This is a genomic window from Empedobacter sp. UBA6745, from assembly GCF_002453775.1.
Classification (GTDB): domain Bacteria; phylum Bacteroidota; class Bacteroidia; order Flavobacteriales; family Weeksellaceae; genus Empedobacter; species Empedobacter falsenii_C.
This window is the reverse complement of sequence record NZ_DKHL01000046.1, coordinates 88,942-146,612: the sequence shown is the minus strand read 5'-3', so window position 1 is coordinate 146,612 and position 57,671 is coordinate 88,942. Positions and strand designations below refer to the sequence as shown.

The following is a 57,671-nucleotide window of genomic DNA, read 5'->3' as shown; positions in this document are numbered from 1 at the left end:
AGCTATGCTTTACGAAATTTACATCTTTATCCGATTGATATTAATACAGCCGATTATCATTTAATTCTACGAATTCCGGGAATTGGTGTTCAATCTGCGAAGAAAATTGTTACAGCTCGAAAATTTGGAAAAATCTATTCTTATCAATTAAAACATCTTGGAATTGCTTACAATAGAGCAAAATTTTTCATGACGTGTGCAGATGATCAATTTCAACAAAAAGATTTGCTTGGTTCGCAAATTAAAAATAGAATTTTGAGTTTTAGTAAAAGTAAATATCTTAAAAATCAGCCAAATCAATTAAATCTTTTTGACTAGTGGAAATTTATGTTTTTGATAATAGTTTTGAAGGTTTTTTAACGCTGATTTTTGATTATTATGTTAGAAAACCGAAGCAAATAAAAGTAGTTTCTGAAAGAGATTTTTTACCGTCGATGTTTGATGAAGTTTATACTGTGATTACAGATGAAGCAAAAGCAAAAAGAGTACATAAAAAACTAAAAGACAAACTAAATAAAACCAGTTACAAAGCTGTACAAGCTGTTTTCTTGTCAGAAGAACCTAAAGCTTATGAAAAGCTGTTTTATTATTGTTGTTTAATTATAAATGAAACAGCTGCAGTTCAATTAAATTATGGAAATGATTATGTTTTTTATGTCATGAAAATGTATCGATCAGTTCATAGAGAAAAGCATCATCATGAAGCATTTATCCGTTTTGAAAAGATTAATCAAGATTTATTTTTTGCGAAAACTGATCCAAAATATAATGTTTTACCTTTAATTATTAATCATTTCAGAAAAAGATATGCTGACCAGAATTGGATTATTTACGATACGATTCGAAAATATGGAATTTATTATGAAAAATCTTTTGGAAATATTCAACAAATACAATTAAATTTTACACCAAAATCTTCAACTACTCCAACTGAATACATTGATGTAAATGAGAATTTGTACCAAGAATTATGGAAATCTTATTTTAATTCGACAACAATCGAAGCAAGAAAAAATTCGAAGTTACAAATCCAAATGATGCCTAAACGTTTTTGGAAACACTTAACAGAATATAACTAAAAAAGGCTACGAAATTCGTAACCTTTTGCATATTATTACTTTTTTGGTAAGAAAACTTCCGCCATCATACAACGAGCACTTCCTCCTCCTAATTTTTCAATCAAATCTATCTTAACAGGTAAGATTGGATTATAAGCCTCAATTTTAGAAATTTGTTCTTGATTAAGTGAATTATAAGCCGTTTGCGACATTACCAAATATGATTGTCCTAAACCGCCAACTTGCAACATATTCCCAGCAAATTGATGCATTTGTGCTTCTGTAATTGCAATTATTTCTTTTCCAGCTTCTAACAAATACTCACAAACCGCTTTCTTTTCTTTTTTATCATCTATAGAATCCAAACAAATAATCGCATATTTATCTGCAATACACATCATTACATTGGTATGATAAATAGGTTTGCGTTCTCCATTTACAGTTTGATTCGCATGAAAAATAACTGGTGTATATTCTAATTCCTCACAAAATTCAATCAATAAATCTTCGTCAGTTCGTTGAGAAATACATGCATAAGCCAATTCATGTTCACGATCAAGAATAATACTTCCTGTTCCTTCCAAGAAAATTTCGTCTTCTTCTGCCGATGTAAAATCAATCACATCATCTATATGAAAACCTTTTTCTTCCAACAAACTCAACACATCTTCCTCACGACGCTCTTCTCTTCTATTTTTTGCAAACATAGGATATAACACAACATTTCCGTTATCGTGAAAAGAAATCCAATTGTTTGGGAAGATTGAATCTGGCGTATGTGGCGAAGCAGTATCTTTGATCGTGATAACATTTACACCTTTTGAACGCAAAGCAGAAACCATTCCTTGAAATTCTTCTAATGCTTCTTTCTGAATATCTTCTTGAGAGTCTGTTGTTTCCGTTTGGAAATAATTGTTAACAGCCGTTTCTGGATTGTAATAAAAAGCTGTTGGCTCAACCATTAAAATAGTTGAAGTATATTGTTTTTGTTTCATGTTATTTTCTAATTAATGGCATTGTAGAACATCTTAATAAACCTCCCATTTTAGAGACTTCGCGATAATTAATTCGTTCCACTTTTATGTTCCATACATTTTCTAAATGATCATTTAAACGCGTAAAATTTTTCTCAGAAACAACAACTTCAGGAGAAATTGAAAACACATTAGGATTCATCCAATACATTTCTTCTTTTGTCACTTCGAATAAATTTTCTTTCCCAAAAATATCGACAATTTGCTGATATTCATTCCCAAATAAAAAGCCGTCTTTATAAATAATTGCTTTGTCTTTCCCAACAGGATTGAATGTACAATCTAAATGTAAAATTCCTTCATATGGATTTTCATCATTCTTTTTTAATTCAAAATCCAAGACTTTTTTATTGGGAAATTTGGCTTTGATATACTCTACAAATTCAACATTTGTACGTCCTGTTTTATAATTTTTGAAATCAGCTTGTTTGTACGTTCCAACAAAAATATAATCGTTATACAAAATCACATCACCACCTTCTACATAAACTTCTTCTGGTAAAGCATTGATTTTATTTCCTTTGAATTGACGTTTTATTTCGCGATAGGCTTGTAATTCTTCTAAACGATCTGGAATAATATTAGAGATAAAGAATTCATCATCAATTACAAAACCGACATCACGAGAAAAAACTTGATTACAATCTTCGATCAATGTTGGACGTAAAACTTCAACATTATATTTCTTCAAAACTTGTTCAAATTCTGACATTTCCGCAATCAAATCTTCTTCTTTTGGATAATCGTTATTCTTTACGGTTTCATAAGATTTGGCATCGAACGTCTGATCAAGTGTAGGATTAGCTCCGTTAGATTCTGCTCGACCCAAGACTACAGTTTGCAGTTGAGCCGTTTCATTCTGTACATTTAATCGCATAATTTATTGTGGTTTTTAATTTTGTGTTCCAAAAAAAATCCCGCAATTGCGAGATTTAATTTTGTATAAATATACATTTTATTTTTGAATTCCTAAAGCTTTCAAGCCATTTACTGTTGCAATATTCGAAAGTTGTTCCACATCATAAAAGTGGCAAGACTCCAGCATTACACGCAGTTCTGTTAACAAATGACCATCAGAAAAAGGTTTGTAAATATCATTAATATTATCTGTTCCGAAGGCAACATTAATTCCTCTTGGAATCATTTCATCAACTGGCGTTACCGAATTGTGCGAAGGCGCCAAACGCTCTGTACGATTATGATCAATCCAAGCAGTTGGACAAGAAACGATGTGCATATCTGCTTTTTTGATTAAATCATATAATTCGTAACGATATTTTCTTGGATGAGCCGCTACAGAAATTGAGTGAACCGCAGAAACTTTTCCTTGCATTCCATGTTCAATCGTTTTCAATGCTAATTGCTCCGTTTCTTTTTCTTCGTCTGTATTGAATTGATCAACATGAACGTGAACCAATTTATTTTTTGCTTTTGCAGTTGATAATAAAATATCTAAATGCTCATCTTCTCTACCGAAATCTTTTGCAGGTAAACCTCCGATAATATCCACAAAATCAGAAGACATATCAAACCATTCGCGCGCTTTAGGATCAATAACTCCTTTCAACACTTGGTTTGCAAAACGCATTTCGATGTCTTTTCCGTAATTATCTTTTAAGCGTTGAGCCGCTTGAATACTACGATCTTCGATCACTTCATCCGCATCAATAAAAGAACCAATTGCTTGACAACCTTGCTCTAACATGAAATTAATCGCTTTTTCCATACGGAAATAAATATCATCAACAGATGAATTGCGTTTCATGTCATCAACTAAATGCCATTTTTCTTTTAGGTAAGAATTAGATAATGCGAAAGTGTCCGAAGTCAATGAATAAGCTCTGTCTAAGTGTGAATGCGTATTAACCCAACCTCCTTTTTCGTTGATTTTTTCAAGTACTTCTTCAATTGGATTATAGTTTTGTTTGTTCATCGTGAGTTTGTTTGTTTTCGGGATGTAAAATTAACAAGATTATTCAATAGAAATGAAGCGATATTATCAAAAAGATTTCTGTAACTTTGTGCCTTTGTTAGTAACATCAGCGAATAAAAAAGTCCAACTAAATGTTGGACTTTTTTGTTTGTTTATTTTTTTTAAGAAAAAGTTCTATTTTACCATCTGGATATTTTGAATTAGGCTTTGTAAACTTTACATGATCTACTAAATCCATATTTATTGCAATAAAACTTGCATAATCAACATCTTTTCCGTCAATTGAATAACCTATTTTTAAATCTTTTTTTGGTTTACAAATGATTAATTTAGAATTTTTAATTCCAGGAATTGTGTCATTCAAAGTTTTAGATTGTGCAAAACTCAACATTGGGAGAAATACAAAAGCTAATAATAGTTTTTTCATATCATTAATATTTGTTCCATGATTTCTCAAACTTTTATGTTATGATTCTTTCTCTTTTTTGGAAACAATATCAATTTTCCCGTTTGGATATTTTTTGTCTGTTTTGATAACAGTAATATATTTAATATCATCTGAATTCATTTTAGTAAAAATACTTTTATCTACTCTTTCTCCATCTAGAAAAACTGCGGGATCATTTGATTCTTTAATAACCGAACTATCAAAAATTCCTTTACGTGGAGATTCATTTACATCTTGTGCAAAACTCAACATTGGAAGAAATACAAAAGCTAATAATAGTTTTTTCATAAATAGTTAATTTATATAAAGTTAAACAAATATTTTATATAAACTAATTTTTATATGTTCGTTTTACAGATTGAATTCCTTCAATATTCTTCAATTCCATCATGATTTTTTCTAATTCGGCTTTATTTTTAACAGAAACTGTAATCTTTCCATCAAAAATACCTGCATCCTCAGATAAATTAATACTATGCATGTTCAACGAGTTATTTTTTGAAATAACTAACGTAATATCACTCACCATTCCAGCTCGATCCAATCCTTGTAGCTCAATCAACGCTTTGAACTCTTGTTGAGAAGAATCAATCCATTTTGCTTTTATAATTCTGTACGCATAATTTGCTTGCAAAGAAACTGAATTTGGACAATCTACTTTATGTACTTTTATTCCTTTTGAAACTGTGATAAAACCATATACTTTGTCACCCGGAATTGGATTACAACAACTCGCTAATTCGTAATCTAAACGTTCTTCATCATTCCCAAATACAAGACTATCTAATTTCGTTTTGTCGACAGGAATATCATCTTTTTTAGTTGTATTGAATGTTGATTTTCTGAAACGGTTAATCAACCCTGTGAAGCCAGTATTTCGTTCTGCAAATTTGCGTAAATCATTGTTGTCAATAATTCCCATTGCAACATTATAGAATACATCTTGACTCGAACTTAACTTAAAGTATTGCTGTAACTGATTAGTTGTATTATCATTAAAATCAACCTTTAAGTGTCTTAATTTTCGTTGAATAATTTCTTTTCCATCTTCTGCAACTTTACGTTTATCCGAGTTTAAAGAAGCTTTAATTTTACTTCTAGCTTTACTCGTTACAACATATTCTAACCACTCTAATTTTGGTTTTTGTTGCGTTGAAGTAATAATTTCTACTTGATCTCCACTTTGCAATTGATGCGACAAGGGATACAATTTACCGTTCACTTTTGCACCCAAACAATGGTCACCAACATTGGTGTGAATAGAGTAAGCAAAATCCAACGAACTCGCTCCTTTTGGTAACGAATGTAAATCTCCTTTTGGTGTAAAAACATAAATCTCTTTGGAGTACAAATTGAATTTGAAATTATCCATAAATTCAATCGCATCCTTGGTATCTTCTTGCTCCAACATTTCACGAACTTGATGAATCCACTCATCAACTTTCGTTTCGTCGTCCGATACATTTTCTTTGTATTTATAGTGTGCTGCAATACCCATTTCGGCAACTTCGTCCATTCTTTCGGAACGAATTTGTACTTCTACCCAACGTGCTTGTGGTCCCATAACCGTTGCGTGAAGCGATTCATAACCCGTTGTTTTGGGTTGAGAAATCCAGTCGCGCATACGTTTTGGATTTGGAATAAATAAATCCGTTACCAACGAATAAATTTTCCAAGCTAAAAATTTTTCATTCTTTTTGTCCGAACGATAAATTACACGAATCGCAAACAAATCAAAAACTTCCTCGAAAGGAATTCCTTGATTAACTGTTTTCCGATAAATTGAATTGATTGATTTTGAACGACCTTTTATCTCAAATTCTAAACCTTCGGCTTCAAGTTTTTCTGAAATAGTCTTACAGAAATCATCAATGTATTTTTTTCTTTCGGCTTCTGTTTCTGTTAATTTATGTTCAATATTAAAATACGCATCCGGTTTAGTGTATTTCAAACTCAAATCTTCCAATTCTGATTTGATGTTATACAATCCCATTCTGTGAGCCAAAGGCGCATATATAAAAATGGTTTCGGATGCTATTTTTAACTGTTTATCCTCGCGCATACTTTCTAACGTACGCATATTGTGTAAACGATCTGCAATTTTGATCAAAATCACACGAACATCTTCAGATAAAGTCAGTAATAATTTTTTATAATTTTCTGATTGTATCGAAACATCTTGTTTATTTAAGACAGCAATTTTTGTTAATCCATCTATAATTTTTGCAATCTTTTTTCCAAAAAGTTTCTCAATATCTTCTAACGTATATTCTGTATCTTCTACTACATCATGCATTAAAGCCGCAGAAATTGATGTAGCGCCAAGCCCAATTTCGTCAGCAACAATTTTGGCAACAGCAATCGGATGATAAATATATGGTTCGCCTGTTTTTCTGCGCTGATCTTTGTGCGCATCAACAGCCAAATCAAAAGCTTTACGAATCAGCTTTTTATCTTCATCTGATAAAGTGACATATGTATTTTGAAGCATCTCTTTATAACGTCTCGTTATCTCAATGTTCTCTCTCTCTAATTGTTCGTCTGTAATAACATGAGGCGTATCCATCTTTCTTATGTTTTTGTTGATTTAGAAAAAAGCTTTAATTCCCTTTATTTAACTGCTTTCTTCGAAGGATTAAATATACAATATTTTATTTTTTATAGACTATAATATTCAACTGATTTTATCGTGTATTTTAAGTCTTTATTTTTAATCAATCTAATTTGTAACGTACTTTTTACACTATTAATTTAACAATAAAAGTTGATTAATACAATCTGATTTTATCAATTTACAATTAAATACTGCTTTTTATTGTATAGTTGATAAATAATTAACTGTCCTAAAACAAACATTTTAAACTTTATTATTAATTCTAAACATTTTTCTAACTTAACAAAACAAATAAAACACAACACACACATAAATGGATTACAAAACTTTATACTCAAAAAGTATTGAAGAACCTGAACTTTTTTGGAAAGAAGAAGCGCAGAAATTAGCATGGTCAACTTACCCTGAACAAATCTTGAAACAAAATGAAAACGGATATTATTCGTGGTTTATTGACGGAAAAATAAACATGAGCCGTTTGGCTTTGGAGGAAAATATAAAAGCTGGACGTGGAGAACAATTTGCTTTAATTTACGATTCTCCTGTTACAGAAGTTGTTCAAAAAATTACATACAATCAGCTTTTAGAAAAAGTGAGTCGTTTTGCTGGAGGTCTTATATCGTTAGGATTATCAAAAGTTGATACAGCAATTATTTATATGCCAATGATTCCAGAAGCAATTGTTGCGATGCTTGCTTGTGCGAGAATTGGTGTAATACATTCTGTTGTTTTTGGAGGTTTTGCTGCTCCAGAATTAGCTATTCGTATTGATGATGCTCAACCTGATGTAATTATTTCTGCATCTTATGGAGTAGAAATTAATCGTCAAATTAACTATAAACCATTGATTGATGAAGCGATTGAATTAACACTTTACAAGCCAAAAAACATTATCATTTTTGAGCGACCAAATCACACCGATGATTTATCAGCAGATAACGTTCATACCTATGGTGAAATGTATCAACATCAACCTGTAGAACCTATCGAAGTTCCGAGTACGCATCCATTATATATTTTATATACTTCCGGAACAACTTCTACGCCTAAAGGCGTTGTACGCGATACTGGAGGTTATGCAACTGCTCTGAATTCGACAATGAAATATTTTTACGATTTAGAACCAGGTGATACAATTCTTACTGCAAGCGATATTGGTTGGGTTGTTGGGCATTCTTATATCGTTTATGCGCCGTTAATTTATGGTATTACAACGGTTATTTATGAAGGAAAACCGATCAAAACTCCTGATGCAGGTGCTTTTTGGAGAATGGTTGAAGAACATAAAATCAAAAATATTTTTACAGCTCCAACAGCAATTAGAGCAATTCGAAAAGAAGATCCAGAAGGAAAATTATTCCAAAAATATGATACATCAAGTCTGAAACGTTTATTCTTAGCAGGAGAACGTTGTGATACATCTACTTATTATTGGTTAAAAGAAATTTCAAAATTACCAGTTATCGATCATTGGTGGCAAACAGAAAGCGGTTGGCCAATGTTAGGAATTTGTGCTGGAGTCGAAAATATAATGCCTGAACCTGGTGCAGCTGGATTGCCTGTTTTTGGCTATAATATTAAAATTGTTGACGACGAAGGTCAAGAAAATGATAGGCGAGAAGAAGGTTCTATTGTTATTCAACTTCCACTTCCTCCAGGTTGTATGACAAGTTTATGGCGAAATGAACACCGATTTATAAAAGGTTATTTTCAACAATTTCCAAATCATTATTTGACTGGTGATGGAGGTTTTAAAGACGAAAATGGTTTTGTATTTATTACAGGTCGAACGGATGATATTATTAATGTTGCTTGTCATCGATTAAGTACTGCAACAATGGAAGAATTAGTTTCTTCTCATCCTGATATTACTGAATGTGCGGTTGTGGGAATTAAAGATGAATTGAAAGGCCAAATTCCAATAGGGTTGATTGTTACAAAAGAAAATGCATCGAAATCGGAAGAAGAAATCGAAAAAGATTTGATTGCTTTATTACGCAAAGAAATTGGCGGAATTGCTTGTTTCAAAACATCTATAATAGTTAGCCGATTACCAAAAACGCGAAGCGGAAAAATATTACGCAAAACTTTATCTCAAATTGCAGACGGAACACCATTCACAATTCCTTCTACAATTGATGATCCTACAGTTTTAGATGAATTAATTCACGAATTTTCAAGAAGAAATGTTGGCGTAGCTTTTACAACTTCGTCAATATAATCCATTTATTCATTCACTATTTCTAAAGCAGTATTCTTAGGATTACTGCTTTTTTTGTTCATTTTTACATAAATTTGAATTAGAAATATCATTCAATGCCAAATCAATCAAAATCATTAGAAGATGTGCACGAAAGTGTTCAAATCAAAAAAGGAAAGTTTAGAAAAATCCTAAGTTTTTTTGGACCAGCCTACTTAATAAGCGTTGGTTATATGGATCCGGGGAACTGGGCAACCGATTTAGCGGGCGGTAGTCAATTTGGTTATACTTTGATTTGGGTTTTGTTGATGAGTAACATAATGGCTTTGTTATTACAAAGTTTGTGTACACGTTTGGGAATTGTTCGACGAAAAGATTTGGCGCAATGTAACCGAGAAACCTATCCGAAAGGAATGAATCTTGTTCTGTATATTTTAGCCGAAATAGCCATTGCAGCCTGTGATCTAGCAGAGATTTTAGGTATGGCAATTGGTCTAAATTTACTTTTTGGAATTGATTTAATTTATGGTGTTTTAATCAGTTTCTTAGACACTTTCCTTCTACTTTATCTTCAAAAATTAGGTATGCGCAAAATGGAACTTTTCATTGTTGGTTTAATCACGATGATTGGTTTATGTTTTTTGACGGAAATGTTTTTAGCAAAACCAGATTTTGGAGAAGTTGCAAAAGGATTTATTCCATCTATTCCAAATAGCGCTGCATTGTACATCAGTATTGGGATTATTGGAGCAACTGTAATGCCACATAATCTTTATTTACATTCTGCACTCGTCCAAACGCGGCAAATAAAACGCGATGATTTTTCAATCAAAAAAGCACTCAAATATAACTTTTGGGATAGTGCAATTGCTCTAAATTTAGCTTTTTTTGTCAATGCTGCAATCTTAATTTTAGCTTCATCCGTATTCCATAAAAACGGCTATCACGATGTTGCTGAACTTAGCGATGCTTATAGATTATTAGGTACAACTTTAGGAACAGATTTGGCTCCAAAATTATTTGCAGTTGCTCTAATTTTAGCTGGACAAAGTTCAACAGTTACAGGAACTTTAGCAGGACAAATTGTGATGGAAGGATATTTACATTTGCGTATTAATCCTGTTTTGAGAAGAATTTTAACTCGATTATTAGCCGTTGTTCCAGCTGTTGTGGTTATTCTTATTTTTGGCGAAAAAGAAGTTGGATCTTTATTGATTTTCAGTCAAGTTATTCTAAGTATGCAATTGGCTTTTGCAGTAATTCCATTGATTCATTTTGTGAGTGATAAAGCGAAAATGGGGAATTTTGCAATCAATACAACAACCAAATTTTTTGCATGGACAATCGCTTTTATTATTTCATTTCTGAATGCGCAATTAGTGTATGAAGAGGTGAATAAATGGATGGCAAATAGTGAATCTTATACTTTAAACATTTTTCTTGTAGCATTAGAAATCGGACTTTTAGTATTATTGTTGCTGACATTTTTTATTCCAATTATGTTGAAGAAAAATGAAGAAAATCAAAAAGAAATTCATGAACCATTTGAGAAGTTTACGTTAGAAGAAATCTCAAATCAACATTTCAAAAAGATTGTGGTTGCGTTAGATTTTTCGAAAACGGATCGAAAAGTTATCAATTATGCGACGCAATTAGCGACTACTGAATCTACCATTATTTTGGTTCATATTGTTGAAAGTGCTTCTGCAAAATATACGGGAGAGCGTACGAATGATGAAGAATCTTTATCAGATTTGAAACGTTTGGAACAATATGCAGAAATCATTCGTCCTTTGTTTAATGAAACTAAAATCGAACTAGGTTACAATAATCGAATCAATTCGATTGCTGAAATTTGTAAACGAAATCAAGCAGATTTGTTGATTGTTGGTTCGCACGGACACCAAGGTTTTATGGATTTTATTTTTGGCGAAACGATTAATAAATTAAGACATCGCGTTAATATTCCGGTGTTTATTGCGAAATAATAAAAATTATTTGATCGATAATAACTCGATCATTTCTTTATTTTCTTGTAAAATAGCATGATCTAAAGCAGTTTTACCATTATTATCTTTAATGTTTAAATCTGCACCAGCTTCAATTAATTTTTTGGCAATTTCGTTTTGACCAAATGTTACTGCAAAAATCAAAGCAGAAGCTCCATTAAAATTCACTTGATTGACATCAGCTTTATTCGCAATTAGTAAATTTGCCATTTCAAGAAATCCTCTAAAAGCTGCACCCATCAACGCATTATTTCCAGATAAATCTTGCGCATTAGGATTTGCCCCTTTTGATAATAATACTTTCGCAACGTCTGAACTATTATTATAAATGGCTAAAATTAAAGGTGTGAATCCGCGTTGATTTGCTTCATCTACATGCTTTCCATTCGAAATTAATTCTTCTATTTGTTTCACATTATTTTCTCTCGCCGCACTAAACAAATCTTGTGCATAAATTGAAGAAAAACTGAATAGAAATAAGGCTAAAAATATATACTTTTTCATGATAATATTGATTTTATGAAAGTCATGGAGTCGAACTCAATCGACTCCAATCCAATAGAAATTATTTTGGTAAATATTGCTTTACATCGTTCATAGAAGTATTTGTAGCCTTCATCAAACGTGTTCCGTATTCTGTATTTGCTTGGTAAAAATGTGCAATCATTTTATGAACAATTACTTTATTTTTAACCGCATTCAAAGCTCCGGATAAATTTTTGATTAAATTATCTTGATCTTTTTTAGAGAATGATTTGTACAAATCTCCAGCTTGCACAAAGTTATTTTCTTTATCAATGACGTGCTGAGTTGTTGTTGCTCCCGCAGGAAAAACAGATTTCGAATACTTGAATTTTGCATTATCTACAACCTCAGGAAGATTTGTTGAAGGTTGATAATTTACATCACCTTTTTGCTCTCGGATCGACATATAACCATCTTGATTGTATGTTTTTACATTGTTTTTTGGAGCATTTACAGGAATTTGTTGAAAATTACCCGTTAAACGGTGACGCTGTGTATCAAAATAAGAGAACAAACGACCTTGTAACAATTTATCTTCAGAAGCTTCAATTCCTGGAACCAAAGTAGCTGGAGCGAATGCTGCTTGCTCAACTTGTTGAAAATAATTCGTTGGATTCTCATTCAATGTCATTGTTCCAACTTTAACTAATTTTGCAATAGATTCTGGCCAAATTTTAGTTACATCAACAGGATTGAAATCTAATTTATCAAAATCTTCTCGTTTCAATAATTGAACATATAAATCCCATTTCGGAAAGTTTCCTTTCTCAATTTCATTACGTAAATCTAATGTTGCATGCTCAATTGCAGTCGATTGAATTTTATCAGCTTCTTCTTGAGTTAAGTTTTTCGTTTCTTGTTGAGGAACCCATTTATATTTCACATAAGTTACTTCACCTTTTGCATTTACCCATTTGTAAGCATGTACGCCATTTCCTTCCATTTGACGAAAATTTGCTGGAATTCCGTAATCTGAAAACAACCACGTTAACATATGCGTAGATTCTGGCAAATTAGAGAAGAAATCAAATACACGATTTGGGTCAGATGCGCCATTTGTTACAGGAGATGGCTTAAAAGCATGCACCATATCAGGAAATTTGATCGCATCGCGAATAAAGAAAACAGGTAAATTGTTTCCAACTAAATCGTAATTTCCTTGTTCTGTGTAAAATTTAACGGCAAATCCACGTGGATCACGATAAGTTTCTGGCGAACCTTGTTGATGTGTTACAGTAGAGAAACGCACAAGTAATGGTGTTTTTTTACCAGCTGTTGACAAGAAATCAGCCATCGTTACATCAGAAAAATCTTTATCAGCTACAAATTCTCCGAAAGCTCCAGCTCCACGCGCATGAACAACACGTTCTGGAATACGTTCGCGATCAAACGCTGCTAATTTTTCAATTAAATGAATGTCTTCCAACAAAACTTGTCCATTGTTTCCGATTGTTTTAGAATTTTGATTATCTCCAACTGGAGCACCTGTGTTTGTTGTTAATTGTTGCGCAAATCCAATCGTAGAAAGAAATGCTAAACTTAATACTAAACTTCTTTTGATCATAATTATAGTTTTATTCTTTTATTTATCATTTTAAGACAGAGCAAAACTAAATCGGATACAACTATAAATCAAATCTATAAAATTTATTAGATATAATTAATTTTTATAATAATTACAATTCAATTATTTACAAGGAAGAATAAGACGATATATTATTTCGCAATAAATGAATAAATAAAAATGATGAAGAAGTTTAGAAATAAAAAAACCGCTAAACAAGCGGTTTTGAGAGATATTATTTAATTTTTTCTAAATCGTTGAAAAGACATAGAAGGTTTAATTTTTATCGATTCATTAGCGATTAATATCATTAAATTCAAATGCTGATTGAACATCCATAGTGAATTTCCTTCAACCTCTACTCCTTGTGGAGTTCTGATAAGTTCTAAATTTGTGTACATCATAATCTATAATTTTTTGGTTGACGCTAATGTTGTGTTAAAAATAATTTTTAATGTTAATTTCATTTAACACAATTGATAAAATTAAAAGTTTCTAATAAAATTCGGTGTTTTGTATTTGATTTTAAACAAACATAAATTATACCAAAAAATTATACAAATCGTTTCCTTAATGTTAAATTTTAAGAAATTTGACTCCAACCAACTTTATCTTTATGATTTTCAATAAAATATTTTTTTGTTGGTTCATAAATCGGAGAAGAAAGTGTCGGATCTTGTGAAAGAATAGCTTCAACACATTTTCTTGCTGCATACAAAACCTCTTTGTCTTTCGCTAAATCAGCAATCTTAAGATTTAAAACACCACTTTGTTGCGTTCCCATCATATCTCCAGGACCACGCAATTCCAAATCAACTTCTGCTACTTGAAAACCATCATTTGTTTGACACATCGTTTGTATACGACGTTTCGAAACTTCGTTCAATTTTCCACCTGTCATCAAAATACAATACGATTGTTCCGCACCACGACCTACACGACCACGAAGTTGATGCAATTGAGAAAGTCCAAAACGTTCAGAATTTTCAATAATCATAACAGAAGCATTTGGCACATTTACACCAACTTCTATCACAGTTGTAGCAACCAAAATTTGCGTTTCATTATTTTTGAAACGATTCATTTCAAATTCTTTATCAGCAGGTTTTTGACGACCATGCACAATACTTATCGCATATTCTGGCAACGGAAAAGCACGAGAAATACTTTCGTAGCCATCCATTAAATCTTTCAATTCTAACTTTGCTGATTCTTCAATTAATGGATAAACCACATAAATTTGACGACCTTTCGCAATTTCATCTTTCATAAATTTGAAAACACTCAAACGATGTGCATCCGTTTTATGAAGCGTTTTAATAGGTTTTCGTCCTTTTGGTAATTCATCGATCACTGAAACATCCAAATCACCATACATTGTCATCGAAAGTGTACGAGGAATTGGCGTCGCTGTCATCACTAAAATATGTGGTGGAAGTTTAGCTTTTCTCCAAAATTTAGCACGTTGAGCAACTCCAAAACGATGTTGTTCATCAATAATCGCTAATCCCAAATTCTGAAAAATCACATTATCTTCTAACAATGCATGCGTCCCAATAATGATTTTAAGGTTTCCATTTTCAAGGTTTTCTAAAATTGGTTGACGCTTTTTCTTTGTCACCGAACCAGTCAATAATTCAACCGAAACATCCAAACCATTCAGCAATTCTGTAATGCTTTCGTAATGTTGTTGTGCAAGAATTTCGGTTGGCGCAATTAAAGCCGCCTGAAAACCATTGTCGACTGCAATCAACATCGTTAACAACGCAACCATCGTTTTTCCAGAACCAACATCACCTTGCAACAAACGATTCATTTGCGCAGGTTGACGAAGATCAAAACGAATTTCTTTTATCACTCTTTTTTGTGCATTTGTCAATTCAAAAGGTAAATATTCATTGTAAAATGTATTGAAATAACGACCAATTTCTGGAAAAGGATTACTTCTATTCTTTTGTTTATTGACTGCTTTTTGAGAGAGATTAGCAAGATTTAGAAAGAAAAATTCTTCAAATTTTAGACGTCGAATTGCCGCATTTAATTCTGTTACATCTTTTGGAAAATGAATTGCTTTTAAGGCTTCATTTCTTCCAACTAATTTATAATGATCGAGAACATTTAATGGTAAATTCTCAGGAATATCATTATTTTCAGCAAAAAGATTCATCATCATTTTCTGAAGAACACGATTCGTTATTCCTTTTTTTGTCAACTTTTCGGTACTCGGATAAACTGGAAATAATCCAAGCGGAATATTTTTCGAGTCTTCAACTAATTCAATTTCAGGATGTGTGATACTGAAATTATTATTGAATACATTTGGTTTTCCGTAAATGACAACTTCTTTGAAAAGATCATTTCTCAATTTCTCCTTTTGCCAAGAAGAAACTTTGAACCAAACCAATTCTAAAGTTCCTGTCCCATCTTGAAATTTCCCAACCAAACGTTTTACTTTTCCTTGATTAATTTCTTCTAAACTAACAATTTTACCTTTCAATTGAATTTCGGCAGCTGTTGAAGAAATTTCAGAAATTTTATAGAATTTTGATTTATCAACATAACGAAAAGGAAAATGTTGTATCAAATCTTCGTATCTAAAAATTCTGAATTCACTTTGCAGTGTTTTAGCACGCTCAGGTCCAGCACCTTTTAAATATTCTATTGTTTTTTTTAATGGATTTTGATACATTTTTCTACTTTCGAAAGTCGCAATTTACCAAATTTTAACGACAAACAATGTCATCATTGTTACAAAATAATCTTGTAGAATTACTTTATATTTGTAACAAATTAGAATCAAATGAATTTAACAGAATACATCAACAAAGGTTTATCATACGAAGATTATATCACACGCGTTGAAGATGATTTGGAAAACGAAATCGAAAACGATGATCCGAAAGAATATGTACAATATTATGCTTTGGGATTGCAGCGCATGAACAGAATTTTTAAGACATTCAAATTAAATCCTGCGCAAGAAACACGCGTTAAATCAACTGCAAATAATTTAAAATTATTAGTCATTACAGAAGGTTGGTGTGGAGATGCTTCTCAAATTTTACCCGTTGTTGAGAAATTGGCAAATGCACTAAATGTTTCGACACATTATGTTTTACGTGATGAAAACTTGGAGTTAATGGAAAAATACAAAACAAATGGAGCCGCTTCTATTCCGATTATTATTGGAGTGAATGAAGAAAATGAAGAAGCTTTCCGTTTTGGTCCTCGTCCACAAGCTGGAATGGAAATGTTGGCGCGTTTCAAAAGTAATCCTGATACGTATTCGGCAGATGATTTTCACGAAGATTTACAAAAATATTACAACAATAATAAAGGTGAAGATATTGTAAATGAAATTTTAGATTTGATTGACGAAAACATCGGTAATTAATCATTTTTTTCAATTTGTTCAACTTGTTATTTGTTCGCATCTTTGTGTAAGATTTTATTGAAAAAGAAAAATGAAAGGAAATAAGCAAATTATTTTTGCCATCGTTGTAGTTGTCACTTTAGTCGCTATTATGTTTACGCCAATCGGTACATTTTTTAAAAGTAAAATGGAAGACAATAGCCACGTTGCTGGTTCTGATATTGAATTAACAGAAAGTGATTATGACATTGATTTAATTGGTCATAACGGCGCTGCGAATACAAACTTGATTGATTTCAAGAAAAGTGGTGAAGTTGTTTTTCTAAATTTTTGGGGAAGCTGGTGTCCTCCTTGTGTAGCAGAAATGCCAACAATTCAGAAATTGTATGAAGCAAAAGGACAAAAAGTAAAATTTGTATTGATTGCAATTCAGGATAAACCAACAGTTTTCAATCCTTTTTTGCAAAAAAATAATTATACAATGCCAGTTTATGAGCCGAATAGTCCAATTTCGAACAATATGTTACCAAAGGTATTTCCAACAACGTATATTTTAAATAAGAAAGGTGAAGTTGTATTGAAAGAAACAAAAACAAGAGATTGGAACGATAAAGAAATTAATGATTTATTAGATAAATTAATCGCTGAATAATTTCATTCAAAAACATAAAAAAGCCGTTATTAATTGATTAATAACGGCTTTTTTTATGTCAAAATATTTCTACTTTCTTTTTAATAAAGCTAATTTCGCACCGATGTAAGTCATTGGTAAATATGCCAAAAATCCATCTAACATAGAAAACCACGTTGGTGCAGGAACTACGGCGATCATGTACAATCCAAAGCTTAAATATAAAATTCCGAAAGCAATTGCCAACTTCATTTTGTTTGTATCAGCTAATTTTGCAATGATAAATCCTCGTGTAAACGATCCTAAAGCGTGTGCTAAAAATGGAAAAAGATAATTTTGTGGTTGTAGCAAATGCATTGTTGCTTGCAAACCTTCCGTTGATGAAATATCTGCTCCTTCTGGTGCTGGAATTAGGTTATTTCCTAAAATAATCAAACATATATTCACTATATTCGCGAGAATTAATCCCGCAATAAATGCTAAAATATTTCGTATAATTGGATGCATATTTTTTAAATTCTCGTTTAATTTTCTCTCATCAAAGCCAATTGTAATAAAGCAGTTGTTGTATTTTGATTACGTGTTGTAGCACTTACATTTAGTAGTTTTTCGAAAAAATTATTGGTCAATTTTGTTTTTCCATAACCGGAAGGACAATACAAATAAACGACATCATCAGCAATAAAATATTGTTCATCTTCAGTTTTTGAACTTTCAACTTTTTCAGTATTAATTTCCGAAGGTTTATTGGCTAAAAACATATAATGCAAAAACTCTTTATCGATGCTCAAATCCTTTAAAAATGGATTGTTTTCGATGATATTTTTTAATTTTTCGATGGTAAGAATCAAAATTGGAACTTCAAAAGATAGACTTTCTACAATTTTATCGTGAATTAAATCTCCAATTTCTTTGATATCAGTCAAATTTGTCGAAAAAACAGCATTCCCACTTTGCACGTAAGTCGTCACATTTTCCAGTTTAATTTCCTCCAAAAGTTTGGTCAAAACATCCATTTTGATGATTTTTTTACCACTTACATTTATACCTCTCAGAATTGCAATAAAAGTATTCATAAAATTATCTCTATTTATGAGAAACTTGGTTTAAAATTATGAAAATAAATATAATAGAAATTTTGAAACAAATCCTTCAATTGTTATGATAATTTTGATAAATTAGCATCATTCTGAATAATCAAAAACTGATAAAATCTATAACTACAAACATATTAGAAGCCTTTAGCGACGGCGTTCTTGCGATAATTATTACCATTATGATTTTGGATTTGAAAGTTCCGCTCGGTGATGATATCATGAGTTTGAAACCTTATATCCCGAAATTTTTGAATTATTTGTTCAGTTTTATTTATGTTGGAATTTATTGGAACAATATCATCATCTTTTTCAGGCAATTGAGAAAGTAAATGGCGCGAATTTTATGGAGTAATTTGCATCTACTTTTTTGGTTGTCTTTGTTACCAGTTTCCACAGGTTGGATGGGCGAAAATTACGACTCAACTTTTCATGTTGCTTTTTATGGATTTGTCCTATTTATGAGCATTGTAGCATTTATGATTATTGAAAAAATTGCTATAAAACAAGAAGGAAAGGAATCTATTATTGCGAAGTCTCTGAGTAGAAATTTAAAAGAAAAGACCTATAGTATTGGTTATTTAGTCGGAATCGGAATTTCATTTGTAAAACCAGAAATTGGTATTATCATTTATGCTTTAATAGCTTTATTATGGCTGATTCCAGATAGAAGATTTGAAGAATCGATGCGATAATTATTGATAATTCTCTACAGAATCAATTAATTTTTGAAGAAGATTTGATGTAGAATCTTCTTCAAAATTTTTAAAAGATTGCCCTAACCATAAATTCGTGAACGCTGTATTTTCGTTTAATTTAGAAACGTTTCTCAACGAATTTGTTAATTTATTTTGATGAGGATAAGGTAAAACAAACTCGGAATTTTCAAACAAACGAATAAATTCATTCTCAATTCCTCGTGCATATCTTCCAGAAAAACTTTTTGACAAGATAATTTCATTTTCTTTTACATTTTTTAATCGTTCTTTTTCGAACGATTTTAAAGCACTTTCATTGGAACACAAAAACAAACTACCAATCTGAAAAGCATCTGCACCCAACTGTTTAGCCGCCAAAAGTGTTTTCGCATCATAAATTCCACCAGCAAAAATCAACGGCTTTTTCACAACATCTTTTACTTGCGAAAACAAAGAAAAGCCTCCAATCTGAGGCAAAATATCTGGATTAAATGTTCCACGATGTCCACCAGCTTCAATTCCTTGTACACTAATCACATCAATATTCGACTTTTCCAATTGTATCGCTTCTTCCAACGTCGTACAAGTCCCTATTAATGTCACATCATGTTCTTTAAGACGATTAATAGAATTATCGTCAAAATTGCCAAAAGTGAAACTCAAGATTTTGCACTTTTCTTGTAAAATTACTTCTATTTGTTCCTTATAACCATTTGGTTTTACAGCTTCAATCTCAGGAAAAACGATATCAAAGTTTTGTAGACGCGCAAGCTCAATTAACTTATTTTTTGTTGCATTATACTTTTGCTTTAATTCTGGTGTGATTTCAGGAATATCGTTCGCAAAAATATTGATAGCAAAAGGTTTATTCGTTAATTTTTTGGTTTGATAAATTCGCTTCAATGAATTTTCTGCATCCAAATCAGCAATTGGCAAAGAACCTAAACAGTTACAATTACTCGCTGCAGCAACCATTTCTGGTGTCGTTACTCCAAACATTGGTGCTTGAATAATCGGATATTTTACACCAAATAATGCTGTTAGTTCATTTTGCCAAATCATCTTTTTTTATTTTAAATTTTCTTTCAATTTAGGCATAAAAGCTTTAATTGCAGGAAGTAAATCCTCAAAAATTGGATTATTTTTATTCTTCATTACCACTTCCAAAAATAACTTCAAACCTATTGCAAATTCCACTGATTGATTTTCATTTTCGAACGGATTTTTAGATTTTATCATTTCAATAATCTTAAAAATCTCATCATGATTCATAAAATCTAAAACAATTGGAGCTTGTAATGGCGCATCTTTGTCTAATAATTCGGTCTGTTCTAATGTTAATTTGTAGTGATTTCCTTTCTTTGTCATAAATCTAATTTTTCCAAAAGTAACAGATTAGAATTATCAAAAATTAAAATGATTATTCGTTTAATTGATTGATTAAATCAATAATATTTATTCAAAAAAAGAGCCACATTTCTGCAACTCTTCTATTGTTATTTATCAACTCCTTGATTTACTTGCTTATGACGTTCATTCATTGCTTTCATTTCCGCCATAAATTCTTTGTCTGTCACAACTTTTCCCTTTGTTGGCAAAGTAATCACAACATCTTTATCTAAAATTTCGATTTCTTTCATCGTAAAAACAGCCTTGAATTCATCTGTTGACATTTCTGCTTTCACAATCAAACCTGGTAAATTAGCATAACGATAAGGACCATCTCTATAAGGCAAACTCGTTGTATACCATGCAATCACCTCTTTTCCATCCTCGTCTATTCCAATTGCTTTTGTTGCATTATAACCTGCTATTTCTGTTTTTTCTTTTGTTATTTTCCATTGATAATCAAAGATTTTATCCTTAATCAAAAAGGTTTTCACACCAAAATCTTTCACATTATAAAATTCATTTTTTTCATAATCTTTATATTGTGGATTTGCTTCTGCAGCAATAATCATCTGCGCAATAGAATTATCATTGGATTGATTGTTATCAATTTTAATTTCAGGTTTGAAAGAAGACATTTTTCCATTACTTTCCAATACAAATTTCACCGAAATTCCGCGATCTATTTCACTTTTGAAACTCGCTTGATACGCAGCAGGAATACTACTTTTGATTTTATCGAAATCTAAAATAAAATCTGTGTTATAGATTACTTTTATGTTCTCCTTTTTAGCTTGTGCAAACGAAGCAATACAAGAAATAGTCGTAAAACATACCGAAAGTATAAGTTTTTTCATGTTATAATAATTTATGGTTTTGTTAGTTTCAAAAGTAAAGAATCAAATGAGATGAATTTGTTAAATATGACACAATAAATCATATCATATTCATAAAATATAATTAGAAAATTTAACAATTTCCTAAAGTTGAGAATTATATAAATTGAAGGAATAAATATTACATTTAAAATATATTGACGACCAAAATTTATGAAATTACAAAAAGGAATTACAGGTTTTGACACCACTCCTAATTACACAATAGAAGATTTAGAGAAAATTCTGAAAGGAATCAAATATCCATTTACCAAGACAGAAGTTGTTCTGAAAGTGAATGATTCATCTAACTTTTATCAAATTAAAATTAATTATCAAAAGACAAAACAAGATTTTTATTTGATTGTAAATTCTACTTATTTAATTTTTGCTTGTGTTGAAAAAAATAGATGTTTCGATTTGAAATTTATTGACTTTCCTGTTGAATTAATTTCACAATTAAAAGCCGAAGTAAATTCAAGTTTGATCCTTCTAAATCCAAAAGAATTAAACAAAAAAGTAGAAGTTTCTGATTTAGAATTATTAGGAGAATCAGAAATAAAACAAATTAATTATTGGAAAAGTAAAACATTGGGAGAGATAGTTTTCAATTGCTTTGATTAAACTTTACGTTTAATAATTCTATTACGTTTTCTTTTCTTGAAAATAATTCGAATTAGACGATAACCATAGGTCACCTTTTTATTTTTTGTAATAATTGGGAATGCCATTGTACACATCAATGAGATGCAAGCAGTTGTACCTAACGCACCTCCATAACCATTGAAAACTTTGCTTGTATAATGCAATAAAACTGCAAATAAAATTGGAGAAAAAACCAACGAAAAATAACTGATACTTATGGTTGATGATACCATTCCAATGAAAGTTCCACCGATTACATACAACGGAATATTTTTGGTATAAAACTCAGGTAAAATTGTCGGAAAGAAATAAAAAAATCCGCCAACAATCATCGCAATCATTGCAGAAGCACGAACTGGACCTTGTTTGAAACGAATATTTAATTCGTACGTTGTTAATGAAGCTATTATTGAACACATCATTAATATTAAAAATTCAGTAATCATTAGCCAATAATTAATTTAAACAACAACATACTCAATAAAACTCCGATAAATGCTAACGTTCCCAGCTTTCCTCCTACACCAACAAATAAAGATTTTGTAGCAAAAAATAACAAGGCTGTAAAAACTCCAGCCGTAATAATCATCCAATAAACATACTGAAAATCAAGCGAAGTCATTCCAATGAAAGCACCACAATATATAGGTCCTGCAATTTGTTTTAGATATTCTGAACGAGGATTAAACTTCGTTAAAAATGAACCTAAAGTTCCGATAATTCCAGCTGAAAAAACGCCTCCTAAACCAAGTTGATTATTGATTAAATACGTTATAATTGCAGCTATAGGAATCCATAAAACTAATGTTTTTCGATCAAATGAATATTCGTGATGATGTAACGGGAATTTGCGGTAAACAATTAACAACAAAGCACAAATCGCAACAATAATATATGGCACAACATAATGTTCTATCCGCTCATTCATTATCGCAAATAGAAACAAAAACTGAATTACAAAAATAATCAGTATGGTGACAAATTTTATGATGCGTTTGGTTTGCACAATTATTTTTTGAAGTTGCAAAGTTAGTGACTCGTTCTAACAAAATAGAATAATTTTTATCAGTAAAGTTGTAAAATTTATTAAATTTAAGAACAATATGAAAACACTAGAAAATTTAAAATATCCGATTGGAAAATTTGAAATTCCAGCATCATTTAATAAAGAATCTATTGAACAATGGATTTCAACAATTCGTGAATTTCCACAAAAAATTCAGAATGAAATTACCTCTCTTTCAGAAGCTGAATTAGAACAGCAATATCGTCCAGAAGGCTGGACAATTAGACAAGTTGTGCATCATTGTGCAGATAGCCATATGAATAGCTTTATTCGTTTTAAACTAGCTTTAACCGAAGATGTTCCGACAATAAAACCTTACGAGGAAAATATTTGGGCTGAATTAGAAGATTCTAAAAATCTTGAAGTCAACATTTCAGTCAATTTGCTATTTGCGCTGCATCAACGTTGGGTTGTTTTGTTAAATTCGTTTGTTGAAAGCGATTGGGAGAAAAAATTTCGTCATCCGGAAACAAATCAATTGATTGATTTAAAAACAAATCTTGCGATTTATGCTTGGCATTGCAATCATCATTTAGCGCATATAAAGCAAGCTAAGAAAAGTTAATGTATCTTTGCACAACATTTTGTAACCAATGAAATACATCAATTATTTTCTATTATTTTTATCTACAATCATTAGTATTTTTCTATTTTTTGTAAGCGCGAATCAAATTGAACTTGTTCCGAATAAAAATGAAGGTTATAAAGGTGAACAAATTATGCTGATTGAAAAATCGAATGATATACGTTTTGTGAAAAATATAGCTGAAACTTCGGTGGAAAAATATGATGTACTATACAATCAATTATCAGATTTTGCAGCAAAAATGAATACGTGGATTATTTTATTATTCATCCTTCAACTTGCAATGGGCGTACTTTTCTTTCTACAATTTCGAAAAAATAAAATAAAAAATCTCAAGTCAATACAAGATTAACTTGAGATTATATTGACTTAAATTATCACAAAAACATAAGTCATTCTACCTAAAAAATTATCTATTCTTCAATTAATTCAGCTGAAAAACCAACTTCCTCAATTGTATCAATAATTTCTTCGTCTGTTGCTTGATTTATTTTTACAGACAAAACTTTATCAGGATTATCAGTATCAACTTCCCAAGCTTCTAAACCATCTAACTTATCCAAAAAAGGTTTTACTTTGCTCACGCAACCACTACAATTTATATTTGTTTTGAATTTTAATTCTTTTGTTTCCATAATTCATTGATTTTTGTTTTACAAATTTCGCTAGAATAACTACAAAATCATTTACAAGATTTCGCTAAATAGTTATATGATTTCTGTACTTATTAATCGTTTTGAGCTACTTTTGCATTCAAACAAAACAATTTCAATTTCTTTACAAATGAGTCAACAAAATGACCAAAATATTGTCTTAGCTATCGACGAAAAACCGAAGTTAGGACAAGGTATATTATTAAGTATACAGCATCTTTTTGCGATGTTTGGTGCAACAGTTTTAGTTCCCGCTTTGACAGGAATGTCACCAGCAATTGCATTAATTTCGAGCGGAATCGGAACTTTAGTTTTCATCTTAATTACACGAGGAAAAGTCCCTTCTTACCTTGGATCTTCATTTGCTTTTATCAATCCAATTATCGCAATGAAAGCTTTAGAAGCAAACCCAGAAAGTGGAATTGCAACAGGAAGCTTCTTAGTTGGTAGTTTTTTGGTAGGAGTTACCTATTCATTGGTCGCACTATTTATCGCAACGGCTGGAACAAAATGGTTAATGAAACTTTTACCTCCTATTGTTGTTGGTCCAGTAATTATGGTAATTGGTCTGGGATTAGCTTCTACAGCAATCAAAATGGTGACAAATAATCCTTCTGGTGAATATGATTTAACCTATGTTACAATTGGTTTTGTTACCCTAATTATCACAATAATTACAGCAATTTTCAGTAAAGGTTTTTTGAGTGTAATTCCAGTTTTAGTCGGAATTATTGGTGGATATATTTTTGCAATTATAATGGGAGTTGTTGATTTAAATCCTGTTATAGAAGCAAAATGGTTGATGACTCCAGACTTTACGGTTCCTTTTGTAGATTATACGCCCACATTATCTTGGTATGTTATTTTCTTAATGATTCCGGTTGCAATTGTACCAATCGCTGAACATATCGGACATCAATTAGTTTTGAGTAAAGTCGTGAATAGAGATTTAATTGAAGATCCAGGTTTAGACCGATCTATGTTAGGTGACGGAATTGCAACAATGATTGCGGCTTGTTTAGGTGGACCACCAAACACAACATATGGCGAGAATATCGGTGTTTTAGCCATTACAAGAGCTTTTAGTATTTATGTATTTATTGGAGCAGCGTGTTTTGCTATTTTATTTGGATTTTGCGGTAAAGTTTCAGCTTTATTAAGTACAATTCCAACGCCAGTTATGGGTGGCGTTTCAATTTTATTATTTGGAATTATTGCTTCGAGTGGTTTGAGAATGCTAATCGAAAATAAAGTAGATTTTAAGATTAAGAGAAACTTAATCATTTCATCTGTTATCCTAATTATAGGAATTGGTGGTGCAGCAATTCACATTGGAGATTTATTTTCTTTAGAAGGAATGGCTTTGGCTTCTATAATTGGAGTTGCTTTAAATTTAATTCTTCCGGGAAGAGAATTTGTGTCGTTTAAGGAAATGTTTGATGAAGAAAATTAGATTATCATAAAAATAAAAAAGACGGAAAATTATAAGTTTCCGTCTTTTTTATTAAATATTTTTTGTTCTTAAACTTCATCAAAATCAATTGCTAAAGTAGCTGTTTTTGGACGAGAAATACACGCTAACGTCATTCCTTCTTCGTAATCAGAATCCGTTAATACATAGTTGTCTCCGATATGTACTTCGCCTTCCGTTATCTTACACATACAAGACGAACAAACACCTCCTTTGCATGAATAAGGTGCATCAATACCAGCATCTAACATTGTGTCAATCAAGTTTTTTCCTCTATCCCAAGTCACTTCAGAAGTTTCGCCATCAAGCGTTACAGTAACTTGAACCGTTTGAGGTCCTTCGTCATGTTTTGTAAAAATATCTTCTGTTTTCACTGAAGGATTAAACATTTCGAAATGAATATGTTTCTCGATAATTCCAGCTTCGTTGATTTTCTTCGCTAAAGTCAAAATCATTTGTTCTGGTCCACAAACCATCGCTTCATCTACTTCGTTGATATCAATAATTTGATTCAAGATTAAATCAAATTTCTTTTCATCAATTCGTCCGTTGTAAATGAAATTCTCCTGATCTTGGCGCGTATAGAAATGATGAATAAAAACATTGTTTGGATATTTTTGTTTTAATTCTGTCAAACGCTCTTTAAACATGATTGAGTTTTCGTCTCTATTCACATAAAAAATATGAAAGTTTACCCATTCTTCAGTCTGCAACGTAAACTCCAACATACTCATAATTGGCGTGATTCCACTACCCGCTGTAAAAGCTAATAACGTACGTTTTTCGTTTGGTTTTGTTGGGATAGAAAAACGTCCACTTGGCGTAGAAACTTCTAATTGATCACCAACTTTTAGTTCATTTGCTAAATAAGAAGAAATCTTTCCATTTGGTTGAGATTTAACCCCAATGCTCCATTTTTTATCTTTAGGAGATTCACATAAAGAGTAATCTCTTCGTTCTCCATTAATATTAAGAGTGATATATTGTCCAGGTAAAAAATTGTATTCTTCGTGTAATTCCTCAGGAACATCAAACGAAATTTGAACAGCATCAGCCGTTAATTTTACAATTTCTTTTACCGTTAATAAATTAAATTTCATAGTCGTATACTATTTATAATTCTGAAAACAACTCGTTATTTAAGATTGTTCTGCTAACTTTGTACAAAAGTAAGATTTTAGATTAAATAGAAAAAATATATGGAAATAGCATTGATCGCTCATGATGGAAAAAAAGCTGAAATGGTCAATTTTTTAATGAAACATAAAGAAGCTTTAAACAAGAATAATATCACATTTATCGCAACAGGAACGACAGGAAAGTATGCGGAGCAAACTGGACTAAAAGTTACGCGCTATCTATCTGGTCCTCTTGGTGGTGACGCGCAAATTGCTGCTCGAGTTGTAGAAGGAAAAACAGATATGGTTTTCTTTTTTAGAGATCCGATGGGAAAACATCCGCACGAACCAGATGTAAATATGTTATTGAGATTGTGCGATGTACACAATATTCCATTAGCTACAAACCCAGCGACAGCAGAAATGTTATTGGATCATTTAAAATAATTTTTTCTTAAGCTAATCTTAAGTTTATTCTGATTGTTTTGGATGATAATTTGTTTAATATTGAATAGAAATTTTAACTGAATATAAATAACAATTCAAAACAAAATCACAATGAATTTAATTAAAAAAACAGCTATCGCGCTTAGCTTATTTGCTTTTACTGGATCATCTGTAGCATTTGCTCAAACAAAAACTCCAACAAAAGCAACTAAAACAGAAACAGTAAAAACAACAACTAAAGCATCAGCAGATAAAAAAGGAACAGATGCTAAAAAGGATGTAAAAGTAACCACAACTAAGAAAACTGAAGTTACCCCTAAAGGTACAACTGATAAAAAAGTAGTTTCAGAAAAAAAAGTGGAGAAAACGACTACTCCAAAAAAAGAAACAAAAACGACTGTAGCTAAAACTACCACTGCAGGTACTTACAATGGGCACAAAGTTTATGTAGGACCAAAAGGTGGAAAATACTACATTAATGACAATGGAAATAAAACGTATATCAAACAATAGTTTTTATCCGAATAAAAATAATAAAGGCTGTCTTATTTGTTAGGACAGCCTTTTTAAATTACATTTTTATAATAAATATTTTCTGGATTTTGAGGATCGATTAAAATATCAACCTCTTTTCCTTTCTTTAGATTCTCACTTGCGTTAACATCTCCAAAATATTCAAATTCTGTATAATAAATTTTTTCAGTATTTGGATGTTTATAAAAAACTTCAACTATATAGTCTGGCAAATGATTTTCTCCTAATAAACCTCTTTTTATTTCAATAATATGTGCTTTTACTTTTACTCCTTTATTTACTAATCTTGAATGATTTAGGTGTTCAAATAAATTGACAAAACCTAAATATCCCATAAACAAACTACAGAACAGAAAAACTACTCCAAGCAGTTGATTAAAAAATACACCAAGATTTAGAAAAGAGCATATTAGAACAAATCCTAAACTTAGAATTAAACATCCTATTGCGATTGACAATTTCATTATTCTTGTATTTGCTATCTGTTTTTCACAAACCGTACCAAAAACAAAAAATTGTCCTATAAAAATAATTTTATTATAATTTTATTCAAACATCTTAATAAGCTGCTGTAAATCTGCTTTTTATATGATTGGCATTTTCAATTTCATCTGCAATTACCACTGCAACATCTTCCACAGACAAAATACTACGACCTTCTGCATTGAAAACAGGAACATCATTTCCTAAACGATACGTACCTTTTCGCTCTCCAGAAGTTCCTTGATGCATTTCTGGCGCTGGAGAAAACATTGTCCAATCCAACTCATTATCTTGTTTCAAGATATTATAATAATCTCTTGCAGCCAAAGCGCCTTGTTTTATTTGTTCAGGAAAATCTGGCGCGTCTACAATTTGTAATTCTTTTTGATCATTCACATACAAACTTCCCGCTCCACCAACAACAATCAAACGTTTTACGCCTGCCAATTTAGTTGCTTCTTCAATAGCTTTTGCACCTTTCAAATAATCCTCATAAATATTTGGATTTGTCCAACCTGCATTAAAAGCGCTTACAACCACATCAGCACCTTTCAAATCTGTCGCCAAAGCTTGCACATCATTTACATCTAACGCCACTTTTGCTACATTTTTACTATCCAAAACGTTGTCTGTATTTCGCGCAAATGCTTTGATAGATTGATTTCTATTTACCAATTCTTCTACGATATGTGAGCCCACAAAACCTGTTGCTCCAATTACTGCTACTCTCATTTTATTTAATTTTTGATTTTATATTGTAATTAATTTTGTTACATTTAAAGATAAAAAATTTTACTTAAATTTATCAGAAAATTGTTTTAAAGTTTTATGATTTAACGATTTAATCAATTCTGATTCAGCATGATCAAATAATTTTTCAAGATTGTCATTCATTTGTTTACCAACTGGACATTCAGGATTGGTATGATTCATTCTTCCAAAAATATTTTCTTGATTGACAATTTTATAGACATCACCTAACAAAATATCAGCAGAATCTTTAACTAAATAAATTCCTCCTTCTTTACCTTTTTTAGAATCAATGAAACCTGCTTCTTTCAAGAATTTAATCTCACGACGAACCACAACAGGATTCACATTAATACTACCCGCAATAAAATCAGAAGTAATTAATTGTCCTTTAAATTTTTCAGTCAAAACTAAAATATGAATAGCTGTTGCAAATCTTAAATTATTCATTTCTTTAAATCGATGGGACAAATTTAGTACAAAATTTTTAATTGTAACAAATATTGATACAATTTTATTAATTAATTTCACTTAAATTTGTTGCATACTCCTATACATATGGAAAATTATAAAAAACATTTATCAAATATTATTGATCTCACAGAAGAACAATGGGCAGAAATTGAAAAATTTTTGGTGGTAAAAGACATCAAAAAAAATGAATTTATTTTAGAACCTGGCGAATATTCCGAAGATTATTTTTTTGTAGAATCTGGCGTTATTCGTTCTTATACAATAGATGAAAACGGAAAAGAACATGTTTTACAATTTGGTACAGAAAATTGGATTGTAAGTGATAGAAATAGTGCTTTTTGTAAGCAACAATCAAAATTTTATATTCAAGCAATAGAAGATTCTACCGTTATTTTATTGAATGAAAAATTGAATGATCTAATCACACGATTAAATCCAAATTATTTAGCTGCTCAAAATAAATTAATTCAAAATCATGTACGTAGTTTACAAGATCGTATTAATTTGTTACTTGGTGCATCTGCAAAGACTCGTTATTTAGAATTTATGCGTCTTTATCCCAACCAACTCTCTCGCATACCGCAATGGATGATCGCTTCATATTTAGGCATCACACCCGAAAGTTTAAGTAGAGTTCGTAAAGAAATAGCACATGGATAGTTATAGTTTTGAAATTTTTGTACCAGAAAAACCTAAAAAAAATAATAAACAGATTGCAAAAGTCATCTTATCATTCTTAGCGGTTACTGTAATTAGTTTTGTGTTTTTGGAACTGAAAGTGTTCAAAAATCAAACGTATTATTACATTTTTATTGGGCTTTTAGCAACAGCTGTTGCTTATTGGAATGGTTATTTTAAGCGACCTTCGGCAGAATTGAAAGGTAATTTTGATGGAAAATTGACATTTACAAAAGATACAATTTCTTTAAAGGATCAAACTTTTTCAATCAACGATTTGTTTTCTATTGTCATTGATAATGAAGATTACAAAGGAAAAGCTGTAAAGGAATTTGGTGAGTTCGAAAATCCAGAAGGTTCGCACGGAATTAGTAATTTGATTACATTAAAAACAAAAGACAATCAATTTATTGAGGCTTATTTTTTACAAAAATCGTTAAATGAATTTTCTAAAATCGAATCATTTTTAATTCAATATTACAAAAACAATTTACTTTCTGAAGATGATTTAATTTCGATCATGCATTTAGAATATGATATTGATAAGAACGAGTTGAGAAAAAAATTAAGATAATTTAATTTTTCACTAACATATAAAAGTTAAGCTAGTCTCATTATTTAATGTAATTTTGTACCACTTAAAAACAATAATTTATGCAACCAACAGCAGAATGGTTAAAAACTTGGGAATCTAAAAGAGAATTCACTTTAGCTCCTAATGATTTAGAAAAATATTTTACAGATAAAGAAATTGGAGGTGTAGAAATCGACCAAATTGAAATGGGAGAAGTTTCTTTACCGTCTGGAAAAATCTTTGTGAATGATCCTTTGGGTGAATATTTATCAATGGACAAAGATCCTTATTTCCTTGAAACGCCAAAAGGTAATTTTCCTGTAACTGCAAGCATCGTAAAATTTGAAGACGATGGTGATGTTGAGAATTTGATTGGTTGTATCAAAGTTGCTTTTACAAACGAAAAACCTGTTCGTTATGAAGAAGCAATGAAAGGAATTGAGTTGATTGATGAATTACAAGAAGGAGAATATTTTGGTTTTTCTATCGAAAGTGGTTTAGCAACAATTGTTGATGCAGAAGCAAAAGATTCTTTTGTAAAGTTTATTGATGAATTCGAAAGTAAAGGTGATGTAAATTTATATGATGATTATTTCAATGCATTATTTGTAGAAAACGCTAAAAATAATCCGAAATATCAATCAGAAGAAGGAGATTGGATCAATTGGACAATTCCAAATACAGAATTCAAATCGGCAATTTTTCAAGCTGGTTTTGGTGAAGGAATTTATCCTGCTTACTTTGGATACAATGAAAAAGGAGAAATTATTGCATTTTATATTCAATTCATCGATGCTGAATTAGAAGATTCAGAAGATGATGACGAATGGTTGTAATTAATTTTTCGATCAAATAATATTTAAATCCTTCAAGAAATTGAGGGATTTTTTTGTTTAGAAATTTATAAGAACAATCAAATTCTTGGCTTCTATTTTAATAAAAAACTTGAAACTAAAACATATAGATTAAGTAACTATAATAAACTATTTTACACTAAAAGTCTAGAGAATAAAAATAGTTATGAATTTTCAAAATGAATATAAAATCTCTCAAAAATTCAAAGATAATTGGTATTTATTAGAACGAATTGAGTGAAACAAAAAACTCCCGCAAATGCGGGAGTTTTTATTTCTATATATAAAGATAATTATTTCGCTTTATACTTCGCGATTCCATCTTGTAACCATTTTAAGTAAACTTCTACATCAAGTTCAGCTTCTAAAGGTTTTGAGAAACGATTCAAATCTTTATCAACCAAAATATAATAAGGCTGTGCATTTGCATTAAAATGTTCAATTTCGAAAGAAGTCCATTTGTTACCTACTGTTTTCAAATTACGATCTAATGCTTTCGAAAATACTTTTTGATCTTCTGGTAATTCTTTTGCTTCGTCAACATATAACGAAACTAAAACAACATCTTCAGCCAAAATCTTCTTCACACGTTCATCACTCCAAACACGTTCTTCAACTTTACGACAGTTTGCACATGCATGTCCCGTGAAATCTAATAACATTGGTTTTCCAACTTTCGTTGCATAAGCCGCAGCCTGATCAAAATCTTTGAATGCAGGAATTCCATGAGGTCCAGCAACCATATTAGGATCATCAAATTTAGCTGTCGCTTGTCCACCACCTACACCTTCGTGGAAACCTCGTGGTGCTTCAGAATATGTCATTGGAGGTGTTAAACCACTTAATAATTTTAATGGTCCTCCCCATAAACCTGGAATCATGTAAATCGCAAATGATACTGAAATCAATGCAAATAACATTCTCGGAACACCGATTGTTTGTACAGGTGAATCTAATTCTAATCTAAATTTACCTAAAAGATATAATCCTAAGAAGATAAAAATTGCAATCCAAAATGCTAAGAAAATTTCTCTTGGTAGCCAGTTCATTTGCCAAACTAAATCAGCATTTGATAAAAATTTCAAGGCAAAAGCTAATTCAATAAATCCTAATGAAACTTTGATTGTATTTAACCATCCTCCAGATTTTGGCATTGAATTTAACCATCCTGGGAACATTGCAAATAATGTAAATGGAATCGCTAATGCTAAAGAGAATCCGAACATTCCTACGATTAACGAATAATAGTTCCCTCCTTGCGTCGCTTGAACTAATAACGAACCGATAATTGGTCCTGTACAAGAAAATGAAACTAATGCTAATGTGAATGCCATAAAGAAGATTCCGATTAATCCACCTTTATCAGCACCTTTATCAGCAGCATTTACCCACTTGCTTGGTAATGTCAATTCGAAAGCTCCGAAGAATGAAATTGCAAATACAATAAAAATCGCAAAGAATGCTAAATTCACCCACGGATTTGTTGACATTTCATTTAGGACTGATGGTCCAAAAATAACTGTCGCCAATAAACCTAATGCAACATAAATAACAATAATTGATAATCCATAAATAAATGCTTTACCAACTCCTTCTCCTTTCGATTTACTTTGTTTTGTAAACATACTTACTGTCAAAGGAATCATTGGGAAAATACAAGGCATTAATAACGCCGCTAATCCACCTAAAAATCCTAAAGAAAAGATTTTTAATAAACCATTATTTTTCTTTTCGTTATCTGCTAATAAAGAGTCGTCAACTTTTTTGATTGTATCTTGTGTTGCCGCAACAACCGCTATAGAACCCTCTTGAACAGAATCTTGCGTAATTTCAGTTACTGCAACTGTATCTTTTGCTTCTGTAGCATCTGCTGGCTTTGCCTCTTCTTTCGTTTCTTCAACTTTTGTAGAAGGCGTTAATTTTATCGTTCCACTTGTTTCATCTGGTGGCAAACAACGTTCAGCATCACACATCTGAAATTCTATTGTATACGATACATTTACAGGTTTATCACCTGAAACTTTCACTTTTTGAACAAATTTTACTTGATTTTCGTAATATTTTTCATCTTGTTCAAAAATTTGGCTGTATTTATCTATACGTTTTCCAACTTCTCGCGTACCTCCAACCAATTTTGCATTTGCAGCTGGTTTAAATGATGCACTTGCTGGAATTCCAATTCCTCCATCAGGATGTTTCATTGAATAAAGGTGCCAACCTTTATCAATTTTTCCTGTTACCTCGATTTCAAACTCATTTTGTCCAACCTCCTTCACCGAACTCGACCATTTTGCAGGACTAAATAATTGTGCGTTGACTAAAATTGGAAACAAAAAAAGTATCCAAAGTTTCTTTAACATACTGTAATGTTTAAAAAGTTTTTACTTGTTTCTGTCGTTTTGAAACGTTCATCCAAACGATGATTTACCACCCAAATAATTTGATCTTTTTGGTCACAAAGCAACCAAACCTTCTCTTTTTCTAACTTAGAAAGTTTCAAATCTTTCATAAACTTACTCAACAATTTTTTTTGACCTTTCATTCCAATTGGATAAAAGAAATCTCCCTCTTTTACTTTTCTAAGTTTAAGTGGAAACAAAATTGATGTAAAGTCTACTATTTCAGTAGCGTTTTCGTGTGGATTTATCGATTTCACGAACTTCAAATTTAACGAATTGATTTCAATTAACTCATCAAAAATCGTTAATTCATCTTCATTTTCTTCTTCTATTTTTTGCAACAACAAATTTTCTCGATTTTTAATTAATCGATAAGTTGCTGATTTTATTTCACTTCCCGTTTCTGCATCTAAAAATTTCAAAATTTCTTTGCTCGACGAAAATCCATATTTTTCGAACAAATAATGTAAAAATGTTTCTAATGGTTGAAGTTTTTTTAATGCAGAAATTTCAATTTCAATCGGATTATATCCTGAAAATAAGTCACTTCTAATTTCTTCAACTTTATTTTGTACAATTTGATAATTATCGTTGATATGATTTAAACTTGACAAAAAATTCTCATCAAATTGCGGATGAAGCTCTTTTAGTATTGGCGTAATGTGATGACGAATCTTATTTCTGGTATAATCATCCGTCGCATTCGTATAATCTTCTCGCCAATTAATTTCATTTGATTTTGCATATTCCAACAAATCATTTTTCGTAAGATTCAAAAGTGGACGAAAAATTTTTCCATTATCAATTTGCATTCCGACCAAACCTTTCAAACCTGTTCCACGAGAAAGATTAATCAAAAATGTTTCGATATTATCATCCAAATGATGCGCTGTCACCAAAACATCCAAACGATTTTGTTTTTGAACTTGCTTAAACCATTCATAACGCAAATTCCTGCAAGCCATTTCGACCGAATAATTTCCTGTTTTCTGATAAGCTGCAACATCAAAACGAACCGAATGAAACGGAATATTATATTTTCCGCAATATTCTCTCACAAACATTTCATCACCATTTGCGTCTTCTTCACGCAACTGAAAATTACAATGTCCTACCTGAAAATTTGCAGCAGTTTGACGAAATAAATCTAACAAAACCATGCTATCAATTCCTCCACTAATCGCCAATAAATAGCGATGCGTAGAAAAAGAATGTTGATCTAAAAGTTCTTTAAACTCTTCTTGTATAGATTTATTTTTCATGAAATGTAAATGTTCGAAATTAGGAAGAATTCTCGAAAAAAAGTTATACTTTTTCTCTTCACTTTTATAAAATTTCCCAATAAAAAAGCCTGAAAAACTCAGGCTAAAGATTTATTTTAAACTTTCTAAAGATTTATTTTCAAGAATTTCTAAAGTCGAATCTCTCAATTCAACCATCACTTTATTCAATGTGCAAACGCCTTCGTTAGGGCAATCATCACATTTTTCGTAGTAATTTTTACTTACACAAGGCAAAAGCGCGATCGGCCCTTCTAAAACACGAATCAAAGAAGCTAAACTGATATCTTTCGCATCGCGCGCCAAATAATATCCACCTCCTTTTCCTTGTTTCGAATTGACGAAGCCTAACTTTTTTAAATCCAATAAAATAGCTTCCAAGAATTTTTTAGGGATAACTTCTGTTTCAGAAATTTGCCCAATTAAAACTGGTTTGTTACTTTCTTGTCTGGCCAAATGAGCCATCGCTTTTAGTCCGTATTTTGTCTTTTTTGATAACAATTCTATAAGATTTAACTACAAAAATAACGTTGATTGTTGTATAAAACAAATATAAAATTAAATCGTTGAACCGAGATTTAAAAATATTTCATCAAAAAATCAATTACCTTTTGAGTTGTAGAATTATAGGGATAATTGAGAAATTTTGACGGCGATAAAAATCGATTGACTTTTAAAATAGGTTTCATATGCGAAAAATCTTTAAAGCCAGCATAACCTGTTGAAGCTCCAATTCCAGAATTATTAACTCCGCCAAAAGGCAAATTTGGATGTAAAACCTGCACCAATGTTTCGTTAATTACCACAGAACCAGATGAAGTTTCATTCTTAATTTTATTAATAAAAATAAAATTTTTCGAAAAGATATATAACGCTAAAGGCTTTTCTTTCTGACTAATAGATTCAATTACTTCATTTATTTCTTTAAATGTATAAATCGGAAAAATTGGTCCAAATATTTCTTCTTCATTGATTTTTGCATCAAATGGAATATCTGTCAATAAAGTTGGTTTAATGTACAATTCAGCTTCAATGTATTCATTTCCGAAAGGACAATTTGCACCATTTTCTATTGCATTTTCAATCAAGTTTTTTAATCGATTATAATTTTGAAGATTTACAATTCTTGCCAAATCTTTCGATTGTGAAGGATTTTTTCCAAAGACTTTTTCTATATGTTCAATAAACATATTTATAAATTGCTCTTGAAATTCTTTTTTAATCAAAATATAATCTGGCGCAATACATGTTTGACCAAAATTTATCAATTTTCCCCAAACTGCTTTTTCAACCACTTCTTGCATTGGAATTGTTCCATCAATAATCAAAGGCGACTTTCCTCCTAACTCCAACGTCACCGAAGAAAGATGCTTTGCTCCTGCTTGCATCACAATTTTACCCACTTTTGGCGAACCTGTGAAATGAATATGATCAAATTTTTTAGTTAACAAATAAGTCGTTTCTTCAATTTCTCCTTCGATAATCGCGACATGATTTTCTTCAAAAACTTCAGAAATAATTTTATTAAGAACTTTTGAAACATTCGGACAAAACTCCGAAGGTTTAAGAATTGTTGTATTTCCAGCCGAAATACAAGCAACTAAATGCACCAAACACAATTGAAAAGGATAATTCCAAGGCGAAATAATCAAACAATTTCCCAAAGCTTCCGGTTGAATTTGCGCTTTTGAACCGAAAAAAAGTAAATTATTTGAAACTGTTTTCGCTTTTGTCCAACGATTCAAATTCTTTCGAAATAATCGAATTTCAGCTAAAACAGGAAATATTTCGGTAGAATCAGATTCTATTTTAGATTTTCTTAAATCCAAAAACAATGCATCTTCTATTTCGGCACGATGATTTAGAATTGAATTTTCTAAGTTTTTCAGACTTTCTTTCCGCTGATAAACAGTAAGATGACGAATATTTACTTTATTCTCACATTGCTTATCATAAATCTCATCTATTTTCGTTTTAAAATCTGACACATGAAAAAATTTGAACGTTAATTTACTACTATTTTGAGTATTTTTAATCCCAAAAAGCAACAAATGAAAAATAATCTTACTTTGGTTGATAAATTAAATCACATCAAAAATTTATTTATTATTGGTAAAAGTGATGGCAATTTGAATGAAAAAGAGATTCAAATTATCTCTGATATTGCCAAATTTCATGAGCTTTCCGCCAAAGATGTAAGTTATATTTTGAACGAAAACACGAAGTTTTATTTTACGTTGCCTAAAACATTTACAGATCGACTTTCTTTGTTATACGACGCTGTTTTATTAATGGTTGTAGATTTGAATATTCATCAAAATGAAAAGGCAATTTGCATTGATTTAGCTAAAAAATTTGAGTTTAATCCACAAATTATTGATGAATTAATCGAGGATATTTTGAGTTATATTTTAGAAGGAAAAGAATGTGATGAAGTGATGGAATACTTGATTAAATACTCGCATCCAAAGCAAAATTTGAATTAAATTTTTATTGAAAAAGTTGATAAATCGTTAACAAAGAAATCACACTCGTCACTCCTCCTATTACATAGTTGATATTCTTTAAAATAAATGAATCTTCTTCCGATTTAGAGTTAAAAAATTTCAGATATAGACCAAAAATAATCATCGAACCAATAACAACTCCTAAAGCAAAAACTGAGCTGTTTGGCTGTCCAAAAACATTAACATTATACGAAACCAACGTTGCGCTTAAAAACACATAAAAAGGTATTGGAAAAACATTTATAGCAGATAACAATAATCCATAAATGAATTTATTTTTTTGTTTTACATCACCTTGTTGTTTTAGCTTTTTATTCTTCTTTTTTTGATCTTGTTTCTTCGCAAAAAAGAGAAAATAAATCGTAATAATTACAAAAACAGCTAATCCAACTTCCCTAAAAATTTTGGTAACTTCTTCATTAAAATCAATAAATTTTGCTAGAAAAATTGCTAAATAAACCTGAATTGCTATCGTTACCGCAGTTCCAGACATAAAAGTATATGCACTTTTTACTCCTTCTTGTTTCCCAATTTTCACCACCGTCATATTCAACAATCCAGGAATGGACGATCCAATAAAAGCTGTGAAAATTCCGATTAAAAGTAGTTCTAAATACTGCATTAATTCTTTTTAAAAAGGTTTGCAAATTTAATGAATTATAGTTTATGGTTTACTCAAAATAGAATAAGATTCATATCATAAAAGATCTTAATCCGATTTAATAGTTTAGCTTTTATATATTTGCAATTATTATAAAAATACTATGAAAACAAACTTTACAAAATTATTACTGCTATCAATTATTTCAACTTCTATTTTTACTTCTTGTAAAAATGATGATAATGGTGATCTAACTTCAAACAATGAAAAAAAGGTAATTAAAAAAATCAAATCTACTGGCTATGAATTTATAAATGGAACAGAAACACAGGATGTAAGCGAAGGAACCTTTATTTATGATAAAGATTACAAAAAATTACTAAATGTAAATTATACAAATGGAATGATTTCAACTTATAAGTATGATACAAATGATAATTTAATTACAGTAGAATACAATGGCGCTACAAATCCTCTTGAAAATAGCACATTAAATTTATTTTACAACGGAAATAAGTTAGCTTATACACAAACTGTTGAGTCTGGTACTATTACACAACGTAATGAATATTATTACAACAACTTAGGTAAGTTTAATAAAGAAATTGTTTGTAGCAACGGTAGTGCATGTAATGGAGATCAAAATGCAATTTATTCTTATACAAATAATAATATTACATCCGTTATTGACAAAACATTTGGAAGTTGGTTTAGTGATGGGATGAAAAATTTATATGAATTCGACAAATCAAATAGTCCTTACAAAAATTCTCAAGAAGTAATTAGAATTCTTCAAAATCAATTTATGCATTCTTATAGTGAAAATAATGTAGTTAAAGAAACGCAATATTGGAGTTTATCAAATGCAGAACCTAATAGAATTGTAACTTATACTTACACGTATGATAAAGATAATTTTCCTATTTTAATTGTAGGAAAAGGTGAAAAGGGAAATAATTATTTTAAAGTAGAGTACGAATATTACAACTAAAAAAAACCACTTCAAATGAAGTGGTTTTTAAATTTTATTTTGATAAAAAAATTACAATGAAGCTAATTGTTCTTCAATTTGTGCAATTTTTTCTAAAGCATCTGCCTCTTTTTTGCGTTCTGCATTAATTACTTGTTCTGGCGCACCAGCAACAAATTTTTCGTTTGATAATTTTTTACGAACAGAATTTAAGAAACCTTGGTTGTAATCCAACTCTTTTTGTAATTTCTCGCGTTCAGCTTCAATATCGATATTATCAGACATCGGAACCATAAATTCTAGCGTCCCAACGCGAAAAGCAAAACCTTTTTCTGGTTTATCTCCTGTATTGAAATTAGAAACATTTCCTAATTTAGAGAAAACATCAACATAAATTTCGTTCGCAGCTTGATCTTCAGCAAAAACTTCTAAAGCTTCTTTTGGCGACATTCCTTTTTCTGAACGTAATCCACGAATTGCCGTAGTTGCTTCTTTTGTATTTTCGAAATTCTTGATAATTTCTTCGTTAAAAGATGTTACTTCTGGATATTTAGAAATAATCAAGGCTTCGTTTTCTGTTCTTTCTGCAATTAAGTGCCAAATTTCTTCTGTTAAGAAAGGCATAAATGGATGTAAAACTTTCAATACATTTTCTAAATAAGAAATAGTTACAGCATAAGTTTTTGCATCAATTGGCTCACCAAAAGTAGGTTTAATCGCTTCTAAATACCAAGAACAGAAATCATCCCAAATCAATTTATAAATCGCCATCAATGAATCAGATAAACGATATTGATCGTAATTATATTCGATATCTGCTAATGTTTGTTGGAATTTATTTTCGAACCATTCAACCGCTTTTGCTTGAGCAGAAGTTTGTACTAAATCTTCTTTAACTTCCCAACCTTTGATTAAACGGAAAGCATTCCAAATTTTATTGGCGAAATTACGTCCTTGTAAACACAAATCAACATCGAAAGGTAAATCATTCCCAGCAGGCGCCGTTAACAACATTCCCATACGCGTTGCATCTGCACCGTATTCGTTCATCAATTCGATTGGATCTGGTGAATTTCCTAACGATTTCGACATTTTACGTCCTTGTTTATCACGAACAATTCCTGTAAAATATACATTTTCGAAAGGTAATTCGTTGCGATACTCATATCCAGCCACAATCATACGCGCTACCCAGAAGAAAATAATATCTGGACCAGTTACTAAATCTTGTGTTGGATAATAATAATTGATTTCTTCATTTTCTGGCTCATTAATTCCGTTGAAAACAGAAATTGGCCATAACCAAGAAGAAAACCAAGTATCTAATGCATCTTCATCTTGACGTAAATCTTCAATAGTTAATGCAGCATTTCCTGTTTTTTCTTGTGCTAATGGTAAAGCTTCTTCTTTTGTTAAAGCCACAACGAAATCTTCGTTTCCATCACCATAGAAAAATGCAGGAATTTGGTGTCCCCACCATAATTGACGAGAAATGTTCCAATCTGTTACATTTTCCATCCAATTACGATACGTATTTTTAAATTTCGCAGGATGAAATTTAATCGTATCATTCATTACATTATCTAAAGCTGGTTTAGCTAAATCTGTCATTTTCAAGAACCATTGATTAGAGATTTTAGGCTCAATCACCGCTCCTGTTCTTTCAGATGTACCAACTTTATTATTATAATTTTCTACTTTTTCAAGTAAACCTTTTTCTTCTAATTCTTTTTCGATTTCTTTACGCGCTTTGAAACGGTCTAATCCAGCATAATTTAATCCTAAATCATTCAATTTTGCATCATCTGTAAAAATATCAATGAAATCTAAGTTATGTTTTTTACCTAATTCGTAATCGTTTACATCGTGCGCAGGCGTAACTTTAAGACATCCTGTACCAAATTCGATGTCAACATATTCGTCTTCGATAATATTTACTTTACGACCAACGATTGGAACAATAACTTGTTTTCCTTTCAACCATTCGTATCGCTCGTCATTTGGATTGATACAAACTGCAGAGTCACCAAAAATTGTTTCAGGACGAGTTGTCGCTACAACAATATATTGATCAGTTCCGTCAACTTGATATTTTAAATGATATAATTTTCCATTTTTATCAACATGAATAACTTCTTCGTCAGAAATATTTGTCTTCGCCTCTGGATCCCAGTTTACCATACGGTATCCACGGTAAATTAATCCCTTGTTATATAAATCAACAAAAACACGTTGAACAGATTCAGATAAATCTGGATCCATCGTAAATTTTGTACGATCCCAATCGCAAGAAGCTCCTAACTTTTTTAATTGATCTAAAATAATTCCACCATGCTTATGCGTCCAATCCCAAGCATGACTAAGAAATTCTTCACGACCAATATCAAATTTAGAAACACCTTCTTCTTTTAATTTCGCAACAACTTTCGCTTCCGTAGCAATCGAAGCATGGTCTGTACCTGGTACCCAACAAGCATTGAATCCACGCATACGTGCACGACGAATTAAAACGTCCTGAATCGTATTATTTAACATATGTCCCATGTGTAAGACCCCTGTTACATTTGGTGGTGGAATGACTATTGTGTAAGCTTTTCTTTCATCTGGAGTAGATTTAAAATACTTCTTCTCCATCCAGTATTCATACCATTTTCCTTCAACTTCCGTTGGCGTATATTTAGATGCGATTTCCATTATTTATATATGACTTAAAATAAATTTGGGCAAATTTACATAATCTGCCTTAAACTGCCTAGTATATTAAATATATATTATAAAATTGGAATGTTTTTTTAATAAATTCGAAAGTAATTTTATTTAAAGTAAAATTCTTTTGTACATTTGATTATAAATTAATTATCGTCATGAAAAAATTAATGTTTTTAGGTGCTTTTGCTTTAGGCGTTACAAGTTTATTTGCTCAAACACTTAGTTTAGAAAAAGAAGAAATTCAATTTGGAAATATAAAGTTGAATACTGAAGTAACAGCTAAGATGAAAGTAACCAACTCAGGTGATAAACCTTTAATCCTTAAAAGCGTTGTTGGATCTTGTGGATGTACAGTTCCAGAATATCCTACAACACCTATCGAACCAGGAAAATCTGCGGATATTACCGTTAAATATTCAAGTGGTTCTGTGACTGGAGATTTTAATAAATCCGTAACAATCACATCTAACGATCCGGTTTCTTCTCGAAAAATTTTCAGAATAAAAGGAAAAGCAGAATAATAGTAAAGCAAGTTATTTAACTTGCTTTTTTTGTTCTTCTTTCAAAATGTTTAAAATCTTCTCTCTTTTTCTGTCCATTTTTTCAAAATAAAAGCCTTTTCTTACATCAGTAGAATCGATTTGTTGTAGGTAAATTTGATATTGTAGAAATTTTTCTAATTTGGTTTTACTTATTTTTAAATTATTAATGTTCAATTCAGTTTCTTTATAATTTCCTGGAATTAAAATTTGATCAAAATTTATACTTCTCATATAAGAAAATGATTTAATATTTTTGAAATAATCACCTTTAAAAATAGAAAATATTAAAATAAATGAAGTAATATATACAAATATTAAACTTAATAATTCTGAATATTTATTGAATATTTTTGTGTTAACTAACTTAAACATAATTAATAAATCAATAATTAATACATCTAATAAAAATCTAAATTGATTAGAAAAAATTAATATTATTAATAATTTCACTATACAACAGAATATTAACGATTTTATAAAATAATTCTTTTTATAGAAGCCTATTAACAAATTGAAAATTGTTAAACAAATAATTAAAAGAAAAATTATTGTTCGAGAAGATGATTGAAAAAAAATAGCTTGAAAATATTCAGTTGTATACATTCTTACTACTTCTTCAAAAGTAAACGAATCTTTAAGTGGAATAAATTTACCGTTCTGTGCAGATAATTCATATAAATGATGCGGTGAAGCCCATTTCAAACCTTTTATTGAAGAAAATTCTAAAGGAAACAAAGGATTTGCAGAAACAATAACTCCTTTACAACAAAATAATAAAGCAATAAAAATAAGTAAAAATAAATTCTTGTCTTTTAAATTTTTGTATTCTTTATTTCTTAAATATTCAATTCCAAAAAATAAAATTAATACAATACTTATTGGTTTAATTACAAATAAAATAGCAGCGTAAAAAAGGTAATCAGATGCTTTATTTTTATAACGTAAATATTCGTTGATTAATAGAATCGTAAGAACAAAAACAGGAAGATCTGGTGAAGGAGTATTTAGAAAAAATAAAAAAAGGAGATTAAAAATGAGAAGTTTTTTTTGCTTCAATTCGAAAACATAGAGATTGAAGATTAAAAATAAACAAAAATTTAATCGATAATAAATATCCAATGTTTCGTTAATAGAAGCTTGCAAAATATGCCAAAAACTATTTTGCGCCAAAACCCATTCAAAATTAGAAAGCCCTTTTACAAAACCAGCAAAATCAAGCCATTTTATTGTCGGAATATAATACCCGAAATGATCTAAAATAAAAGGATACGTAACGGCAACCAACAATCCAACAAAAATAAAAGCATAAAAATATCGTGATATATTTTTCAGTTTCAACAAACTTCGCTTCACTTCGTTTCTATGATAAATTAATGATAGAATCGCAATTGAAATTAATACTACTTCGTATGTAAAATTTAATGGAAGAAAAAATGCGACGAAAAAACTTATCAACCCAACACCTATCATTCCATTTATAACTGTAAACGATATAGTTGAATTTATTCGAGGGAAAATTTTTTGGAATAAAAATCCAAATCCTAAAAAATAGAAAATTAAGGCGATTGATAAAAAAAACTGCAAAACCATTATTTACCTAACAATCTTGAAGTTACATGATTACTAAATGATTCAATTTCATTTGATTTTAGAAATTTAACTTTCATTGTTCCATCAAAATCTTCGACTGAAATGATTTCAATTTCATCATTCAAATGAATATTTTTTGAATTCAAATATTTCAAAAATTCATCAGAAGAACCAATGACAGCACATATTTCTACTTTGTCACCTTCTTTAAATTCTGCCAACTTTTTGTAATTGATAATTTCTATTTTTCCGTTTTTATCTGGAATTGGAGAACCATGCGGATCGAATTTAGGAAAATTCAATAATTCGTCCATTTTATCGAAAAAAATTGAACTTTGAATATGTTCTATTTGCTCAGCAATTTCATGCACTTGCTCCCAGCCAAATCCCATTTTATCTACCAAAAACATCTCTGTCAATCGGTGTTTTCTTACAATCAAAGAAGCTTTTAAAATTCCTTTATCAGATAACCGAAGTGGTTTATACGATTCATAAATCACCAATTCTTTTTCAGCTAATTTTTTCATCATACTATTTACAGTAGGCATTTTTATTTCCAAATGCTTACTCAAATCCTTCACATTCACTTCTCCTTTTCCATTTTCAGAAAGATGAAATAATGCTTTTAGGTAATTTTCTTCGACCAATGAATTCATAGAAACAAATATAGTTGAAAATTAAGTAAAATTTAATAATTCATTTTTAATAATATTTTTGTTAGATTTGTCTAACTTTTTAATTTGATTATAAATTTCACTTGATATGAAAACAACATTTTATTTATTCATTGCTTTAACCTCCATTCTATCATATGCTCAGGAACAAAAAGATTCTATTTATGTAAAAGATCCTTCAGAAAATTTAGATGAGATTGTAGTTACAGGAACAATGAAAGCTGTGAGAAAGTCTGATAGTCCAGTTCCAATTGAAATCTATACACCGAAGTTTTTTCAAAAAAATCCAACACCTTCATTATTTGACGCTGTACAATTAATAAATGGTGTTCAACCGCAATTAAATTGTAACGTTTGCAACACAGGTGATATTCATATTAACGGAATGGAAGGTCCTTATACCATGATTTTAATTGATGGAATGCCAATTGTTTCTTCTCTATCTACAGTTTATGGTTTGAGCGGAATTCCGAATTCTTTGGTTGAACGAATAGAAGTCGTAAAAGGGCCAGCATCTTCCCTTTATGGAACAGAAGCTATGGGAGGTATAATTAATGTAATTACCAAATCTCCTAAATCTGCTCCAAAATTATCTTTGGATGCTTTTACAACTTCTTGGTTGGAAACCAATCTTGATGGTGGATACAAATATAATTTAGGAGAAAAGGTAAATGGTTTATTTGGCTTTAATTACTTTAAATATGGAAACAAGAAAGATAAAAATAACGACGGTTTTACAGATGTAACATTACAAGATCGCATCACGTTATTCAATAAATTTGATTTTGAACGTCAAGAAAATAGAACAGCATCGGTTGCTTTACGTTATTTATATGAAGATAGATGGGGAGGTCAAATGAATTGGAAAAGAAAACTACACAGAGGAAATGACGAAGTTTATGCAGAAAGCATTATGACAAATCGTTTTGAAGCGATAGGAATGTATCAATTACCTCTAAAAGAGAAAATAATGGCTCAATTTTCTTATAATTTTCATCAACAGAATTCATTTTATGGTACAGAATCGTATCAAGGAAAACAACAAGTTGTTTTTGCTCAAGCTTATTGGGATAAAATAATTGGACAACATAGTTTACTTTTAGGAACTTCATTCAAGTATACTTATTACGATGATAACACAAGAGGGACTGGAGAATATGATGAAGATAATAATCTAATCAAGAATAATCCAATGAACACACCGATTCCTGGTTTTTTTGTACAAGACGAATGGGCTTTGAATACTGAAAATAAACTTTTAATTGGTTATAGATTTGATTACGATAAAACACATAAAGGAATACACTCTCCAAGAGTAGCTTACAAATTTTCACCTTCATCTCATCATACTTTAAGAGCAAGTTTTGGTACAGGATTTCGTGTTGTGAATGTTTTCACAGAAGATCATCGTGCATTAAGTGGAGCTAGACAAGTAGTTTTTGAGAATGAATTAAAACCTGAAAAATCATATAATGGAAATATTAATTATGTGTTCAAACTACCAACTTCTTTTGCAGCTCTAAACTTTGATTTCACAACATTCTATTCTTATTTCACAAACAAAATTATTGCTGATACAGATACTGACGAAACAAAGATTATCTATGACAATTTAGATGGATACGCAATATCTCAAGGAGTTTCTTTAAACATAGATGCAACATTTGACTTTCCTCTAAAAATAATGCTTGGCGCAACCTATATGGATGTTTACAAAAAAGAAAATGGCGAAAAAGAAGTTCAATATCACGCACCGAAATGGTCTGGAAATTTCTTAGCAAGTTATGCATTCAAAAAAGGTTTTACTATTGATTTAACCGCCAATTATAATGACAAAATGAAATTACCTCGCGTAGAAAATGATTATCGACCTGAATATTCAAAGCCAACTTTTATTACCAATATTCAATTAAGTAAATTATTTAAAAATAATATTGAACTCTATGTTGGAGTAAAAAATATTTTTAATGTTTTACCAAAAGGCGATGTTATTGCTCGTTGGTGGGATCCATTCGGAGAACCTGGAAATGGTGTTACTCCTCCTAAAGGAAGAAACGATGTTATTTTTGAGCCAAATGATTACAGCTATACACCTATGCAGGGAACAAGAGGTTTTATAGGTGTTCGATACAATTTACGCTAATGAAAATCTGGTACTTCATATTCATTTTATCTTCATTGAATCTTCAAGCTCAGATTTCAATAGAAAAATTTAATTCAATTTTTAATGAAAATCCTAAACCAATTCTGCTTTATTTTTCTACCAATTGGTGTAGTTACTGCATGATTCAAAAGAAACAATTAGAAAAAGATGATGAATTACTTCAAATTCTGAACAACGACATTTATTTTATAGAATTTGACGCAGAAACGAATGAATCAATTATTTTTTTAAACAAAAAATATGAACCTAAATCGGATAAAAAAACTCACCCATTTTTAGAAGAATTTATTGATAAAAACGAACAAATTAGTTATCCATACTGGGTTTTAATCTCAAAAAATTTTAAAATTGAAATGACTTATGCTGGATTAATTAAAAATAAACCACTAAAACTTTTATTGAAAAAGTATTTACAAAAACCTTGATTTTTAGATTTACAAAAAAGCCTCAATTAATATTGAGGCTTTTTAATCACAAAAATTTACTCAAACGCAATTATCGAAAGTTTTGGATTTTCAATAATCTCTTTTTGTTTGAGCTTTTCTATATCAATCACACCAACAATGTGATTATAATTTTTACTTTGATAACGCTCTTCTATTTCATCAAAAATGTTTGAAACATCATCTGCTTGATTCTCAAAACCGATGTAAATTCTCTTTTTTCCTGTTTGATTAAAAACTCCTTCTTCTTTGTTTTCATATTTTCGAATCGAATATTGATAATCATATTTTAACGCAGAAATATCACTCAAAACGGCAGAAGAAGTTGGGAAACGCCCTGCTCCTTTTCCATACAAAAATTGTTCATCCGAAAGCGAACTTCCAATCAAAACACCATTATATTCGTTGTTTACAAGTGCAATTGTTTTATTTAATTCAACAAAAGTTGGTAAAACTGTTGATGTAATTTCACCTGTTTGATGATTAATTTTAGAATTCGCAATCAACTTTATAGTATAATTTTTTTCTTTCGCGTATTTAAAATCTTCCACTTTCAACGAAGTAATTCCTTTTCGAATAACTTGATCAACATCAATCTTTTTACCGAAAGCATGCAACGTAATAATTGCTAATTTACTCGACGCATCAAAACCTTCTACATCAGCCGTTGGATCAGCTTCTGCAAAACCACTTTCTTGCGCTGCTTTTAAGGCATCTTGATACGACTCATTTTCATTTGCCATTTTCGTCAAAATGTAATTTGTTGTTCCATTTACAATTCCAGAAACATAATTCAATAAGTCATTATCAAAATATTCTTCTAAATTTCTAATAATCGGAACTGATCCACAAACAGATGCTTCATAAAGAAAAGAAACATTATTTTTTGCTTGCAAATCCAATAATTCTTTGTGATGATCGGCAATCAATTTTTTATTTGCACTTACCACATGTTTTCCTTTATTGAACGCTTTTATAATGATATCATGCGCCGCATCAGCATCCGAAATTAACTCAACAACAACATTTATTTCATCATCATTTAAAATATCATCCGCATTAGTCGAAAATAATTCAGACGGAGCATTTCTAGGTTTAGAATTATCTTTAATCACAATTTTTTTAATTGCAGCATTCAATTGTGGTTTTTCTTCTAAAACCTTGTAAATTCCTTCTCCTACAACTCCAAGTCCGAACAATCCGATATTTATTTTTTTCATGTATTCTTTTGTTTTAATAATTTTTTATCAGAGAAAAGTGAAGAAAAAAAATGGTTCAATCGCATAAAAACAATTGAACCATTTTGAATAAAGAATATTATTGAATGATTGGTTTACAGTAGTTTTTATTCATCTTTCCTATAAGGATGGATTTAGCACCTTGATTTGTTAATCAGGTTGCTAAAGTTTCTTTGGGCCATTTCCCTCCACTTTTCTTGATAAAATGTAAATTTTAATGAACTATTTCTGAGGACAAATTTAGGTGAAAGAATTCTATATATCCAAATTAATTTCATCTTTTTAATTTAATATTTTCCGTAATTAGTAATAAAAACACACAAATTATGAATTTTATTCTATAAATATCAATATGTAAAAATAATTTTCTAAAAAATACAATTAAAAGAAAAAACAAATCTTAATATTTTTTCAAGAAAACCTTTTTATATTAAAAATATTCTAAAAACGATTAGTTTTAACAATTGATTAAAATATTATTTCTTTAAAAATAGCATTTTAAAGAATAATTTTCTAAAATAAATTTCAAAAATGACCTATTAGAGATTTTGAACTATTTCAAACAAAAATTATTTCTATGAACCAAATTCTAAACTCGTTTTTTTCAATCTTGATTTTTTTATTTTCAATACTTTAAATAATTTTGCACATAGCTTTATAAAGAAAGATGGAGGGAATAGGCCCGTTGAAATCTTAGCAACCCAAAGTATAGTTGGGTGCTAAATCCTACTCAAATAGAGAAAGATAAGGACTCACCTCACACTTCTTCCCATAAAGCTTTTAAAATATTTAGAATGAAATTAGACGATATACTAAAAGAGCGTATTGTAATTTTAGATGGTGCGATGGGAACAATGATCCAAAAGCATAATTTACAAGAAGAAGATTATCGTGGAGAACGATTCAAGGATTTTCATACGTCTTTAAAAGGAAATAACGATTTATTGGTTTTAACGCAACCGCAAATTATCAAAGATATACACAGAGAATATTTGGCTGCTGGCGCGGATTTGATCGAAACAAATACGTTCAATGCCAATATTATTTCTATGGTTGATTATGATATGGTTGATTTGGTTGATGAATTAAATTACGAAGCCGTTCGTTTAGCGAAAGAAGCGTGTGAAGAGTTTTCTACGCCAGATAAACCTCGTTTTGTTGTTGGCTCTTTAGGTCCTACGAACAAAACTGCGNNCTATTTCGCCACAAGTTAACGATCCAAGTTATCGCGATGTGGATTTTGATTTATTGGCAAATGTTTATTATCGTCAAGCAAAAACAATGTTAGAAGCTGGTGCCGATATTTTACTTGTTGAAACTATTTTTGATACTTTAAATGCAAAAGCTGCATTTTATGGAATTCAAGATGCGATAGAAAAAACAGGTATTAACGTTCCATTAATGGCTTCTGGTACAATTACAGATAAATCTGGACGTACGCTTTCTGGACAAACAACCGAAGCTTTCTTGATTTCATTAGAACATATTGATTTAATTTCAGTTGGATTAAATTGCGCTTTAGGTGCAACAGATTTGATTCCATATTTGGAAGTTTTAGCCGAAAAAGCTCCATTTTATGTGAGCGCATATCCAAATGCTGGTTTACCAAATGCTTTCGGTGGATACGATGAAACTCCTGAAATGATGCGAGATTTTATCAAACCCTTCTTGGATAAAAAATTGGTAAATATTTTAGGTGGATGTTGTGGAACTACACCAGATCATATCAAATTGATGGCAGATTTAGCAAAAGAATACGAACCTCGAAAAATTAATGTAGAATGTCAGGCGTAAAAATTCAACTTTCTGGATTAGAACCTTTAATTGTACGTGAAAATTCAAACTTTGTAAACGTTGGTGAACGTACAAATGTAACTGGTTCTAAAAAATTCTTGCGATTAATCAAAGAAGAAAAATTTGAAGAAGCACTTCAAGTTGCACGTGATCAAGTAGATGGTGGCGCGCAAATTATCGACATCAATATGGATGAAGGAATGCTTGATGGTGTTGCTTCTATGGTGAAATATTTACGTTTGATTGCTTCTGAACCCGATATTTCGAAAGTTCCAATTATGATTGATTCTTCGAAATGGGAAATTATCGAAGCTGGTCTAAAAAATGTTCAAGGTAAAGCGATTGTCAACTCAATCTCTTTAAAAGAAGGCGAAGAATTATTTATTGAACATGCCAAAAAAATTAAGCGTTATGGTGCTGCAACAGTCGTTATGGCGTTTGATGAAAAAGGTCAAGCAGATAATTATGAACGCCGAATAGAAATTGTAAAACGTTCGTATGATATTTTGGTGAATGAAGTAAATTTCAATCCAAGAGATATCATTTTTGATGTGAACATTTTCCCAGTTGCAACAGGAATGGACGAACATCGTCGAAATGCAATCGATTTTTTTGATGCAACTAAATGGATCAAAGAAAATCTTCCACATGCATTAGTTTCGGGTGGAGTTTCGAATGTTTCGTTTTCGTTCCGTGGAAATAATGCAGTTCGTGAAGCGATGCACACAGCGTTTTTATATCACGCCATCAAACACGGAATGGATATGGGAATCGTCAATCCAGAAATGATTGAGATTTATGATGATATTCCAAAAGATTTATTAGAACACGTTGAAGATGTTTTATTGGATCGACGTGATGATGCGACAGAGCGTTTGATTGATTTTGCTGAACATCTAAAAGGTGTTACAAAAGAGAAAAAGAAAGATGATGCTTGGCGTGAGTTACCATTAGAAAAACGTATTGAAATTTCTTTGGTTAAAGGAATTACAGAATTTATTGACGAAGATACTGCCGAAGCTTTAGAAAAAATTGGTTCTCCTTTACGTGTTATTGAAGGTCCTTTGATGGATGGAATGAACGTCGTTGGAGACCTTTTCGGAAGTGGAAAAATGTTCTTGCCTCAAGTAGTTAAATCAGCACGTGTGATGAAAAAATCGGTTGCTTATTTAACACCATTTTTAGAGGAAGAAAAACTTAGAAATAAAACAGATAAAGAACCTTCAAAAATCTTAATGGCGACTGTTAAAGGCGATGTTCACGATATTGGGAAAAATATTGTTTCTGTTGTTTTGAGTTGTAATGGTTTCGAAATAATAGATTTAGGTGTAATGGTTTCTTCTGAAACGATTTTAGATGAAGCGCAAAAAAATAATGTCGATGTGATTGGTCTTTCTGGGTTGATTACCCCTTCGTTAGATGAAATGGTGCATGTTGCTAGAGAAATGAAACGTCTTAATCTTGATATTCCATTGATGATTGGTGGCGCTACGACTTCTAAAGCGCATACAGCTGTTAAAATTGCACCAGAATACGATAAAGCAATTCATGTTTTAGATGCTTCTCGTTCGGTTACAATTTGTCAAAAATTGATTGGAAATCAACAAGCAGAATTACTTACAGAAACAACTACTGATTATACAAAAATTAGAGAAGGTTTCTTGAATCGTGCTGTATCAAAGGAATATCTATCGATTGAAGATGCTCGAAAAAATAAATTAAAAGTTGATTTTGAAGAAAATAAACCTTTTAAACCAAATAAATTAGGTGTTTTCACGCATCAAACAACAGTTTCTGAATTAAGAGATTTTATCGATTGGACTCCATTTTTCAAAACATGGGATTTACACGGTAAATTTCCTGCAATTTTAGAAGATGAAATTGTTGGCACAAATGCCAAGGAATTATATGTCGATGCTTTATCAATGTTAAATAAAATCGAAACTGAGAATTTAGCAAAACCAAAAGCTGTTTTTGGACTTTTCAAAGCGAATACGGTAAACGATGACACGATTGAATTGTTTGATGAAAATGATAACAAAATCGAGGAATTCTATACACTTCGTCAACAAGCAAAAAAATCGAAAGAGCAACCAAATATTTCGATTGCTGATTTTATTGCGCCAAAAGATTCAGAAATTCAAGATTATATCGGAGCATTTGCTGTGACTGCTGGACAAGAAATTGAAGAAGTTGCCAAAGCTTACGAAACGAATTTAGATGATTACAATTCGATTATGGTAAAAGCAATTGCCGATCGTTTGGCTGAAGCTTATGCTGAATATTTGCACAAATATGTTCGTACAGAAGTTTGGGGCTATGCGAAAGATGAAACTTTATCGAATGATGAATTAATCTCAGAAAAATATAAAGGAATTCGTCCTGCTCCAGGTTATCCTGCTTGTCCTGATCATTTAGAAAAAGAAACAATTTTCAAGATTTTGGATGTAGAGAAAAATGCAGGAATTGAGTTAACAAGTTCGTTGGCGATGTATCCTGTTTCGTCTGTTTCGGGTTATTATTTTGGAAATCCAGAAGCAAAATATTTTGGAGTTGGAAAAATAAAAATGGATCAGGTTGAAGATTTTGCAAAACGTAAAAATATAGAACTCGATAAAGCTGAACGTTGGTTGAGTCCTAATTTGGCGTAAGGAATTGTACAATGTATTATGTAAAAAGTACATTGTGCTCTAGCTAAATGAAGAATCTCAGACTCCTCGACAAGCTCGGAATGANNGCCCGCCCGAAGGGAACGCCCTTATAAAAGAAATTATATAATCGAAATTCGAGATTCGAACTTCGCTAAACGATAAAATAAAGAATGAAAGTTACCGAACATATAGAACGCGCAAACGGAAAACCGTTGTTTTCTGTGGAAATTTTACCACCTTTGAAAGGGCAAGATGTCAATGCGACGTTCAAAACTTTAGATCCATTAGTTGAGTTAAATCCAGCTTTTATCGATGTAACTTATCATCGTCAAGAGTATATTTACAAACAGAAAGAAAACGGGTTATTGAAGCGTTATCAGGTGCGAAAACGTCCTGGTACAGTTGCGATTTGCGCTGCGATACAGAATCATTATAAGATAGATGCAATTCCTCATTTGATTTGTGGTGGATTTACAAAAGAGGATACAGAAGATGCGTTAATAGATTTGAATTTCTTGGGAATTGATAATCTTTTGGTTTTGCGTGGAGATCCTATAAAATCAGAAAAGTCTTTTGTTCCAGAAGTTGGTGGACATGCGCATGCATCGGAATTGATTGAGCAAATTACGGCTTTAAATACTGGAAATTATTTGGACGACGAGCTACAAGAATCGCATGCAATGGATTTTTGTATTGGTGTGGCGGGTTATCCTGAAAAGCATTTCGAATCGCCGAATCTTGCAATGGATTTGTATTATTTGAAAAAGAAAGTGGAATTGGGTGCAGATTATATCGTGACGCAAATGTTTTTTGATAATCAAAAATATTTTGATTTTGTGAAGAAATGTCGCGAAATGGATATTAATATTCCGATTATTCCGGGTATAAAACCTATGACAACTTTCAATCAACTAACTTCGATTCCGCAGAATTTCTATTTGGACTTACCAGAAGCTTTAGCAATGGAAGTTTTGAAGTCGAAAGATAAGGACCGAATTAAGGAAATCGGGATTGAATGGTGCATTCAACAATGTAAAGAGTTAATTGATTTTGGTGTTCCAGGATTACATTTCTACACAATGAGTAATTCAATAAATACAAAAAAAATCGCTGAAGCGGTTTATTAAAATATAAGTTATTAAAAATCCGAGTCATCTATCGCTCGGATTTTTTGGTTTTATATAATCATATGTTTTCTATTCTATGTCATCAGTAATGCTTTTTATGGTAAATATGGAATTTCTTCTGGGTCGTTTTCGTAATATTTTTTAATTATTTCAAATTGTTTATCTGTCAAAAGTAGAGCGGACAAATCATTTCCGGTATATAGTAAAAAGAATTTTTCATCTAAACTTTTTGTTTTTAGAATTTCATTTACTTTACTAAAGAAATTACGAGGAGCAGAATCTAAAAACGTTTTATTATCAAGTTGTTCTTTTGTGTAAAGATTTATTTTCTCTTCATTAATAATTATGTCATTAGTTTTCTCATAATCACTTGCCGTTTTTACTATTAAGTTCATATTTCTTTTCTCCAAAATTTTGTTTAATTGCGGAAGAAAAAAATCAAAATTGAATTCAGAAAGTTCTTCTGCATCAATTTGAACAAACTTGTTATTTTCATCATCATAAATATTGAATGAATTTATTAGTTCAATTTTTAGAAAATCAATTTTTTCTACATTAGCAAATATTAGGAAATTGTTTTCAATTAATTCCTCTCCGTACTTTTTATTATCTATTGTTTCTTTCATATTATCTCCCACTTCTACATTCGTCTTTTTATCAACTTGAGAGCAAGCAAAACTAAAAAATGAGAAAACAAATAATGTTACAAATTTCATTGTGAAAGATTTATTATAGGTCATTGTAATACACATAACAGAATAAAGTATTGAAAATTATGAGTGAATTAAATCAAGAAATTCAATAATTTTTCAACAACTCTAAATTAAATAAAAAAACAATATAAAACTCTATTCACAAAAAATCCGAACAAATGTTCGGATTTAATTATACGATTATAGTTTTTTTTCGAGCTGATTTTTCATTCGATACATAAGGTAAATAATTAGAGACAATAGAAATGAAAAGATAAAATATCGAATTGCTAATCCATTTTGACTATCAACTTTACCTGTGTTTGAGATAATAAAACTTGTAAGCGAAGTAATAATATACGTCATTCCTCCCATCAAACCACCAGCAACACCAGCATTTTTAGGAAAAGCCATCATATTTGAAGTAAAGAATGATGTGAATAAAATTCCTGAACAAATATGAATGAAAAAAGCAAAGAATAATAAAACAAATAGATTTTGAACAAAGAAACCTGTGATAATCAAAAGTGAAATCAAAATTAATTGTATAATAATAGTTAAAACTATACTTTCATTAAAATCAAGATGCATTCTTTTTTTTCCTACAAATCCGCCAATCATCCACGAAAAACCTAAAATTAAAGTTGAATAACCAATCACAACAGAATTAAAATGGTAAGTATTTTCAATTAAAAATGGACCAATAATATTGAAAATCATCACAATAGAATAAGCAACAGCTTGTATCATAATACCGACTATAAATAACTGATTTTTAAGCATCATTCTATACGTATCGATGACGTTTTTAAAATTTAATTTAGTTTTTTCAGTAATACTTTCTCCACTTAAAATCAATTCAAAAATTAAAATTAAAGCTGCATAAATTGCTAAAAAATAGAAATTTGCATGCCAATTAAACAATTTTTCTAAATATCCACCTAAAAACGGTGCTAAAATAGGTCCACATGACCAAACAATAGTAAAATAACCTAAATAATGTTTAGCCTTTTCCGGTGTATGAATATCGATAAAAAGTGCTCTGGTCGCAATGACAATAACCGCAACTGAAATTCCTTGAATAACACGCAGCAAACAAATCAACAAAATACTATCTGTACTCGCGATAACCAAACTTGTGATTAATACGACAAATAATGCTACAATTTTTGGATAATATCGTCCAATTGCATCCAAAATACTTCCAATAAACAATTGGGATAAACCGTAACTCAATAAAAAACAAGTCAAAGTTAATTGAATACTACTTTCTGGAACCATCAACGATTTTGCCATCGACGGAAATGACGGCAAATAGATATCTGTTACAAATCCCGAAATTGGAATCGAAAAGAAACCAAGTATACTTACAATTTTTTTTCTTTTTTCTGATGCTTCTCTCAACATAAATCATTTTTTACCATGCAAAAGTAAAATGAATGTGAAATTGAGGAATTAAAAAAGACAAATAAAAAATTACAAAAATCAAATAAATTAATTTTCTTGTTTAAATTTTAATGGAGAAGTTAAAGTATGTTTTTTAAAAAAATTATTAAAATGTGCTGGTTCTTCAAAACCTAATGTGTAACCAACTTGCGCAATATCCCAATCAGTATACAACAGCAAATTTTTGGCTTCTTCAACAATTTTCTGTTTAATAATCTGTGTCGTTGTTTGTTTAGTCACAGATTTCACCGATGAATTGAGATGATTTACATGAATATTTAATTTCGTTGCAAAATCAGCTGGTGTTTTCAAAATAAGTGGATGAGCAGGCGAATCGAGCGGAAATTGTTTGTTTAATAATTCATCAAACTTCTTATACAATCTCACATTTGAAGGCAATTCAACCGCATGTATTTCATCAACTTTTTGTTCTAAAACATAATGAAAAATAGCAGATAAATGATTACGAATACTAAAATATCTCAATTGATAATTGGATTGATTAAGACGATACATTTCCTGAAAATAAGACAAAATCAAAGGTAATTGTTCTTCCGAAATCTCAATGAAAGGAGAACTCCAATCTTTAAACAAAGATGTTTTTTTGAAGACATCAAACTCTTTATTTTCAGAAAAAAATTGTTGATTGAACAAACAAAAATAACCTTCTTGTAAACTTGATTTACATTCCCAAGTGTAAGAAATATGAGGAGATGGAAGAAAATAAAACCGGCTTAGAAATATACCGTTCATTATTTCCATATTTAAAAATTCCTTCACCAATCAACAGACTTATTTTGTAATAATCTCGTCGACTATATGGACTTTTAAAACTACAATATTTGCGCAAAGAAATATTAAAATGCGCTTTATCGTGTTCAAAATTAGCAGAATTCATCAATTCGGCTTGTTCTAAACTAATTTTATTGTAATAATCTGCAATAGTTTCTAATTCTTGGCTCATCTCTATTCTTACAAAATTCAAATAAACAACATTTTAAAATAATTATATGTTAAAATCTATATTAATCATAAATACTATTCATTGTGCATTTTGATAATTTTA

General features: G+C 30.6%; 59 protein-coding genes, 1 pseudogene and 2 riboswitches (1 of these 62 running past the window's edge). Of the genes and pseudogenes, 25 read left to right on the top strand and 35 right to left on the bottom strand.

Features of this window, described 5'->3' with window-relative positions:
- Positions 1-318: the 3' portion of a putative DNA modification/repair radical SAM protein gene (locus tag B4H69_RS13300; RefSeq protein WP_180904368.1), read on the top strand. The gene continues 948 nt to the left of window position 1, outside the view; only the last 318 of its 1,266 coding nucleotides appear in the window; the start codon falls outside the window, past its left edge; it ends in the stop codon at positions 316-318.
- Entirely contained in the window at positions 318-1,079 is a 762-nt protein-coding gene (locus tag B4H69_RS13295) for a TIGR03915 family putative DNA repair protein (protein ID WP_180904367.1), read from the top strand. Before B4H69_RS13300 ends, B4H69_RS13295 begins: the two co-directional genes overlap by 1 nt.
- A gap of 35 nt (positions 1,080-1,114) precedes the next feature.
- Here the strand turns inward: B4H69_RS13295 and ctlX are convergent, their stop codons facing one another.
- From ctlX to B4H69_RS13265, 6 genes are all read right to left on the bottom strand, one after another.
- The gene (ctlX, locus tag B4H69_RS13290; RefSeq protein ID WP_038335795.1) at positions 1,115-2,053 is read right to left on the bottom strand and encodes a citrulline utilization hydrolase CtlX; all 939 of its coding nucleotides are present in this window, start codon (positions 2,051-2,053) and stop codon (positions 1,115-1,117) included.
- Between the two features lies 1 nt (position 2,054).
- Positions 2,055-2,969, bottom strand: coding sequence for a dimethylarginine dimethylaminohydrolase family protein (locus tag B4H69_RS13285; RefSeq protein WP_180904366.1), 915 nt, complete (start codon positions 2,967-2,969; stop codon positions 2,055-2,057).
- Positions 2,970-3,047: 78 nt separating this feature from the next.
- The gene (locus tag B4H69_RS13280) at positions 3,048-4,025 is read right to left on the bottom strand and encodes an amidohydrolase family protein (protein ID WP_125349365.1); all 978 of its coding nucleotides are present in this window, start codon (positions 4,023-4,025) and stop codon (positions 3,048-3,050) included.
- A gap of 127 nt (positions 4,026-4,152) precedes the next feature.
- The gene (locus B4H69_RS13275; protein ID WP_180904364.1) at positions 4,153-4,452 is read right to left on the bottom strand and encodes a hypothetical protein; all 300 of its coding nucleotides are present in this window, start codon (positions 4,450-4,452) and stop codon (positions 4,153-4,155) included.
- A gap of 39 nt (positions 4,453-4,491) precedes the next feature.
- The gene (locus B4H69_RS13270; protein WP_180904363.1) at positions 4,492-4,761 is read right to left on the bottom strand and encodes a hypothetical protein; all 270 of its coding nucleotides are present in this window, start codon (positions 4,759-4,761) and stop codon (positions 4,492-4,494) included.
- A gap of 43 nt (positions 4,762-4,804) precedes the next feature.
- Entirely contained in the window at positions 4,805-7,039 is a 2,235-nt protein-coding gene (locus B4H69_RS13265; protein WP_291094415.1) for a RelA/SpoT family protein, read from the bottom strand.
- Between the two features lie 361 nt (positions 7,040-7,400).
- Here B4H69_RS13265 and B4H69_RS13260 point away from each other — a divergent pair, with 361 nt between their 5' ends.
- Both B4H69_RS13260 and B4H69_RS13255 read left to right on the top strand, forming a co-directional pair.
- On the top strand, positions 7,401-9,308 hold the full coding sequence (locus tag B4H69_RS13260) for an AMP-binding protein (RefSeq protein WP_291094413.1): 1,908 nt from the start codon (positions 7,401-7,403) through the stop codon (positions 9,306-9,308).
- A gap of 95 nt (positions 9,309-9,403) precedes the next feature.
- On the top strand, positions 9,404-11,275 hold the full coding sequence (locus B4H69_RS13255; protein ID WP_180906767.1) for an Nramp family divalent metal transporter: 1,872 nt from the start codon (positions 9,404-9,406) through the stop codon (positions 11,273-11,275).
- Positions 11,276-11,281: 6 nt separating this feature from the next.
- Here the strand turns inward: B4H69_RS13255 and B4H69_RS13250 are convergent, their stop codons facing one another.
- From B4H69_RS13250 to recG, 4 genes are all read right to left on the bottom strand, one after another.
- Positions 11,282-11,800 carry an ankyrin repeat domain-containing protein gene (locus B4H69_RS13250; protein ID WP_280045614.1) on the bottom strand — a complete coding sequence of 173 codons (519 nt, stop codon included), beginning with the start codon at positions 11,798-11,800 and terminating at the stop codon, positions 11,282-11,284.
- A gap of 61 nt (positions 11,801-11,861) precedes the next feature.
- Entirely contained in the window at positions 11,862-13,385 is a 1,524-nt protein-coding gene (locus B4H69_RS13245; RefSeq protein ID WP_291094410.1) for a catalase, read from the bottom strand.
- Between the two features lie 239 nt (positions 13,386-13,624).
- Positions 13,625-13,789: a hypothetical protein gene (locus B4H69_RS13240; protein WP_280045617.1), complete on the bottom strand. Its 165-nt coding sequence runs from the start codon at positions 13,787-13,789 to the stop codon at positions 13,625-13,627.
- Between the two features lie 179 nt (positions 13,790-13,968).
- The gene (recG, locus tag B4H69_RS13235; protein WP_291094408.1) at positions 13,969-16,074 is read right to left on the bottom strand and encodes an ATP-dependent DNA helicase RecG; all 2,106 of its coding nucleotides are present in this window, start codon (positions 16,072-16,074) and stop codon (positions 13,969-13,971) included.
- A gap of 111 nt (positions 16,075-16,185) precedes the next feature.
- Here recG and B4H69_RS13230 point away from each other — a divergent pair, with 111 nt between their 5' ends.
- Positions 16,186-16,779, top strand: coding sequence for a thioredoxin family protein (locus B4H69_RS13230; RefSeq protein ID WP_291094406.1), 594 nt, complete (start codon positions 16,186-16,188; stop codon positions 16,777-16,779).
- Between the two features lie 70 nt (positions 16,780-16,849).
- Entirely contained in the window at positions 16,850-17,410 is a 561-nt protein-coding gene (locus B4H69_RS13225; protein WP_291094404.1) for a TlpA family protein disulfide reductase, read from the top strand.
- Between the two features lie 69 nt (positions 17,411-17,479).
- On the opposite strand, the gene B4H69_RS13220 is transcribed toward B4H69_RS13225, so the two are convergent.
- Positions 17,480-17,896 (bottom strand): hypothetical protein, encoded by a 417-nt coding sequence (locus tag B4H69_RS13220; protein WP_291094402.1) that lies wholly within the window; start codon positions 17,894-17,896, stop codon positions 17,480-17,482.
- Between the two features lie 17 nt (positions 17,897-17,913).
- Positions 17,914-18,465 carry a DUF1697 domain-containing protein gene (locus tag B4H69_RS13215; RefSeq protein WP_291094400.1) on the bottom strand — a complete coding sequence of 184 codons (552 nt, stop codon included), beginning with the start codon at positions 18,463-18,465 and terminating at the stop codon, positions 17,914-17,916.
- A gap of 101 nt (positions 18,466-18,566) precedes the next feature.
- Here B4H69_RS13215 and B4H69_RS13210 point away from each other — a divergent pair, with 101 nt between their 5' ends.
- On the top strand, positions 18,567-18,815 hold the full coding sequence (locus B4H69_RS13210) for a TMEM175 family protein (protein WP_349679670.1): 249 nt from the start codon (positions 18,567-18,569) through the stop codon (positions 18,813-18,815).
- Complete coding sequence (locus B4H69_RS13205) at positions 18,816-19,178, top strand: hypothetical protein (protein WP_291094398.1); 363 nt, start codon at positions 18,816-18,818, stop codon at positions 19,176-19,178.
- Here B4H69_RS13205 and B4H69_RS13200 read toward each other — a convergent pair whose 3' ends face one another.
- The 3 genes from B4H69_RS13200 to B4H69_RS13190 form a co-directional block, all read right to left on the bottom strand.
- On the bottom strand, positions 19,179-20,243 hold the full coding sequence (locus tag B4H69_RS13200; protein WP_291094396.1) for an NAD(P)H-dependent flavin oxidoreductase: 1,065 nt from the start codon (positions 20,241-20,243) through the stop codon (positions 19,179-19,181).
- A 6-nt stretch (positions 20,244-20,249) separates the two neighbouring features.
- Positions 20,250-20,549, bottom strand: coding sequence for a DUF3861 domain-containing protein (locus tag B4H69_RS13195; RefSeq protein ID WP_115000261.1), 300 nt, complete (start codon positions 20,547-20,549; stop codon positions 20,250-20,252).
- Between the two features lie 128 nt (positions 20,550-20,677).
- Positions 20,678-21,427: a GLPGLI family protein gene (locus B4H69_RS13190; RefSeq protein WP_291094393.1), complete on the bottom strand. Its 750-nt coding sequence runs from the start codon at positions 21,425-21,427 to the stop codon at positions 20,678-20,680.
- A 192-nt stretch (positions 21,428-21,619) separates the two neighbouring features.
- Here B4H69_RS13190 and B4H69_RS13185 point away from each other — a divergent pair, with 192 nt between their 5' ends.
- Positions 21,620-22,069 carry a hypothetical protein gene (locus B4H69_RS13185; RefSeq protein WP_180906755.1) on the top strand — a complete coding sequence of 150 codons (450 nt, stop codon included), beginning with the start codon at positions 21,620-21,622 and terminating at the stop codon, positions 22,067-22,069.
- Here the strand turns inward: B4H69_RS13185 and B4H69_RS13180 are convergent.
- Complete coding sequence (locus B4H69_RS13180; RefSeq protein ID WP_180906754.1) at positions 22,066-22,512, bottom strand: hypothetical protein; 447 nt, start codon at positions 22,510-22,512, stop codon at positions 22,066-22,068. The genes B4H69_RS13185 and B4H69_RS13180 overlap by 4 nt on opposite strands.
- 23 nt (positions 22,513-22,535) lie before the next feature.
- Positions 22,536-23,018 (bottom strand): hypothetical protein, encoded by a 483-nt coding sequence (locus B4H69_RS13175; RefSeq protein ID WP_052217819.1) that lies wholly within the window; start codon positions 23,016-23,018, stop codon positions 22,536-22,538.
- A gap of 175 nt (positions 23,019-23,193) precedes the next feature.
- Between B4H69_RS13175 and B4H69_RS13170 the strand changes: the two genes are divergently transcribed.
- Together B4H69_RS13170 and B4H69_RS13165 are read left to right on the top strand one after the other, a co-directional pair.
- A complete protein-coding gene (locus tag B4H69_RS13170; protein ID WP_280038001.1) occupies positions 23,194-23,721 on the top strand; it encodes a YfiT family bacillithiol transferase in 528 nt (175 codons plus the stop codon).
- 28 nt (positions 23,722-23,749) lie between these two features.
- The gene (locus B4H69_RS13165; RefSeq protein ID WP_038335765.1) at positions 23,750-24,094 is read left to right on the top strand and encodes a hypothetical protein; all 345 of its coding nucleotides are present in this window, start codon (positions 23,750-23,752) and stop codon (positions 24,092-24,094) included.
- Positions 24,095-24,155: 61 nt separating this feature from the next.
- Here B4H69_RS13165 and B4H69_RS13160 read toward each other — a convergent pair whose 3' ends face one another.
- Complete coding sequence (locus tag B4H69_RS13160; protein ID WP_038335762.1) at positions 24,156-24,377, bottom strand: heavy-metal-associated domain-containing protein; 222 nt, start codon at positions 24,375-24,377, stop codon at positions 24,156-24,158.
- Positions 24,378-24,525: 148 nt separating this feature from the next.
- Here B4H69_RS13160 and B4H69_RS13155 point away from each other — a divergent pair, with 148 nt between their 5' ends.
- Entirely contained in the window at positions 24,526-25,848 is a 1,323-nt protein-coding gene (locus B4H69_RS13155; RefSeq protein ID WP_038335819.1) for a solute carrier family 23 protein, read from the top strand.
- A 68-nt stretch (positions 25,849-25,916) separates the two neighbouring features.
- On the opposite strand, the gene B4H69_RS13150 is transcribed toward B4H69_RS13155, so the two are convergent.
- Complete coding sequence (locus B4H69_RS13150) at positions 25,917-26,966, bottom strand: 2Fe-2S iron-sulfur cluster-binding protein (RefSeq protein ID WP_291094389.1); 1,050 nt, start codon at positions 26,964-26,966, stop codon at positions 25,917-25,919.
- Between the two features lie 99 nt (positions 26,967-27,065).
- Between B4H69_RS13150 and B4H69_RS13145 the strand changes: the two genes are divergently transcribed.
- Both B4H69_RS13145 and B4H69_RS13140 read left to right on the top strand, forming a co-directional pair.
- Positions 27,066-27,431, top strand: coding sequence for a methylglyoxal synthase (locus B4H69_RS13145; RefSeq protein ID WP_019973715.1), 366 nt, complete (start codon positions 27,066-27,068; stop codon positions 27,429-27,431).
- Between the two features lie 111 nt (positions 27,432-27,542).
- Positions 27,543-27,944 carry a hypothetical protein gene (locus B4H69_RS13140; protein ID WP_291094387.1) on the top strand — a complete coding sequence of 134 codons (402 nt, stop codon included), beginning with the start codon at positions 27,543-27,545 and terminating at the stop codon, positions 27,942-27,944.
- A gap of 53 nt (positions 27,945-27,997) precedes the next feature.
- On the opposite strand, the gene B4H69_RS13135 is transcribed toward B4H69_RS13140, so the two are convergent.
- The 3 genes from B4H69_RS13135 to B4H69_RS13125 all read right to left on the bottom strand — a co-directional run bounded on the left by B4H69_RS13135 (position 27,998) and on the right by B4H69_RS13125 (position 29,648).
- Positions 27,998-28,429 carry a hypothetical protein gene (locus tag B4H69_RS13135; protein ID WP_280061468.1) on the bottom strand — a complete coding sequence of 144 codons (432 nt, stop codon included), beginning with the start codon at positions 28,427-28,429 and terminating at the stop codon, positions 27,998-28,000.
- A gap of 94 nt (positions 28,430-28,523) precedes the next feature.
- Complete coding sequence (locus B4H69_RS13130) at positions 28,524-29,180, bottom strand: NAD(P)-dependent oxidoreductase (protein WP_286478168.1); 657 nt, start codon at positions 29,178-29,180, stop codon at positions 28,524-28,526.
- Between the two features lie 60 nt (positions 29,181-29,240).
- Positions 29,241-29,648, bottom strand: a complete 408-nt coding sequence (locus tag B4H69_RS13125) for an RrF2 family transcriptional regulator (RefSeq protein WP_291094382.1) — start codon at positions 29,646-29,648, stop codon at positions 29,241-29,243.
- A 108-nt stretch (positions 29,649-29,756) separates the two neighbouring features.
- Here B4H69_RS13125 and B4H69_RS13120 point away from each other — a divergent pair, with 108 nt between their 5' ends.
- The 3 genes from B4H69_RS13120 to B4H69_RS13110 all read left to right on the top strand — a co-directional run bounded on the left by B4H69_RS13120 (position 29,757) and on the right by B4H69_RS13110 (position 31,760).
- Positions 29,757-30,332, top strand: a complete 576-nt coding sequence (locus B4H69_RS13120; RefSeq protein WP_291094380.1) for a Crp/Fnr family transcriptional regulator — start codon at positions 29,757-29,759, stop codon at positions 30,330-30,332.
- Positions 30,325-30,924: a hypothetical protein gene (locus B4H69_RS13115; protein WP_291094377.1), complete on the top strand. Its 600-nt coding sequence runs from the start codon at positions 30,325-30,327 to the stop codon at positions 30,922-30,924. The genes B4H69_RS13120 and B4H69_RS13115 overlap by 8 nt, the downstream gene beginning before the upstream one ends.
- Before the next feature lie 80 nt (positions 30,925-31,004).
- Positions 31,005-31,760 carry a DUF4241 domain-containing protein gene (locus B4H69_RS13110; RefSeq protein WP_115000280.1) on the top strand — a complete coding sequence of 252 codons (756 nt, stop codon included), beginning with the start codon at positions 31,005-31,007 and terminating at the stop codon, positions 31,758-31,760.
- 311 nt (positions 31,761-32,071) lie between these two features.
- Here B4H69_RS13110 and B4H69_RS13105 read toward each other — a convergent pair whose 3' ends face one another.
- The 4 genes from B4H69_RS13105 to B4H69_RS13090 form a co-directional block, all read right to left on the bottom strand.
- Entirely contained in the window at positions 32,072-34,138 is a 2,067-nt protein-coding gene (locus B4H69_RS13105) for a protein-disulfide reductase DsbD family protein (protein WP_180906749.1), read from the bottom strand.
- Positions 34,132-35,439 (bottom strand): tRNA lysidine(34) synthetase TilS, encoded by a 1,308-nt coding sequence (gene tilS / locus B4H69_RS13100; protein WP_180906748.1) that lies wholly within the window; start codon positions 35,437-35,439, stop codon positions 34,132-34,134. The genes B4H69_RS13105 and tilS overlap by 7 nt, the downstream gene beginning before the upstream one ends.
- Before the next feature lie 111 nt (positions 35,440-35,550).
- Positions 35,551-35,958 (bottom strand): RrF2 family transcriptional regulator, encoded by a 408-nt coding sequence (locus B4H69_RS13095; RefSeq protein ID WP_038334449.1) that lies wholly within the window; start codon positions 35,956-35,958, stop codon positions 35,551-35,553.
- A 77-nt stretch (positions 35,959-36,035) separates the two neighbouring features.
- Entirely contained in the window at positions 36,036-37,445 is a 1,410-nt protein-coding gene (locus B4H69_RS13090; protein WP_180906747.1) for an aldehyde dehydrogenase family protein, read from the bottom strand.
- Between the two features lie 63 nt (positions 37,446-37,508).
- Between B4H69_RS13090 and B4H69_RS13085 the strand changes: the two genes are divergently transcribed.
- The gene (locus B4H69_RS13085; protein WP_180906746.1) at positions 37,509-37,943 is read left to right on the top strand and encodes a hypothetical protein; all 435 of its coding nucleotides are present in this window, start codon (positions 37,509-37,511) and stop codon (positions 37,941-37,943) included.
- Between the two features lie 4 nt (positions 37,944-37,947).
- Here B4H69_RS13085 and B4H69_RS13080 read toward each other — a convergent pair whose 3' ends face one another.
- Positions 37,948-38,586, bottom strand: a complete 639-nt coding sequence (locus B4H69_RS13080; protein ID WP_180906745.1) for a LysE family transporter — start codon at positions 38,584-38,586, stop codon at positions 37,948-37,950.
- A gap of 142 nt (positions 38,587-38,728) precedes the next feature.
- Between B4H69_RS13080 and B4H69_RS13075 the strand changes: the two genes are divergently transcribed.
- A complete protein-coding gene (locus B4H69_RS13075) occupies positions 38,729-39,556 on the top strand; it encodes a hypothetical protein (RefSeq protein WP_291094371.1) in 828 nt (275 codons plus the stop codon).
- 51 nt (positions 39,557-39,607) lie between these two features.
- On the opposite strand, the gene B4H69_RS13070 is transcribed toward B4H69_RS13075, so the two are convergent.
- Positions 39,608-42,229: a valine--tRNA ligase gene (locus tag B4H69_RS13070; RefSeq protein WP_180906743.1), complete on the bottom strand. Its 2,622-nt coding sequence runs from the start codon at positions 42,227-42,229 to the stop codon at positions 39,608-39,610.
- Between the two features lie 170 nt (positions 42,230-42,399).
- Between B4H69_RS13070 and B4H69_RS13065 the strand changes: the two genes are divergently transcribed.
- Positions 42,400-42,765, top strand: a complete 366-nt coding sequence (locus B4H69_RS13065) for a DUF1573 domain-containing protein (protein ID WP_038334454.1) — start codon at positions 42,400-42,402, stop codon at positions 42,763-42,765.
- A 12-nt stretch (positions 42,766-42,777) separates the two neighbouring features.
- On the opposite strand, the gene B4H69_RS13060 is transcribed toward B4H69_RS13065, so the two are convergent.
- Entirely contained in the window at positions 42,778-44,370 is a 1,593-nt protein-coding gene (locus B4H69_RS13060) for an LIC_10190 family membrane protein (RefSeq protein WP_291094368.1), read from the bottom strand.
- A gap of 5 nt (positions 44,371-44,375) precedes the next feature.
- Complete coding sequence (locus tag B4H69_RS13055; RefSeq protein WP_180906741.1) at positions 44,376-45,032, bottom strand: metal-dependent transcriptional regulator; 657 nt, start codon at positions 45,030-45,032, stop codon at positions 44,376-44,378.
- Between the two features lie 106 nt (positions 45,033-45,138).
- Here B4H69_RS13055 and B4H69_RS13050 point away from each other — a divergent pair, with 106 nt between their 5' ends.
- Both B4H69_RS13050 and B4H69_RS13045 read left to right on the top strand, forming a co-directional pair.
- The gene (locus tag B4H69_RS13050) at positions 45,139-47,193 is read left to right on the top strand and encodes a TonB-dependent receptor plug domain-containing protein (RefSeq protein WP_180906740.1); all 2,055 of its coding nucleotides are present in this window, start codon (positions 45,139-45,141) and stop codon (positions 47,191-47,193) included.
- Positions 47,193-47,639 carry a thioredoxin fold domain-containing protein gene (locus tag B4H69_RS13045; RefSeq protein ID WP_185655217.1) on the top strand — a complete coding sequence of 149 codons (447 nt, stop codon included), beginning with the start codon at positions 47,193-47,195 and terminating at the stop codon, positions 47,637-47,639. Before B4H69_RS13050 ends, B4H69_RS13045 begins: the two co-directional genes overlap by 1 nt.
- Positions 47,640-47,695: 56 nt before the next feature.
- Here the strand turns inward: B4H69_RS13045 and B4H69_RS13040 are convergent, their stop codons facing one another.
- Positions 47,696-48,877, bottom strand: a complete 1,182-nt coding sequence (locus B4H69_RS13040; RefSeq protein ID WP_291094365.1) for a homoserine dehydrogenase — start codon at positions 48,875-48,877, stop codon at positions 47,696-47,698.
- Between the two features lie 126 nt (positions 48,878-49,003).
- Positions 49,004-49,102: riboswitch (SAM riboswitch) on the bottom strand.
- Between the two features lie 445 nt (positions 49,103-49,547).
- Positions 49,548-49,646: riboswitch (SAM riboswitch) on the top strand.
- 43 nt (positions 49,647-49,689) lie between these two features.
- Here B4H69_RS13040 and B4H69_RS13035 point away from each other — a divergent pair.
- The 3 genes and pseudogenes from B4H69_RS13035 to metF all read left to right on the top strand — a co-directional run bounded on the left by B4H69_RS13035 (position 49,690) and on the right by metF (position 54,467).
- Positions 49,690-50,689: pseudogene (locus B4H69_RS13035) on the top strand (homocysteine S-methyltransferase family protein).
- Positions 50,677-53,340 (top strand): methionine synthase, encoded by a 2,664-nt coding sequence (gene metH, locus B4H69_RS13030; protein WP_291094363.1) that lies wholly within the window; start codon positions 50,677-50,679, stop codon positions 53,338-53,340. The pseudogene B4H69_RS13035 and the gene metH overlap by 13 nt, the downstream one beginning before the upstream one ends.
- A 170-nt stretch (positions 53,341-53,510) precedes the next feature.
- A complete protein-coding gene (gene metF / locus B4H69_RS13025; protein ID WP_038331696.1) occupies positions 53,511-54,467 on the top strand; it encodes a methylenetetrahydrofolate reductase [NAD(P)H] in 957 nt (318 codons plus the stop codon).
- A 95-nt stretch (positions 54,468-54,562) separates the two neighbouring features.
- On the opposite strand, the gene B4H69_RS13020 is transcribed toward metF, so the two are convergent.
- The 4 genes from B4H69_RS13020 to B4H69_RS16470 form a co-directional block, all read right to left on the bottom strand.
- Positions 54,563-55,183, bottom strand: a complete 621-nt coding sequence (locus tag B4H69_RS13020; RefSeq protein ID WP_152606084.1) for a hypothetical protein — start codon at positions 55,181-55,183, stop codon at positions 54,563-54,565.
- 177 nt (positions 55,184-55,360) lie between these two features.
- A complete protein-coding gene (locus B4H69_RS13015) occupies positions 55,361-56,566 on the bottom strand; it encodes an MFS transporter (protein ID WP_291094359.1) in 1,206 nt (401 codons plus the stop codon).
- An 87-nt stretch (positions 56,567-56,653) separates the two neighbouring features.
- Positions 56,654-57,358 (bottom strand): helix-turn-helix domain-containing protein, encoded by a 705-nt coding sequence (locus tag B4H69_RS13010; RefSeq protein ID WP_349679669.1) that lies wholly within the window; start codon positions 57,356-57,358, stop codon positions 56,654-56,656.
- Positions 57,288-57,569, bottom strand: a complete 282-nt coding sequence (locus B4H69_RS16470) for a hypothetical protein (RefSeq protein ID WP_349679668.1) — start codon at positions 57,567-57,569, stop codon at positions 57,288-57,290. Before B4H69_RS16470 ends, B4H69_RS13010 begins: the two co-directional genes overlap by 71 nt.
- Positions 57,570-57,671: the final 102 nt, after the last annotated feature.

Coding starts and splice junctions, on each gene's coding strand:
- B4H69_RS13230 (WP_291094406.1), top strand. CDS start 16,186: ATGAATTTAACAGAATACATCAACAAAGGTTTATCATACGAAGATTAT.
- B4H69_RS13195 (WP_115000261.1), bottom strand. CDS start 20,549: ATGACAAAGAAAGGAAATCACTACAAATTAACATTAGAACAGACCGAA.
- B4H69_RS13205 (WP_291094398.1), top strand. CDS start 18,816: ATGGCGCGAATTTTATGGAGTAATTTGCATCTACTTTTTTGGTTGTCT.
- B4H69_RS13040 (WP_291094365.1), bottom strand. CDS start 48,877: ATGAAAAAAATAAATATCGGATTGTTCGGACTTGGAGTTGTAGGAGAA.
- tilS (WP_180906748.1), bottom strand. CDS start 35,439: ATGAAAAATAAATCTATACAAGAAGAGTTTAAAGAACTTTTAGATCAA.
- B4H69_RS13085 (WP_180906746.1), top strand. CDS start 37,509: ATGAAAAATAATCTTACTTTGGTTGATAAATTAAATCACATCAAAAAT.
- B4H69_RS13160 (WP_038335762.1), bottom strand. CDS start 24,377: ATGGAAACAAAAGAATTAAAATTCAAAACAAATATAAATTGTAGTGGT.
- recG (WP_291094408.1), bottom strand. CDS start 16,074: ATGTATCAAAATCCATTAAAAAAAACAATAGAATATTTAAAAGGTGCT.
- B4H69_RS13055 (WP_180906741.1), bottom strand. CDS start 45,032: ATGAATTCATTGGTCGAAGAAAATTACCTAAAAGCATTATTTCATCTT.
- B4H69_RS13220 (WP_291094402.1), bottom strand. CDS start 17,896: ATGCATCCAATTATACGAAATATTTTAGCATTTATTGCGGGATTAATT.
- B4H69_RS13265 (WP_291094415.1), bottom strand. CDS start 7,039: ATGGATACGCCTCATGTTATTACAGACGAACAATTAGAGAGAGAGAAC.
- B4H69_RS13065 (WP_038334454.1), top strand. CDS start 42,400: ATGAAAAAATTAATGTTTTTAGGTGCTTTTGCTTTAGGCGTTACAAGT.
- B4H69_RS13245 (WP_291094410.1), bottom strand. CDS start 13,385: ATGATCAAAAGAAGTTTAGTATTAAGTTTAGCATTTCTTTCTACGATT.
- B4H69_RS13225 (WP_291094404.1), top strand. CDS start 16,850: ATGAAAGGAAATAAGCAAATTATTTTTGCCATCGTTGTAGTTGTCACT.
- B4H69_RS13080 (WP_180906745.1), bottom strand. CDS start 38,586: ATGCAGTATTTAGAACTACTTTTAATCGGAATTTTCACAGCTTTTATT.
- B4H69_RS13105 (WP_180906749.1), bottom strand. CDS start 34,138: ATGTTAAAGAAACTTTGGATACTTTTTTTGTTTCCAATTTTAGTCAAC.
- B4H69_RS13190 (WP_291094393.1), bottom strand. CDS start 21,427: ATGAAAAAACTTATACTTTCGGTATGTTTTACGACTATTTCTTGTATT.
- B4H69_RS13045 (WP_185655217.1), top strand. CDS start 47,193: ATGAAAATCTGGTACTTCATATTCATTTTATCTTCATTGAATCTTCAA.
- B4H69_RS13200 (WP_291094396.1), bottom strand. CDS start 20,243: ATGATTTGGCAAAATGAACTAACAGCATTATTTGGTGTAAAATATCCG.
- B4H69_RS13240 (WP_280045617.1), bottom strand. CDS start 13,789: ATGATGTACACAAATTTAGAACTTATCAGAACTCCACAAGGAGTAGAG.
- B4H69_RS13120 (WP_291094380.1), top strand. CDS start 29,757: ATGGAAAATTATAAAAAACATTTATCAAATATTATTGATCTCACAGAA.
- B4H69_RS13175 (WP_052217819.1), bottom strand. CDS start 23,018: ATGAATGAGCGGATAGAACATTATGTTGTGCCATATATTATTGTTGCG.
- B4H69_RS13280 (WP_125349365.1), bottom strand. CDS start 4,025: ATGAACAAACAAAACTATAATCCAATTGAAGAAGTACTTGAAAAAATC.
- B4H69_RS13155 (WP_038335819.1), top strand. CDS start 24,526: ATGAGTCAACAAAATGACCAAAATATTGTCTTAGCTATCGACGAAAAA.
- B4H69_RS13260 (WP_291094413.1), top strand. CDS start 7,401: ATGGATTACAAAACTTTATACTCAAAAAGTATTGAAGAACCTGAACTT.
- B4H69_RS13125 (WP_291094382.1), bottom strand. CDS start 29,648: ATGAATAATTTAAGATTTGCAACAGCTATTCATATTTTAGTTTTGACT.
- B4H69_RS13135 (WP_280061468.1), bottom strand. CDS start 28,429: ATGAAATTGTCAATCGCAATAGGATGTTTAATTCTAAGTTTAGGATTT.
- B4H69_RS13185 (WP_180906755.1), top strand. CDS start 21,620: ATGAAATTACAAAAAGGAATTACAGGTTTTGACACCACTCCTAATTAC.
- B4H69_RS13180 (WP_180906754.1), bottom strand. CDS start 22,512: ATGATGTGTTCAATAATAGCTTCATTAACAACGTACGAATTAAATATT.
- ctlX (WP_038335795.1), bottom strand. CDS start 2,053: ATGAAACAAAAACAATATACTTCAACTATTTTAATGGTTGAGCCAACA.
- B4H69_RS13270 (WP_180904363.1), bottom strand. CDS start 4,761: ATGAAAAAACTATTATTAGCTTTTGTATTTCTTCCAATGTTGAGTTTT.
- metF (WP_038331696.1), top strand. CDS start 53,511: ATGAAAGTTACCGAACATATAGAACGCGCAAACGGAAAACCGTTGTTT.
- B4H69_RS13010 (WP_349679669.1), bottom strand. CDS start 57,358: ATGAACGGTATATTTCTAAGCCGGTTTTATTTTCTTCCATCTCCTCAT.
- B4H69_RS13015 (WP_291094359.1), bottom strand. CDS start 56,566: ATGTTGAGAGAAGCATCAGAAAAAAGAAAAAAAATTGTAAGTATACTT.
- B4H69_RS13215 (WP_291094400.1), bottom strand. CDS start 18,465: ATGAATACTTTTATTGCAATTCTGAGAGGTATAAATGTAAGTGGTAAA.
- B4H69_RS13070 (WP_180906743.1), bottom strand. CDS start 42,229: ATGGAAATCGCATCTAAATATACGCCAACGGAAGTTGAAGGAAAATGG.
- metH (WP_291094363.1), top strand. CDS start 50,677: ATGTCAGGCGTAAAAATTCAACTTTCTGGATTAGAACCTTTAATTGTA.
- B4H69_RS13250 (WP_280045614.1), bottom strand. CDS start 11,800: ATGAAAAAGTATATATTTTTAGCCTTATTTCTATTCAGTTTTTCTTCA.
- B4H69_RS13165 (WP_038335765.1), top strand. CDS start 23,750: ATGAAATACATCAATTATTTTCTATTATTTTTATCTACAATCATTAGT.
- B4H69_RS13115 (WP_291094377.1), top strand. CDS start 30,325: ATGGATAGTTATAGTTTTGAAATTTTTGTACCAGAAAAACCTAAAAAA.
- B4H69_RS13140 (WP_291094387.1), top strand. CDS start 27,543: ATGAATTTAATTAAAAAAACAGCTATCGCGCTTAGCTTATTTGCTTTT.
- B4H69_RS13285 (WP_180904366.1), bottom strand. CDS start 2,969: ATGCGATTAAATGTACAGAATGAAACGGCTCAACTGCAAACTGTAGTC.
- B4H69_RS13130 (WP_286478168.1), bottom strand. CDS start 29,180: ATGAGAGTAGCAGTAATTGGAGCAACAGGTTTTGTGGGCTCACATATC.
- B4H69_RS13145 (WP_019973715.1), top strand. CDS start 27,066: ATGGAAATAGCATTGATCGCTCATGATGGAAAAAAAGCTGAAATGGTC.
- B4H69_RS13255 (WP_180906767.1), top strand. CDS start 9,404: ATGCCAAATCAATCAAAATCATTAGAAGATGTGCACGAAAGTGTTCAA.
- B4H69_RS13170 (WP_280038001.1), top strand. CDS start 23,194: ATGAAAACACTAGAAAATTTAAAATATCCGATTGGAAAATTTGAAATT.
- B4H69_RS13275 (WP_180904364.1), bottom strand. CDS start 4,452: ATGAAAAAACTATTATTAGCTTTTGTATTTCTCCCAATGTTGAGTTTT.
- B4H69_RS13050 (WP_180906740.1), top strand. CDS start 45,139: ATGAAAACAACATTTTATTTATTCATTGCTTTAACCTCCATTCTATCA.
- B4H69_RS13150 (WP_291094389.1), bottom strand. CDS start 26,966: ATGAAATTTAATTTATTAACGGTAAAAGAAATTGTAAAATTAACGGCT.
- B4H69_RS13110 (WP_115000280.1), top strand. CDS start 31,005: ATGCAACCAACAGCAGAATGGTTAAAAACTTGGGAATCTAAAAGAGAA.
- B4H69_RS13075 (WP_291094371.1), top strand. CDS start 38,729: ATGAAAACAAACTTTACAAAATTATTACTGCTATCAATTATTTCAACT.
- B4H69_RS16470 (WP_349679668.1), bottom strand. CDS start 57,569: ATGAGCCAAGAATTAGAAACTATTGCAGATTATTACAATAAAATTAGT.
- B4H69_RS13020 (WP_152606084.1), bottom strand. CDS start 55,183: ATGAAATTTGTAACATTATTTGTTTTCTCATTTTTTAGTTTTGCTTGC.